The following is a 56272-nucleotide window of genomic DNA, read 5'->3' on the forward strand; positions in this document are numbered from 1 at the left end:
CTCAGCCTGGGCATCAAGTCGGCTGTGGACGTCGATGGCCGTACCTTCGAGAACCTGCAACTGGGCGATGCGGCCAAGGTTCAGGTCACTGACACCACTGATGAAGTGGTGGCCAAGCTGACTGCGACCCCTTCGGTGACTGAAGGCGGCGTAATCACCTACACCGTGACCCTGACCAACAAAGATGGCCTGCCGATCGACAAGCACGGTGCACTGACCTTCACCCTGAACGATGGCACCACCATCACCGTGCCGGCCAATGGCACGACCGGTTCGGTCACCGTCACCGCGCCGGACAACGTGTACACCGGTGCGAATGACCCTGTGATCAAGTCGATCGCTTCGGTCAGCGGCACCGACGTCGGCAAGTTCGAACAGCTAACCTTGGACAAGACCCCTGTAAGCACCACCGTGACCGATGAACCAGGCAGCGGCCAGGGCGATGTCACCACGGTCGGCATCAGCGGTAGCACGTCGGTGACCGAAGGCGAAACCGGCCACTACACGCTGGCCCTGAGCAACCCGTCGAAGTCTGAGGTCACCATTACCCTCAGCTACAGCGGTACTGCCAATAATGGCGAGGACTTCACCGGTGTCGCCATCGTGAAGATCCCGGCCAACAGCACCGGCATCACGTTCGACATCGCGACCATCGACGACAAGCTTGTCGAGGGTACCGAGAACTTCACCGTGAAGATCGAAAGCGCCACCGGTGGCGGCTTCGAAAACCTGAAGGTCGACAGCAGCAATGCCAGCGTGACCACGTCCATCCTCGACAATGACCACCTGCCGGTTTCGCCTGGCGGTGCAGTGTTTGGCGTGGAAGACACCGCCTACGTGTTTGCCTGGGGTGATTTCAAAGTCACCGATGCCGATGCCAACACCGGCTTGTCCGTGACCATTACCTCGCTCCCGGCCGCTGGTAGTCTGCAGTTCTTCAACGGTACCACCTGGGTGAACGTGACCGTCGGCCAGGTGGTCAGCCAGGCTGACATTACTGCCAACAACCTCAAGTTCGTTCCGGCTCCCAACCAGTCGGGCGCGGACAACTACGGTGGGAATGGCGTAGGTAACCAGCAGGCCGACTACGCGCAGTTCAAGTTCAAGCCGAACGATGGCAGCAACCTGGGCAGTGAAGTGACCATGAAGGTCGACATCAGCCCGGTTGCCGACAAGCCGACCCTGAGCTTCGGCAGCGCCGAGGTCGAGTCCAAAGGCCTGACCAAGGAAGTGTGGACCAGCCTCAAAGGCCTGGGTACCGACGGTAGTGGCATTACCGGCGACGCCCTGAAGACGGTCTTTGCCAACTCCGGCAATGCCAACGGCAGCAGCACCACCACCAATGTGCAGTCCGACGGCAGCGTCAGTGCCGGTACCGGCTCGAAAACCTCCGGCCTGATCTATCTGGAAGCCGGCAAGACCTACAACTTCAGCGGCACTGCCGACGACAGCTTCGTGGTCACCATCGGTGGCAAGACGGTGGTCACGGCCACCTGGGGCGCGGGTGGACAGGTTTCGGGCAGCTTCACCCCGAACACCAGTGGCTACTACCCGATCGAGGTCTATCATGCCAACCAGAGCGGGCCAGGCAGCTATGACCTGAACATCCAGGTCGGCTCGGGTGCTGTCACCGACCTGAGCAGCTCGAACATCAAGATGTACCAGAACGTGACCGAGATGGCCAACGCCGGCCTGGGCGTGTCCGACCTGCACACCGTCAATGGCCAGAGCTACTACGACGGCTACAAGCTCAATGAAGGGCCGGAAGGTGGTTCGGTGAAACTGGTCGGGATCTCGACTGCGTTGACCGATACCGACGGTTCCGAGAGCCTGAATGTGTCCCTTAGCGGTATTCCGAAAGGCACCGTGCTGAGCGATGGCGCAGGGCACACTGTCACGGTCGGCACCGGCCCTGTAGATGTGACCGGCTGGAAACTCAGCAGTCTGACGCTGACTCCGCCAGCTTACTTCAAAGGTTCGTTCGACATCACGGTCACTTCGGTCGCAACCGAAAGCCTCGGCGGTTCGGCGGTCACCACCGGCAATATTCCGGTGACCGTGTACGCTGCAACTTACAAAGCCAACGTTGGTACTTCGGGCAACGATGCGATGACCGGCGGCGAAGGCAACGACATCATGGTTGCTGACGTATCCGGCCTGAACGTGGTTCAAGGCAAGAACTACAACATTGCCTTTATCGTCGACAGCTCGGGCAGCATGAGCGACAAGTCGATTTCGGACGCGAAGACCCAGCTCGCCTCGGTGTTCAATACGCTCAAGGCCAGCCTGGGTTCGGACACATCGGGCACGGTCAACATCTTCCTGGTCGACTTCGATACCCAGGTCAAGCAGAACGTGGCGGTGAACCTTGCCGACCCGAATGCCTTGAGCAAGCTGCAATCCGTATTGAACTCCATGGCGAGCGGTGGCGGTACCAACTACGAAGACGTGTTCAAGGCCACGGCCAACTTCTTCAAGAGCACCATGGCCAGCAGTAACACCAATGCCGAGAACCTGACCTACTTCATCACCGACGGCAAGCCGACTTACTACCAGAGTGGGGAGAGTACCAACCCGCGGCTGTGGACCAACGGCAAGTCCCTGGATGACGTGGTCAATGTCAACAACTACAAACTTGGCGACACCTTCAGCGTGTGGGCTGACGCCACTCACAAAGTCGAGATCAGCAGTAGTGGCTCGGTCAAGGTTCTGACCTACGGCGAGAACAAGAAGGGTGAGTTGGTGCTGCAGTCCACCAACACCGTCGGAACCCTGCATGCCCAGGGCGACGGCACCTACGAGTTCTCCAGCCTGGACGGTTCGGGCTACGGTGAGTACTGGAACTACCAGGAGTCGGCAGCGGGCACTACCGCGAGCTTCAACCTGCTCGGTGGCACCAATGGCGTGAGTAAAGTGCAGGCCATCGGCTTGAACAGCGATGTCACGCTGAACGACCTGAAACCGTACGATTCTGCTGGCAAACCGCAGGCAGGCATTGACCCGTCCGATCTGGCCAAGGCGATTCTCGGCCATTCCGAGGCGACCTTGCCGGGCGCTGACAGCATTGATGGCGGCAACGGCAACGACATCATCTTCGGCGACCTGATCACTCTCGACGGTGTCGTCAGCGAAGGCTACCAAGCGCTGCAGACGTATGTGGCACAGAAGAGTGGAGTCGAAGCCAGTGCCATTACCACCAGCAATGTCCACCAGTACATTACCGAGCACTACAACGAGTTCGATATTTCCGGTCCCAACGACGGTCACGACCTCCTGTCGGGCGGCAATGGCAACGACATCCTCTTCGGCCAGGGGGGGAACGACACGCTGGATGGTGGCAAAGGCAACGACATCCTGCTGGGCGGTACAGGCAATGACACCCTCATCGGTGGCCAGGGCAACGATATCCTGATCGGCGGAAGCGGTGCCGACACCTTCGTGTGGAAGGCTGGTGACCTCGGCAACGATGTGATCAAGGACTTCAAGGTGGCCGAGGGCGACCGGATCGACCTGAAGGACCTGCTGCAGGGCGAGAAGGGCAGCACCATCGACAACTACCTGAAACTCACCACGGTGGAAGGCACGACGACGTTGCAGGTCAGCAGCGAAGGCAAGCTGAACACTGAAGGTGGTATCGCCAATGCCGACGTGACCATCAAGCTGGAAGGGGTGAACTGGTCCAACACCACGATCAATTCGTTGATCAGCGGTGCTGACCCGACCATCATCATCCACAACAAGGACAGCTGATTGCTGGTGCGCTATTGGGCTGCCCTGCAGCCCAATAGCCAGCGAGCCGGCTGGCGCGCTCCCTCGGATCTTTCCCGCAGCCCTGCGACAGCGCATACTCTGGCGCCGTGCCTGCGTGCCCGGCAATCTTTGCCTATGCTGCTGTCTACCAACAAGGAACCAATGTGACGAGGGACGCCATGTTCTATGTGCAACGCGATGCTGCCGGCCAGTTGCGGCGGGTAGAGGCAGCCGCTTTCGACGAGTTCACAGAAATGCTCCCTGCCGACCATGCCGATATCCAGGCCTGGTTCGCCGACGACATTGTGGAAAACAGCCTCAACCAGCTCAAGCAAAGCGACCTCGACATGATCCGTGTGCTCGAGGACCTGATCGACGTGCTGACCGCCAAGGGTGTCTTCAAGATCACCGACCTGCCCCCCGGGGCGCAGGCCAAGCTGTTGAACCGCTCTACGGCGCGCAAGGCGCTCAGCAGCCTGAACAACCTTATCGAAGAAGAAGAGCAGGGCGGCCTGATCTGATCAGGGAATAGGCAAACGCCAGTGCTATATTTATTCGTTAAAGATGTTTGAATAATAGGTCTTATGCCTCTATAGGCACTTCCACTGCGTACCCGTCGATCACCGAACACCAGCTCGGCAGCGACCAGGGCGCCAGGCAAACGCCCAGCCGATCTTCAACCCCGACAGGATCGACGGCAGCGCCGCGGGCACCAAAATGTGCAGCACCAGCCGCAGCCCTTTCAGCAGCGGCAAAGGCGGGTTGGGCTGGTACATCTTCCAGAACCGTAACGAGCTCTACACCGGTATTCGCCGGGTTGGCGGTGGTGATCCTGATTGGCCTGTTGGTGGAGGGGCTGGTGTTCAATACCCTGGAGCGGCTGACCGTGCGACGGTGGGGGATGCAGCGCTAGGGGGTAACCCTGTGCCGGCCTCTTCGCGGGTACAGGTCAGGAATTCTGGTACTGCGCAGCCGCATTGCTGAGAATCCTGCCAATCTCCTCCCGCAAGCCGGTAGGCTGCTCGACCACCACCCCATCGCCATGGCTCAACAGCCACCAGCGCAGCGGCCAGCCATCGCTCACCGTGGCCCGCATCCGATGCCCGTGTTCCAGCGCCGTCAGTTGCATGTCGCTACTCAGCGGCGCATCCCGCAACTGCCGCGCCAGTGCATCGCTGATCCGTGCCACCAACTCGACCCCCTCCCCCCGTGCTGGCTGCAACGCGTCGCCGCGCAAATGCGTCAGCAGATCGAAATTGCCGCGCAATTCGCCCACGGCGCTCGCCGACCAATGCCAGCCAAACGGGATGCTCTTGTCATTGCGCTCCAGCGGGAATATCAGCGACAGCTCATTGAGGTCGCGTTCGACGGTACGTTTGCTGACAGTGAAGCCCACGTCACGCAGGCGCCAGACCAGCTCGGCGCTGGTAATGCCTGGAGAGCGGCTGGGCAGCTGGCGCAGCAGCGCCCACTGACGGCTAAGGGTGGCGCGGGTAGTGGCGAACGGCAAAAGGTAACGTCCTTGTCTAGGCTTGCCGCAATAGGATGGCGGCAGGCGTGGGGCATGGCAATTGGCCACAGCCTGCTCAGATCAAGGAAGTCGCATTTGGTTGCCAGGTGCCGATTCGTTCGCGACAGGTTTTGACGTGTCGTCACGCAGAATCACGCCTCATCACAGCCGAAGGTTGGGGTTGTGCGTCGTTCAATGAGGATGAACATGTCTGCTGCCAGCAATATCCATTCGCTGCTTGCCCGTCTCCTGCCCGAGCGGGTCATCGCCCCACCGATTGCTGTCGGGAGGCGACAGCGGTTGTTTGCCGGGGTAGGGCTGCCCAGCCAGCGCTCGCTATTGATCAGCCGCCTGGACGAAGCCAGCGACTTGCAGGCGGTATATGCCGACCTGCGCCGCCAGGCGTTGCAAGGCAGCGTGGCCGCGCTCAATGACCTCGGCTGGATCTGGCTCAACGGCAAGTACTGGCGTGCCGATACCGTGCTGGCCGGTCACCTGTTGCGCATGGCTGCCCTGCAGGGCAGTGCTGCTGCCTGGTTCAACCTCGGGCAGCAGCATTATTTCGGCAAAGGCATCGAACCCTCCTATGTGCAGGCGGCGGAGTGCTACCGGCAGGCCTTCGAGCGCGGCCTGCTACACGCCGCTGCCGCGTTGGGCGACCTGTACGAGGAAGAGGTATGCGATGGCGACCTGCAGTGGCAGGTCGACCTGGTGCAGGCCTACCAGTGGTTCCTGCGTGGTGCCGAGCGGGGCGAGGCACGTTGTCGTTTCGAGGTGGGATACCGGTTGATGCACGGGCTGTACGTGGAAGCCGATATCAAGGCTGCACTGTACTGGCTGGAGCTGGCGGCAGCGGCGGGCGTGGTGCAGGCTGCCGAGGAGCTGGCAGTGCACTTCAGTAGCCGTGACGAGCTGCGGTACCAGGAGTGGCGCGACCGGGCGGTGCAGATGGGGAGTACTTTGGCCTTGACCATGAAGCTGGAAGACCAGATTCAACCCTGAGTTGTTTGCTGGCCAGACCGGCGCCAGGGCCTGGCAGGCAGGTAAAAAACAGCATGAACAACAAATTCATCAACGCCCTCCGTCATCCCATGTTGACGACAGGGGGAGGGCCAAGCGTATATTGATAGTTAGCAAACTATGAATATCCTTGGTTTCTTCAATGTCCCTTGATCTCCTGCGCCTGCAAGTCAGCAGCGGCATGGTGGTTGCCGCCCGGCATTGGCGGCGCATCTGCCACACCGCCCTGACCGGTTATGGCATCTCCGAGGCCTGCGCCACGCCCCTGTTGATGATCGTGCGCCTGGGCGACGGCGTGCACCAGGTCGCCGTGGCCCAGGCGGCGGGCCTGGAAAGCCCGTCGTTGGTGCGCCTGCTCGACCAGCTGTGCAAGGCTGGCCTGGTATGCCGTAGCGAAGACCCGCTGGACCGTCGCGCAAAGGGCCTGAGCCTGACCGCTGAAGGCCGCGCACTGGCCGAGGCCATCGAAGCCGAACTGGTGCGCCTGCGCCGTGAGGTGCTGCAGCATATCGACCAGGCCGACCTGGCAGCCGCCTTGCGCGTGTTGCGCGCCTTCGAAGCTGCCGGCCTGGGCAGCACAGGCGAGGCCGCATGAACGGTTTCTTCAGCTCGGTGCCACCGGCCCGCGACTGGTTCTATGGCGTGCGTACTTTCGCCGCCTCCATGATTGCCTTGTATATCGCCTTGCTCATGCAACTGCCACGCCCCTATTGGGCCATGGCCACGGTGTACATCGTCTCCAGCCCCTTCCTTGGCCCGACCAGCTCCAAGGCCCTGTACCGTGCCCTCGGCACGCTGCTGGGTGCCGGTGGCGCGATCTTCCTGGTGCCGCCTTTGGTACAGTCGCCGTTGCTGCTGAGTATCGCGATCGCCCTGTGGACCGGCACCTTGTTGTTCCTTTCACTGAATCTGCGCACCGCCAACAACTACGTGCTGATGCTGGCGGGCTACACCTTGCCGATGATCGCCCTGGCGGTGGTGGACAATCCGTTGGCCGTGTTCGACGTGGCGTCTTCCCGTGCTCAGGAAATCTGCCTGGGTATCGTTTGCGCGGCAGTGGTCGGGGCCATCTTCTGGCCGCGTCGGCTGGCGCCGGTGGTGGTCGGTGCCACCAATACCTGGTTCAGCGAGGCGATCCGTTACAGCGATACCTACCTCGCCCGCCAGGCCAGCGCCGACCAGGTGGGTGGCCTGCGTGGCACAATGGTCATCACCTTCAACTCGCTGGAACTGATGATCGGCCAGCTCGGCCATGAAGGTGCCGGCCCGCACACCCTGAAGAATGCCCGCGAATTGCGCGGGCGCATGATCCACCTGCTACCGGTGATCGACGCGCTCGACGACGCCCTGGTCGCCCTCGAAGGGCGTGCCCCGGAGAAATTTGCCCAGATGCGCCCGCTGCTGGATGCTGCTCGCGAATGGCTCAAGGGCACTGCCGACAGCGCTTCACCCGCCCGCTGGGCCGCCTTGCACGAGCAGATCGAGCGCCTGCAGCCCGGCGCCGCAGCCCTCGACCAACGCGCTGAACTGCTGCTGTCCAATGCCCTGTATCGCCTGACTGAATGGGCCGACCTGTGGCAGGACTGCTGCAGCCTGCAACACGCCTTGCGCAGCGACGATGCCAAACCCTGGCGCGCGGTGTACCGCCACTGGCGGCTGGGCCGCCTGACAGCGTTCTTCGATCGCGGGTTGATGCTGTATTCGGTGGCCTCCACCGTGCTGGCCATCGTTGTCGCCTGCGGCCTGTGGATCGGCCTGGGCTGGAACGACGGGGCCAGCGCGGTGATCCTCGCTGCCGTATCGTGCAGCTTCTTCGCTGCCATGGACGACCCGGCGCCGCAGATCTACAGGTTCTTCTTCTGGACGCTGATGTCGGTGATCTTCTCCAGCCTGTACCTGTTCCTGGTGCTGCCCAACCTGCACGACTTCCCGATGCTGGTGCTGGCCTTTGCCGTGCCGTTCATCTGCGTCGGCACTCTGACCGTGCAACCACGCTTCTACCTCGGCACCTTGCTGACCATCGTCAACACCTCGACCTTCATCAGCATCCAGGGTGCCTACGACGCGGATTTCTTCACCTTCCTCAACTCCAACCTGGCCGGCCCCGTCGGCTTGCTGTTCGCCTTCATCTGGACCTTGGTGATGCGCCCGTTCGGCGTGGAGCTGGCGGCCAAGCGCATGACCCGCTTCGCCTGGCGCGATATCGTCGAAATGACCGAGCCGGCCACCCTTGCCGAACACCGCCACGTGGGTGTGCAGATGCTCGACCGCCTGATGCAGCACCTGCCGCGCCTGTCGCAGACCGGGCAGGACAGCGGCGTGGCGCTGCGTGACCTGCGCGTAGGGCTTAACCTGCTGGACCTACTGGCCTATATGCCGCGTGCCGGCCAGCTGGCCCGTGAGCGACTGGCCACCGTGATCGAGGAAGTCGGCGCGCATTACGCTGCCTGCCTGCGCACCGGCGAACGCCTGCATGCGCCCGCTGCGCTGCTGCGCAACATGGAGCGCGCGCGCCTGGCGCTGAACCTCGATGAGCTGTACGAGCGCGGCGATGCCCGCACCCACCTGCTGCATGCCCTGAGCGGCTTGCGCCTGGCGCTGTTGCCGGGTGTGGAGGTGATGCTCGAACCCGCCGAACAGCCGCAATTGCCCCCCGGACTCGACGGAGCGCCCCTGTGATTGGTGAACTGGATATCAGCGGGGTATTCCTGCCCACGCTGCTGGTGATGATGTTTGGCACCTACCTGCTGTTCCTCGGGGTGCACGCGGTGCTGGTGCGCGTGCATTTCTACCGCCTGGTCTGGCACCGGGCGTTGTTCAACGTTGCCTTGTATGCCGTGCTGCTTGGTGCGGTGGACCACTTTTGCCGAAACCTGATGCTGCCATGAAAAAACCTTTGCTGACCTTGGGCCGTGTGGTCCTGACCTTGCTGGTAGTGACCTTCGCCGCCGTGCTCGTGTGGCAGATGGTGGTCTACTACATGTTCGCCCCCTGGACCCGCGACGGCCATATCCGTGCCGACGTGATCCAGATCGCTCCAGATGTTTCCGGGCTGATCCAGAAGGTCGAGGTGCGCGACAACCAGACCGTCAAGCGCGGCGATGTGCTGTTCACCATCGATCAGGACCGCTTCACCCTGGCCCTGCGCCAGGCCAGGGCGACCCTGGGCGAGCGCCAGGAAACCCTGGCCCAGGCTACTCGCGAAGCGCAGCGCAACCGCAAGCTGGGTAACCTGGTGGCCGCCGAGCAACTGGAAGAAAGCCAGTCCCGCGAGGCTCGTGCCCGCTCGGCGGTCAGCGAGGCGCAAGTGGCGGTCGATACCGCCCAGCTCAACCTCGATCGTTCGGTGGTGCGCAGCCCGGTGGACGGCTACCTCAACGACCGTGCGCCGCGTAATCATGAATTTGTCACCGCAGGCCGGCCGGTGCTGTCGGTGGTCGACAGCGCCTCGTACCACGTCGATGGTTACTTCGAAGAAACCAAGCTGGGCGGCATCCACATTGGCGATGCCGTGGATATTCGGGTCATGGGCGACAACACCCGCCTGAGCGGTCATGTGCAGAGCTTCGCTGCCGGTATCGAAGACCGCGACCGCAGCAGCGGGGCCAACCTGCTGCCCAACGTCAACCCAGCGTTCAGCTGGGTGCGTCTGGCCCAGCGTATTCCGGTACGCATCGCCTTCGACGAAGTGCCGCAGGACTTCCGCATGATCGCCGGGCGAACCGCCACGGTGTCGATCATCGAGGGCCAGCACCCATGAAACAGCTGATGCTGGCCGGCCTGTGCCTGTCGCTGGGGGCATGCATGATGGTTGGCCCCGACTATGAAGTGCCGAAGGATGCCGCAGTGCAGCGCAGTGACCTCAATGGCCCGTTGCGCCGGGATGCTGACAGTGTGGTGTCGGCGCCGGTGCCTGAGGACTGGTGGCAGTTGTATCAGGACCCGCGCCTGAACGAGCTGGTGCGTCAGGCCCTGAGTGCCAACACCGAACTGCGTGTGGCCGCTGCCAACATCGCCAAGGCCCGCGCTCAGGTCGAAGTGGCCGAGTCGGAAGGTGGCTTCAACGGTGGCGTCAAACTGGGTGCCCAGCGCCTGCAGGAGTCTGGCGAAGCCTTCCTGCTGCCCGAGAAAGTGCCGGTGGCCAATATCGGTGAGGCGATTGTCAGCGCCTCGTATCAGTTCGACCTGTGGGGCACCTTCAAGCGCGGTACCGAGGCCGCCAAGGCCAATGCCGATGCTGTGCAGGCCGCTGCCGACACTGCCCGCATCACCTTGGTGGCAGATGTGGTCAAGGCCTACACCCAGGTATGCTCGGCCAACGAGGAGTACCATATCGCCCGCGAGTCGCTCGACCTGCAGGAACAAAGCGTAAAGCTCACCCAGCGCCTGCGTGATGCCGGCCGTGGTGACGAAACCCAGGTCACCCGCTCGCAGACCCAGTTCAAGTCCTTGCGCGCGGAGCTGCCACGCTTCAAGGCCGAGCGCGAGGCTGGCATGTACACCCTGGCGGCCTTGCTGGCCAAGCCGGTGGAGCAACTGCCCGCCGGCACTGCCGAGTGTGCCGAACTGCCGCACCTGAGCCAGCTGGTGCCCGTCGGCGATGGCGCTGCCCTGCTCAAGCGCCGCCCCGACGTGCGCCAGGCCGAACGCCAGCTGGCCGCTGCCACTGCCAACATTGGTGTCGCCACCGGTGCGCTGTACCCGGATATCAGTATCGGCGCCCAGGTCGGCACCATCGGTATCCTCGAGAATCTCGGCGAGCCGGCGACCAATCGTTGGGGTTTTGGCCCGCAGGTCAGCTGGACCATCCCCACCAATGGCACCCGCGCCCGCATTCGCATGGCCGAAGCCTCGACCCAGGCGGCCTTGGCGAATTTCGATGGGGTGGTGCTGAACGCCATCCGCGAAACCCAGACCCGCCTGGCGCAGTACAGTGCCTTGCTGGACCGGCGCGATGCACTGGCCGAGGCGGAGAAGTCGGCCAAGGAAGCGGCCGACCAGACCCACCGCTATTACCAGGCGGGGCGTGAATCGTTCCTGGCGGATTTGCAGGCAACGCGCACCTATACCGACATGCGCGCGCAGTTGGCGGCGGCCAATAGCCAGGTGGCGTTGGGGCAGATTGGTGTGTTCCTGGCGTTGGGTGGGGGGTGGAATGAGGCTGGGAAGCAGTGAAGTTGCGGGGTGTTTGACGGGAGATCGGGGAGGGCTGACAGGTGCCTGCCTTGGCATATTCAGCGCCTGTGAAATCGAGCGCCGCCCGCGCGGCGCATCGCGGATAAATCCGCTCCTACGTTTGTTTCGGGCCAGTGCCTCCTGTGAGGTCGCCGCTGTCCGCCTTGTTTGTTCCATTCGTAATCGAAGGCATCGCCACTGTCGCTCCACCTATCTCCTGCCATGCATCAAGGGTGCGCGCGTCAATGGTGCAGGAATAACTGGCCCGAAACAGATGTAGGAGCGGATTTATCCGCGATGCGCCGCGCGGGCGGCGCTCGGTTTCACAGGCGCTGAATATGCCAAGGCAGGCACCTGTCAGCCCCCACCCAATCTCCCGCCAGGCACCGGCATTGCCCAGCCCTCATACCTTTCCCTCACTTCGTCTGATTTGTAGCAAGATTTTTCATGAAATCTGCCCACCGCCCTTGAGAGAAGCAAAGTGGAAGTGAACAATGTTCTCTTTCGCATTCTCCTCGAGACTGGCCATGAATACCCGTTCCCGTCTGCTTGCCTGGCTGCCTGCTTTGCTGCTCGGCCCGGTGCTGGCGCTGTGCAGTACCCTGGCGCTGGCCGAAGCCCCCGCCGAGGCCACCAAGGCGCTGCACTTGCTCGACTACATTGGCGCCGACTACCCACCGACCGTGCAGGACGGCAAGGTGATCGACAATGGCGAATACCGCGAGCAGCAGGAGTTCAGCGCGGTGTTGGCCGACCTGGTCAAAGGCCTGCCTGCGCATGCTGAGCAAGCGGCTCTGGAACAGGGTGTCCAGGCGTTGCGCGAGGCCATCGACCAGCGCCAGGAAGGCGCTGTCGTTGCCCGCCAGGCCCGCCAGCTGGGCGCGCGCCTGGCAGTGGCCTACGAGGTCAGCCAGGCCCCGGTGATTACCCCGGACCCGGCCCGTGGCGCGGCGCTGTATGCGCAAAACTGCTCGATCTGCCATGGCGACACCGGCGCCGGCGACGGCCCGGCAGGCGTGGGCCTGGAGCCGGCACCCGCCAACCTGCGCAATGTCGCGCGCCTCGACCAGTTGAGCTTGTTCGACCTCTATAACACCCTGGCCCTGGGTATCGACGGCACCGAGATGCCGTCCTTCGCCGACCAGCTGGATGATCGCCAGCGCTGGGACGTGGCCGCCTATATCGCCAGCTTCACCGCCAAGGCGGAAGCCGGCAAAGGCGACAAGACCTGGAACATTGCCGACCTGGCCCGCCAGACCCCGGCCGAAGTCGCCACCAAAGAAGGCAATGCCGTCGTCGAGGCGTTCCGCGCCCAGCGCGCGCAGCCACCCCAGGTCAAGCGCGGCCCCGCGCAATTGCTCGAGTACACCGCCAGTACCCTGGACAAGAGCCTGGTTGCCTACCGCGCAGGCGACCATGACCAGGCCTATGACCTGTCGGTGGCAGCTTACCTGGAAGGCTTCGAGCTAGTGGAAAGTTCACTGGACAACATCGATACCCTGGCGCGCAAGGACACCGAAAAATCCCTGATGGCCTACCGCCAGGCGCTGCAGGATGGCTTGCCCGTCGCCCAGGCCGAGCAACGCCTGGGCGAAGCCAAGGCCAAGCTCGAGCAGGCGGCCAAGCTGCTGGGCAGCGATGGCTTGAGCTGGTCGTTGAGCTTCGTTTCCGGTTTGCTGATCCTGCTGCGCGAAGGCCTCGAGGCGATCCTGGTACTGGCGGCGATCCTGGCCTTCCTGCGCAACACCGGCCAGCAGTCGGCGGTGCGCAGTGTCAACATGGGCTGGGGCCTGGCGTTGGTGGCCGGCTTCGCCACCTGGGCCTTGGCGGCCTATGTGATCGACGTGGGTGGTGCCCAGCGTGAGCTGCTGGAAGGCTGTACGGCGCTGTTCGCCGCAGTGATGGTGCTGTGGCTTGGTGTGTGGATGCACGATCGCCGCCACGCGGCCGCCTGGCAGGATTACATCAAGAGCAGCCTGGTCAGTGGCGGTGGGCGCTTCGGTTTTGCCGTGCTGGCGTTCTTCTCGGTGTACCGCGAACTGTTCGAAGTGATCCTGTTCTACGAGACCCTGTGGCTGCAGGCTGGCCCAGGCGGGCACCAGGCGGTGCTGGCGGGTGGTGCCACGGCGCTGGTGCTGCTGGTGGGGTTGGCCTGGGTGATCCTGCGGGGTTCGGCCAAGCTGCCGTTGTCGCTGTTCTTCAGTATCAACGCCGGGCTGCTGTGCGCCTTGTCGGTGGTATTCGCCGGGCATGGCGTGAAGGCGCTGCAAGAGGCTGGGGTGCTGGGTACCCGGCCAGTGGCGTTCTTCGAGTTCGATTGGCTGGGCATTCACGCCGACGCTTACTCGCTGTCGGCGCAAGCTGTGGCCTTGCTGGCCATCGTGGTCCTGTACGGGCGCTCGCGCCTGGCGGAAAGGCGCAGGGCTGCAGTTAACTGATTGGAGCCGCGCCGCAGCCCATCGCCGGCACGCCAGCTCCCACCCGAGCGCATTGGCTTCAAGCCGTGTGCAGTCCCTGTGGGAGATGGTTTGTCGGCAGCTGGGCTGCATGGCAGCCCCTTGCAATCCTGGTTCAGGCCGGCTGTGGCGCCTTGAGGATGTTCAGCAGCAGTTGCACACTTTCAACGGCGTCATGACCCAGGCTGGTCAGGTAGCCGCCATCAGGTTGATCGGTCAGCCCCTTTTCATGCAGGCGTTGCGCAGCGGCAACCAGGGCAGGCGAGGCGTTATTGTGAATCTTGATGCCTTCCTGGCTGCTGTCGTGTTTGAACAGCGCGAGTACTTCCAGTTCGGCGATCAGATCGGGGGTGAAGGACATGGCGACTCCTGACTTCCAGACAAGGATGGCGGCACCATTGGCGGTGCCTGATCGTGGAGTGTAGACGGGTTATTCGTCGTCGCCTTGATCCATCTCAGGCGGCAACTCCGGCAGCGCCCGCAGCGCGCTTTCATACCACTCGCTGTCGAACGCGCGGTCTTCCACCAGCATGTTGTCGATCTCGAAGGCCAGCACATGGGCCATCAGGTTGAGAATGTCTTCGCGTGCATAACCAACCAGGGTCAGCTTGTTGAAGGTAGCCTTGGCCGCAGGCGGCTCGCCGCTTTCAATCTGGTTTTCGATGGCCTGGGTCAGCGTCGCCTCGGCGAAGGTTTCGTCGTCGTCATTGTCGATTTCGGTGGGCTCGCTCATGGCGGTACTCCTGTGATGGGATGCACAGTGTGCCATGCCTGCGACGGCAATGCCCGGGCATTGACGGGGCGCATGACACTGGTCAAGAGGCTGGCGATCAGTCTATAAAAGCCGGGCCAACCCCTTACGGCCTGGAGGCTGTTACCTCATGCTCAAGCTTCATGGATTCGCGGTCAGCAACTACTACAACATGGTCAAGCTGGCCCTGCTGGAAAAAGGCCTGCCCTTCGAGGAGGTCACCTTCTATGGCGGCCAGGCGCCGCAGGCGCTGGAAGTGAGCCCACGAGGCAAGGTGCCGGTGTTGCAGACCGAACATGGCTTCCTCAGCGAAACCAGCGTTATCCTCGACTACATCGAGCAAACCCAGGGCGGCAAGGCGCTGCTGCCGGCCGACCCGTTCGGGCAGGCCAAGGTGCGTGAGCTGCTCAAGGAAATCGAGCTGTACATCGAGCTGCCGGCGCGTACCTGCTACGCCGAATCGTTCTTTGGCATGTCGGTGGAGCCGCTGATCAAGGAAAAAGCCCGTGCCGACCTGCTGGCCGGGTTTGCCACGCTCAAGCGCAACGGCCGCTTCGCACCCTATGTGGCGGGTGAGCAACTGACGCTGGCAGACCTGATGTTCTGCTTCTCGGTCGACCTGGCCTGTGCTGTGGGCAAGAAGGTGCTGAACATCGACTTCCTGGAAGATTTCCCCCAGGCCAAGACGTTGCTCGAGCTGATGGGCGACAACCCGCACATGGCGCGGATCTTGGCGGACAAGACGGCGGCGATGCCGGCCTTCATGGAGATGATTCGTAGCGGCAAGCGCTAAAATCCGGGCCTGCTTCGCAGCCCATCGCCGGCAAGCCAGCTCTCACACACCTGGGGGAGCTGGCTTGCCGGCGAACGAGGGCGAAGCCCTCGCCTTTGGGGTTAACGCGAAGCCAGCAGCGCCTTGCCGCGAGCCACTGCCGCACGCACCTGCGCCGGTGCGGTGCCACCAATGTGGTTGCGGGCATTCACCGAGCCTTCCAGGGTCAGCACGGCAAACACGTCCTGCTCGATCTGGTCGCTGAACTGGCGCAGTTCATCCAGGCTCATTTCGGCCAGGTCCTTGCCGGTGTCTACGCCATATTTCACTGCATGGCCAACGATCTCGTGGCAGTCACGGAACGGCAGGCCACGGCGTACCAGGTAGTCGGCCAGGTCGGTGGCGGTGGAGAAGCCGCGCAGGGCCGCCTCACGCATGATGGCGTGCTTGGGCTTGATTGCCGGAATCATGTCGGCAAAAGCACGCAGCGAGTCGCGCAGGGTATCGGCGGCGTCGAACAGCGGCTCCTTGTCTTCCTGGTTGTCCTTGTTGTAGGCCAGCGGCTGGCCTTTCATCAGGGTCAGCAGGCCGGTCAGGGCGCCGAATACACGGCCGCTCTTGCCACGTACCAGTTCCGGCACGTCGGGGTTCTTTTTCTGCGGCATGATCGAGCTGCCAGTGCAGAAGCGGTCTGGCAGGTCGATGAACTGGAACTGCGCACTGGTCCACAGCACCAGCTCTTCGGAGAAGCGCGACAGGTGCATCATCGCCACGCTGGCAGCTGCACAGAATTCGATGGCGAAGTCACGGTCCGACACGCCGTCCAGCGAGTTGCCGGCCACGGCGTCGAAGCCCAGCAGCTTGCAGGTCAGTTCACGGTCGATCGGGTAGGTGGTACCGGCCAGGGCGGCGCTGCCCAAAGGCATGCGGTTGGCACGCTTGCGGCAGTCGACCAGGCGCTCGTAGTCGCGGCTGAGCATTTCGAACCAGGCCAGCAGGTGGTGACCGAAAGTGACCGGTTGCGCCGTCTGCAGGTGAGTGAACCCGGGCATGACGGTTTCGGCTTCACGCTCGGCCTGCTCCAGCAGGCCCTGCTGCAGGCGGGTGATTTCGGCCAGGATCAGGTCGATCTCGTCACGTAGCCACAGGCGGATGTCGGTGGCCACCTGGTCGTTGCGGCTCCGACCAGTGTGCAGCTTCTTGCCGGTAATGCCGATGCGGTCGGTCAGGCGTGCCTCGATGTTCATGTGCACGTCTTCGAGGTCGACGCGCCAGTCGAAGGTGCCGGCCTCGATCTCACCCTGGATGGTCTTCAGGCCATCGATGATGGTGTCGCGCTCGGCATCGCTGAGCACGCCGACCTGCGCCAGCATGGTGGCGTGGGCGATCGAACCCATGATGTCGTGGCGGTACAGGCGCTTGTCGAAATCGACCGAGGCGGTGAAACGGGCGACGAAGGCGTCGACGGGCTCACTGAAGCGGCCGCCCCAGGACTGATTGGTCTTGTCGGTGCTCATGGATTCACTCATTGCAGGCGTGAACGAAAGAAGTGGCGCGGATGATAGCAGGGTTGTGCCGGGCGCCGCAGGGCGCTGGTCGAGAGAAATGCCGGGAAAACGGCGAACAACGATTTCATGGAATGAACGGCAGTGTTCCACGGACCGTCTACAGTTGGACAGAGGACTGGCAGTGAATCTGCCTGCCGAGTGAATCTTTGGCCATCGCACCGGTCTAGAGCCTGACCGCAGTGTCGCTCGAACCACACCTGTCTACGCTATACCTGTGCGAGACTCATTCAGGAATCCAGCGCAATTATGAATGTCCTGATCGTTGATGACGAACCCCAAGGCCGTGAACGCCTCAGCCGGCTGCTCGGCGAGCTGGAGGGATACACCGTGCTGGAGCCTAGCGCCACCAACGGCGAGGAGGCCCTGGCGCTGATCGAGAGCCTCAAGCCCGATGTGGTCCTGCTGGACATCGGCATGCCAGGCCTGGACGGCTTGCAGGTCGCTGCTCGCCTGTGCGAGCGCGAGGCGCCGCCGGCAGTGGTGTTCTGCACCGGGGACGACGAATATGGTGCCGAGGCTTTCAAGGACAGCGCCCTCAGCCATGTGACCAAGCCTTTCCAGGCCCAGGCCTTGCGCGATGCCTTGCGCAAGGCCGAAAGACCCAATCGCGCGCAACTGGCCGCGCTCACCCGGCCGGGTAGTGAAGGTGGCGGCCCGCGCAGTCACATCAGTGCTCGCACCCGCAAAGGCATCGAGCTGATCCCTTTACCTCAGGTGATCTATTTCATTGCCGACCACAAATACGTGACCTTGCGCCACGAGACCGGCGAAGTGCTGCTCGACGAGCCGCTAAAGGCCCTGGAAGACGAGTTCGGTGAACGCTTCGTGCGTATCCACCGCAACGCACTGGTCGCCCGTGAACGTATCGAACGCCTGCAGCGCACTCCGCTGGGGCATTTCCAGCTGTACCTGAAGGGCCTGGACGGCGATGCCCTTACCGTCAGCCGACGTCATGTGGCCGGCGTGCGCAAGATGATGCAAACCCTCTGATACGGCACCCGCATGGCAAGGGCTGCGCCCTTGTTCGCGGCTGAAGCTGCTCCCACAGGTCCGGCATTGCCCCGTCGAGCGGCACTGTAGCTTGTGAGAGCGGCTTCAGCCGCGAAGAGGCCCTCAACTGATCCACATCTGCTAGCGATAGCGGCGATGCTGTTATCATCCGCAGCATTTCTCTGGATTGGGGCGTTCCATGTCCACTCGCGAAATCCGCATCGCCACCCGTAAAAGTGCCTTGGCCCTGTGGCAGGCCGAATACGTCAAAGCCCGCATCGAGCAGGCTCATCCTGGTCTGCTAGTGACCCTGGTGCCCATGGTCAGCCGCGGTGACAAGCTGCTCGACGCACCCCTGGCGAAGATCGGCGGCAAGGGCCTGTTCGTCAAGGAACTGGAAACCGCCCTGCTGGACAATGAAGCCGACATCGCCGTGCATTCGATGAAGGACGTGCCCATGGACTTCCCCGAAGGCCTGGGCCTGTACTGCATCTGCGAGCGCGAAGACCCGCGTGACGCCTTTGTCTCCAACCGCTTTGCCAGCCTCGAAGCACTGCCGGCCGGCAGCATCGTCGGCACCTCCAGCCTGCGCCGTCAGGCCCAGTTGCTGGCGCGCCGCCCCGACTTGCAGATCCGCTTCCTGCGCGGCAACGTCAACACCCGCCTGGCCAAGCTGGATGCCGGTGAGTACGACGCCATCATCCTCGCCGCCGCCGGCCTGATCCGCCTGGGCTTCGAAGACCGCATCACCTCCACCATCAGCGTCGATGACAGCCTGCCAGCGGGTGGCCAGGGTGCGGTGGGCATCGAATGCCGCAGCGCCGATCGCGAGATCCATGCGCTGCTGGCACCGCTGCACCATGTCGACACCGCCGACCGGGTAGTGGCCGAGCGCGCCCTGAACAAACGCCTGAATGGCGGCTGCCAGGTACCAATCGCCTGCTACGCGGTGCTGGAAGGTGACCAGTTGTGGCTGCGTGGCCTGGTCGGCCAGCCCAGCGGCGGCACCCTGCTGGTGGCGGAAGCCCGGGCGCCTCGTGGCAACGCCGAGGTGCTCGGCGTGCAGGTCGCCGAAGATCTGCTGGGGCAGGGCGCCGAGGCCATCCTCAAGGAAGTCTACGGCGAGGCCGGCCACCCGTGAGCCCATGGCGCCTGTTGCTGACCCGGCCTGCCGAAGACTGCGCAGCTTTGGCGCAAAGCCTGGCGGTGGCGGGGGTGGGCAGTAGCTGCCTGCCGCTGCTGGCGATCGAGCCCGTGGTTGTGGATAACCGCCAGCGCCGATTTCTGGAGGGTCTGTCGGGTTTCCAGGCAATCATCGTGGTCAGCAAACCGGCCGCCAGGTTATTGCTCGAACAACTGGCCCAGGCCGGCCTGCAGCCGCCACGACAAGGCTGGTTCACTGTGGGCGAAGCGACCGCGGCGGTGCTGCAGGCGGCGGGCCTGGCAGTTAACGTCCCATCGGCTGGCGATGACAGCGAAGCCTTGCTGGCGCTGCCAGCCCTGCGCCAGGCTGTAGCCGTACCGACGCCGCGCATCTTGATCGTGCGCGGGGTCGGAGGTCGCGAACTGCTGGCAGAGCGTCTTGCAGAGCAAGGTGCTAGTGTCGATTATCTGGAACTGTATCGTCGTTGCCTGCCGGATTACCCGCCGGGCACCTTGATGCGCCGCATCGAAGCGGAACGCCTCAATGGCCTGGTGGTCAGCAGTGGGCAGGGTTTTGAGCACTTGCAGCAAATGGCCGGCGCCGATTGGCCGCAGCTGGCACGCCTGCCGCTGTTCGTGCCCAGCCCGCGGGTCGCCGAACAGGCCAGGGCCGCCGGGGCCCAACAGGTTGTGGATTGCCGTGGCGCCAGTGCCACGGCCTTGCTGGCAGCCGTGCAGCGCAGCGCTGCACCTGCCTCCTAAGGCGCTAAGCTGAACGCGGTGCGCCCCCATGCAAAGGATGGATACGTGAGCGAGACTGTCTTGTCCAAAAACGATCAGCCGTCGGCACAGGCGCCGGCGGAACCCGTCACCGTCCCGCCTGCCAAGCGCTCCGGCAGTGGTCTGGCAACGCTGGCCCTGCTGCTGGGTGCGGCCGGGGTCGCGGTAGGTGGCTGGGGTGTCTGGCAGGTGCGTCAACTGCAAGGCAGCGAATTCAACCAGGGCCAGCACATCGAGGCGCTGAACCGACGCGCCGAAGCCCTGCAGCAGCGTGAACAGCAGATCAGCGCGCAACTGGCCAGCCTGCCGGCTGCCAGCGAGCTGGAAGACCGCCGCCGCCTGGTGGCGCAGCTGCAAGGCGACCAGCAACGCCTTAGCCAGCGCCTGGAAACCGTGCTGGGTGAAAGCCGCAAGGAATGGCGCCTGGCCGAGGCCGAGCACTTGCTGCGCCTGGCCACCCTGCGCCTGTCGGCGCTGCAGGACATCACCAGTGCCAAAGCGCTGGTCGAGGGTGCTGACGAGATCCTGCGTGAACAGAGCGACCCCGGCGCCTTCGCCGCCCGCGAGCAGCTGGCGCGTAGTCTGGCCACGCTCAACAGCACGCAGCAACCGGACCGTACTGGCCTGTTTCTGAAACTGGCCGCGCAGCGCGAGCTGGTGCAGCAGCTCAGCGCCCAGTCGCCAGAGTTCGCCAGCAATGCCGATGCGCTCGGTGCCCTGACCTCCGACGGCGATGGCGCCAGCCGCCTGTCGCAGTGGTGGGCCGAGATCTCCAAATACTTCCAGATCGACTTCAACGCCGATGACAACGTGCGCCCATTGCTGGCCGGGCAGCAGTTGAACCAGCTGCGCCTGGCCCTGAGCCTGACAATAGAGCAGGCCCAGTGGGCGGCGCTCAACGGCGACGCCAAGGTCTACACCCAAGCCCTGGACGATGCCCGTAGCGTGCTGCTGGCTAACTTCAACGCCGATAACCCGCAAAGCAAGGCCATGCTCGACAGCCTCAACGCCCTGGCGGAGCAGCCGGTCTCGGTGGTCACCCCCGACCTGAGCGAAAGCCTGGCTGCAGTGCAGGCGTACATCCAGCGCCGTCACCTGCCGGCCGAGGCTGAAGGGGGCAAGCCATGAAGCGCGTCTACCTGCTGGCCGTACTGGCGATCGTGATTGCCGCCGCGCTGGGTATCGCAGTCGCCAAGCACAGCGGTTATGTGCTGATTTCCTACGGCAGTTTCCGCTATCAGTCGGGGCTGTGGGCAGCCCTGGCCGGCTTGCTGGCGGTGATCGTGTTGTTGTGGCTGCTGCGCTACCTGGTCGGCCTGGTGCTGACCTCCAGCGGCGTGGTCAACCCGTGGTCGCGGCGCAACCGCAGCCGACGCATTCGCTTGTCCATCGAACAGGGCCAGCTGGACCTTGCCGAAGGCCGCTGGGCCAGCGCCCAACGCCATCTGCACCGGGCCGCCGAGGCCGAACGCCAGCCGCTGTTGCTCTACCTCGGTGCGGCGCGCGCCGCCAACGAGCAAGGCCGTACTGAAGACAGCGACAACTTGCTGGAGCGTGCCCTGGAGCGCCAGCCGCAAGCGGAGCTGGCCATTGCCTTGACCCATGCGCAGTTGCAAATGGACCGTGGTGAAAGCGATGGCGCCCTGGAAACCCTGCTGGCCATGCAGGAACGCCACCCGCACAACAGCCAGGTGCTGCGCCTGCTGCAGCGCCTGTACCAGGAGCGCGGCGACTGGTCGGCCTTGATCCGCCTGCTGCCCGACCTGCGCAAAGGCAAGGTGCTGCCGGCCGCCGAGCTGTCCGCCCTGGAGCAGCGTGCCTGGGGGCAGAACCTGAGCCTGGCCTCGACCCGGGGCGAGGATGCGCAAAGTGCGCGTCAGGCCTTGGAGCGTGCCTGGCAGCAACTGACCGCGGCCCAGCGCCAGGAACCACAACTGGTGCTGGCCTATGCCGAGCAGTTGCGCCAGGTCGGCGCCCAGAGTGAAGCCGAGCAAGTGCTGCGCGCCGCCCTCAAGCGTGAGTACGAAAGCCACCTGGCTCGCCTGTACGGCCTGGTGCGTGGCGAGGACCCGGCGCGCCAGCTGCAAACCGCCGAAGGCTGGCTCAAGGCTCACCCGGAAGACGCCAGCCTGCTGCTGACCCTGGGCCGCCTGAGCTTGCAGAACCGCCTGTGGGGCAAGGCGCGCGACTACCTGGAAAGCAGCCTGCGCATGGAACGCAACCCCGAGGCCTGCGCCGAGCTGGCCCGGCTGCTCGCCGGCCTTGGCGAGACCGAGCGTAGCAACCAGTTGTTCCAGGAGGGCCTCAGCTTGCTGGATGAGCGCCTGCTGGCCCTGCCATTGCCAGAGGGCGTGCGCGCCTGACCCTACCCATGGCCCGCGCCAAGGTGCGGGCCATGGGGGCGGGTAACTTATCCATTGATGCAGGCTGGATCTGCAGTCTCTTTCTTCAGACGTTTCCTACCTATTTGCTGGAAATTTCCTTCGCGATTCAGCGACTTGTCGCTGCTGTCGTGCCTTGAAACAAAGCGTGCCTTTCCTCTACCGTTTCAAGCCACTTCATCATTCCGGGACCTTGACCGCCCATGCTGCCGGCCCGTTTGCGTACCTTTTTCCTACCTGCCTGCCTGGTCGCACTGGCGGTGCTTGTCGCGTCCTTTCAGCTGGAAAATGCCCTGGGGTTGGTGCCGTGTCCATTGTGTTTCAGCCAGCGGCTGTTGCTTGGCCTATACGCGCTACTGTGCCTCGGGGCGGTGCTGCAGGCACCGGGCTCCCAGGGTGTCCGCTGTTATGCGCGGGCGACGCTAGGCTGTTCGCTGGCGGGAGCATTGCTGGCGGCACGGCACGTATGGTTGCAGGGAGCGGACGATGCCCTGCCGCTCTGCCCGCTGCCGATCGCATGGGTATTGCAACAATCCTGGAGCGAAGCGGCGCGGCAACTGTTGCTCGGCGGCCCTGACTGCAACTCGCTGACCTGGAGTTTTCTCGACCTGACGCTACCCGAGTGGAGCTTGCTGGCCTTCCTGCTGCTGGCGGTGCCGCCCGCGAGCTGCCTGCTGGCGTATCGTTTCCGCACCCTGACCAGAACTTGACCTGGCGCAAGGCTTGACCAGTAGCGCGACCAATGGCGGTGTAACAAGGTATTAAACGCTTGTATGAACTTTGTCCACTGCGTACCTTGATGGGCAGCACGCGCGGGAATAATCTCGCAACACGCATACCGAAAACACAACTGCTCGATGCCGTCCTGCTGATGTCACCTTTGTGCTGCACGGTCGTAGTGCGAGGTGCAGCGGCATCTACCCAGAAGGGAAGAGATCGCCATGCTCGATAGTTGTCAGAACGCTCAGGAACGCTGGGGTGGGGTTCACAAGCTGATCGATCGCTGGCTGGAGGAGCGCCAGGAACTGGTGCAGGCTTTCCGCGCATTGCGCGACGCCAAGCCGGCCTTTGCCGACAAGGATACGAACGGGGACTTTTGCACACTCCTTGTCGACTACGTTTCGGCGTGGCATTTCGAAGTCAGCGAACAATTGGTCAGTGAGGCTAAGGCGTTTGGTGATACGCGAGGCCTGGAACTGGTCACGCAGATCAATCCGCGCATTGATGAAAGCACCCAGTTTGCACTGGCCTTCAATGACCATTGCGATAAAGGCGAATGCAAGGACACCGAACGCTTCGCCGAGAAGCTGTCCAAGCTGGGAGCCCTGCTGCATGAGCGCTTCGAACTTGAAGACTGCCTGATCGAGGTGCTGCACAACGCGCACAAGGAAGAGGGCGCGGTCGAGGCCTGACGGCGCAGGTCAATCAGCAACTGCCAGCAGTTCGATCTCGAACACCAGAGGGGTGTAGGGTGCGATCAGATCACCCGCACCCTCGGCACCATAAGCTTGCGCCGACGGAATCACCAGGCGCCATTTGGCGCCGGTGCGCATCTGCGGCAACGCCACCTGCCACCCTTCGATTACCGAATCCAGGTTGAACCATTGGGGTGTCTGGTTCTGGTCGAATACCGAACCATCGGGCAGCCTGCCCACATAACGCACCTGCACCTTGCCGCCAGCTTTGGGCTGCGCGCCCGTACCTGCCTGCAGCTCGCTGTAGAGCATGCCCCCCGGTAGTTCGTGTACACCGTAACGACCGCGCTCGTTGGCCATGAAGCGTGTCTCGGCAGCTTGCTGTTTCTGCGCGGCGGCATCGCCTTCCTGCGCTTCATGTTGCTGCAGCACAGCCTGCATGCGTGCCTTGTCGAGCTTCAGCGGTTGCCCTTGGTAAGACGCACGCAGGGCTTCGACCAATGTATCCAGTTCCAGGTCCGGCATCTCCTGGCGCAGCCGCTCGCCCAGGCTGGCGCCAAGGCTGTAGGCCAGGTCGTGTTCATCATTGTTGGCCAGGGCGAGAGGGGCCAGCAGGCATAAACCTAAAACTAGATAGCGAGGCATGATCAGTTCCTGCGTCAATGAGCAGGGAATTATGCCAGTGTTCAGTTTTGTATTGTGCGTACTTGCAGGCCCTGCAGGAGCGGCCTCGTGTCTCGATGGGGGGCGAAGCGCCCCAGGATTTGTGCATCGCATTTGATAATGCCGGGGCTGCTTCGCTCCATCGCGACAAGGCCGCCCCTACAGGGCACGGCGCAGTTCAGATAGTTGCCGAATATCTGCAATCATTTATTCAGCAACTACACTTGCTCGGAGCTGCAAGATAACAACTTTGCCCAGGCATGCAACGCGGCGTAAACAATACTGTCAACATGCCCTAGCGGCGGTAGCAGCAGAAGCATAGTATGAGCCGCAATCTCATCAGCCAGGAGGTAAACCATGTCGGCCAAGAAGAAGCCAGTAAGTACGCCGTTACACCTGCTCCAGCAACTTTCGGGCAGCCTGCTCGAACACTTGGAGGATGCCTGCTCGCAAGCGCTGGCTGATGCGGAAAAACTGCTGGCCAAGTTGGAAAAGCAGCGTGGCAAGGCCCAGGAAAAACTGCACAGCGGTCGTCAGAAACTGCAAGACGCGGCCAAGGCAGGTAAAGCCAAGGCACAGGCCAAGGCACATAAAGCCATTGGTGAACTGGAAGAATTGCTCGATTCTCTCAAGGAACGTCAAACCCAGACCCGTTCCTATATTCAACAACTCAAGCGCGATGCCCAGGCCAGCCTCAAGCTGGCTCAAGGTGTAGGCAAGGTTCGCGAAGCCGCAGCCAAGGCCCTTGACCAGCGCGCTGCAGCCAAGCCAGCGGCCAAGGCCACCGCAACTGCCAAACCGGCGGCGAAAACCGCTGCTGCCAAAACTGCAGCCAAGCCAGCAGCCAGAACCACTGCAACTGCCAAACCAGCGGCCAAAACTGCTGCTGCCAAACCGGCGGCCAAGCCAGCAGCCAAAACCGCTGCTGCAGCCAAGCCGGCAGCCAAGCCAGCGGGCAAAACTGCTGCAGCCAAGCCGGCAGCCAAGCCAGCGGCCAAAACTGCTGCAGCCAAGCCGGCAGCCAAACCAGCGGCCAAAACTGCTGCAGCCAAGCCGGCAGCCAAACCAGCGGGCAAAACTGCGGCTGCCAAACCGGCGGCCAAGCCAGCAGCCAAAACCGCTGCTGCAGCCAAGCCGGCAGCCAAGCCAGTGGCCAAAACTACTGCAGCTGCCAAGCCAGCGGCGAAGACCACCGCAGCTGCCAAGCCAGCACCAGCCAAAGCCACCGCTAGCAAGCCAGCCGCGAAACCCGTCGCTGCGAAAGCGCCAGCCCGTACGGCGGCCAAGCCAGCCGCGGCCAAACCTGCCGCCAGCAAGCCAGCCGAAGCCAAACCGGCTACGCCTGCCGCCAGCAGTCCGGCCGTCGCAACCAACTCGGCCACCCCTGCCGCTTCGGTAGCACCTTCGGCACCCGCCAGTACCCCGGTTCAGGCGCCTTCTTCGGCGTCCTGAAGCGCGGTCGCCGCGACGCGCAACTGGTCCAGCGCGTCGTGGTGGCGGACCAGGTCCGGCGCCAGCCGGGCCAGCCAGTCGCCCGCGGGCACGTCAGCGTCCGTGGGCCACTGTTGTGCACACGCTTGCAAGCGTTCCAGCAAGGCCTTCTCCGCCTGCAGTTCCAGCTGCTTGACCTGGTCACGCAACGCCACCAGCTGCGCATCACCCTGCGCTGTCGCGCGCCACTGTTGGCGCAGGCTGCGTAACGGCGCGACCACGTCACGTTGCCAGGGCTCGGCAACCGCGCGCAACATCTGCGCGCGCTCGTCCAGCACGGCCACGCCAAGTGCTTGCAGCCAGGTTGCGCACAGCAACAGGCAGACATCGCCACCCTGGGCCTGCAAGGCGAGGCAGGCCGCTTCCACGCCGGGCCTGGCATACAGGGCCAGGGCGTGATTCCACAGGTCGGTGTGCATGGTTCCACTCGCGCTATGGGCCGAGGAAGCTGGTAGACTCCGCGACCATCATGATCAGACTATCCAACCTCACTTTACAGCGTGGTCCGCAGCGCTTGCTAGAAGGCGCCGAGATGACCCTGCACGCCGGTCACAAGGCCGGCCTGATCGGCGCCAACGGTGCCGGAAAATCCAGCCTGTTCGCCTTGCTGCGCGGTGAGCTGTCGCCCGATGCCGGCGATTGCCAACTGCCCGGAGACTGGCGCATCGCCCACATGCGCCAGGAGGTAGACACGCTCGACCGCCTGGCTGTGGATTATGTGCTCGACGGCGACGCGCGCCTGCGCAAGGTCCAGGCCGAGCTGGCTGCAGCCGAGCAGGCGCATGACGGCACGGCCCTGGCGCGCCTGCACAGTGAGCTGGAAAGTGCTGACGGTTATACCGCTGATGCCCGTGCCCGCAAGCTGTTGGCCGGCCTGGGCTTCACCAACGAGCAGATGGACCGCCGCGTCGGCGACTTCTCCGGTGGCTGGCGGATGCGCCTGAACCTGGCCCAGGCGCTGATGTGCCCGTCCGACCTGTTGCTGCTCGACGAGCCCACCAACCACCTGGACCTGGACGCGATCCTGTGGCTGGAGGACTGGCTCAAGGGTTACCCCGGCACCCTGTTGTTGATCTCTCACGACCGCGACTTCCTTGATGCCGTGGTCGACCATGTGCTGCACGTCGAGCAACGCAAGCTGAACCTGTACAAGGGCGGCTACACCGCCTTCGAGCGCACCCGTGCCGAGCGCCTGGCGCAGCAGCAGCAGGCTTACGAGAAGCAGCAGGCGCAGCGCGCGCACATGGAAAAGTACATTGCCCGCTTCAAGGCCCAGGCCACCAAGGCCCGCCAGGCCCAGAGCCGAATCAAGGCCCTGGAGCGCATGGAGGAGCTGTCGGCGGCGCACGTTGATTCGCCGTTCGACTTTGTCTTCCGCGAGTCGCAGAAGATTTCCAGCCCGTTGCTGAGCCTGTCCGAAGGCCGCCTGGGCTACGGTGACAAGGCCATTCTCGACAAGGTCAAGCTGCAGCTCACTCCAGGGGCACGCATCGGTCTGCTCGGCCCCAACGGTGCCGGCAAATCGACCTTGATCAAGAACCTGGCAGGCGAGCTTGAGCCGCTGTCGGGCCGCCTGGTACGTGGCGAGAACCTGGCAGTGGGTTACTTCGCCCAGCATCAGCTGGACTCGCTGGACGACAAGGCCAGCCCGCTGCTGCACCTGCAGCGCATCGCCCCTGCCGAACGTGAGCAGACCCTGCGCGATTTCCTTGGTGGTTTCGACTTCCATGGCGACCGTGTCGACGAGCCGGTAGTGAACTTCTCCGGTGGCGAAAAGGCCCGTCTGGCGCTGGCGCTGATTGCCTGGGAGCGGCCGAACCTGCTGCTGCTTGACGAACCGACCAACCACCTCGACCTGGAAATGCGCCTGGCACTGACCATGGCCCTGCAAGAGTTCGCCGGTGCTGTAGTGGTGGTGTCCCACGACCGTCACCTGCTCAAGAGCACCACCGACGACTTCCTGTTGGTGGCCGACGGCAAGGTCGATACCTTCGACGGTGACCTGGACGACTACAGCCGCTGGCTGGTCGAGTACCGCCAGCGCAGTGCGCCGGCCAGTAGCGCCCCGGTCAACCCGGACAAGACCGACAAGAAAGCCCAGCGCCAGGCTGCCGCAGCCTTGCGCCAGCAACTGGCTCCGCACAAGAAGGCCGCCGACAAGCTCGAGACCGAGCTCAACCAGGTGCACGCGCAGCTGGCTGAGATCGAAACCGCGCTGGGTGATGGCGGCCTCTACGATGCGGCGCGCAAGGATGAACTGCGTGAGCTGCTGGCGCGCCAGACCAGGCTCAAGCAGCGCGAGGGCGAACTGGAGGAGGCCTGGATGGAAGCGCTGGAAACCCTCGAAAGCATGCAGGCAGAGCTCGAGGCACTGTCCTGATGGAGGAACTGCGTTCGCTGCTGCCAGGGCAATGGATGGACACCTTCTGGCTAGGCCTGCAGATTCTGCTGATCCTGATCGCGGCGTTCGTCCTGCAACGCATTATTGCCCGTGGGCTGAGCCGCCTGGGCCAGCGTTATCCGCTGCCGCCGGAGTTGCTGGTACCGGTGCGTGGTGGCCTGCGCTGGCTGATCATGGGCAGCGCGCTGCTGTTCGTGCTGGAGCGCCTGGGTGTATCGGCGACCGTACTGTGGACAGCATTGTCCGGTTTCGTCGCGGTAGCGGCGGTGGCCTTCTTCGCCATCTGGAGCGTGCTGTCCAACCTGCTTTGCGCGGTGCTGATCTTCACGGTCGGGCCGTTTCGCATCGGTGATGTGGTCGAACTGGTCGACACCCTCGACAAGCCGGGCGTAAAGGGCCGGGTCATCGCCATCAACCTGCTGTTCACCACCCTGCTGGAAATGCCCGAGGCGGGTGGGGCGCTGGTACAGGTGCCGAACAGCCAGTTTTTCCAGAAGTCAGTGCGGCGCTGGCGCGGGACAGAGGTGCAGGCGATGCATCAAGATGCGTCGGTCGAGGCTGACTGAACCTGTACCGGCCTCTTTGCGGGTACAGGCAATCCAAATCCTGCAAAATCTGCTGGTTATTTTTTCATCAACGCCTTAGCTTAACGTTTTGCAGCATATGTGCGAGCGAGGTGTGCGATGTCGATGGAAGTATGGTTGGGCTTCTTTGCCGCCTGTTGGGTGATCAGCCTTTCACCCGGCGCCGGGGCAATTGCCTCGATGTCCAGCGGCCTGCAATACGGTTTCTGGCGTGGTTACTGGAACGCCCTGGGCTTGCAGCTGGGCCTGATTGTGCAAATCGCCATCATCGCCGCCGGCGTCGGTGCCGTCCTGGCCGCTTCGGCCACGGCTTTCCATATCATCAAATGGTTCGGTGTCGCTTATCTCGTGTACCTGGCCTACAAGCAGTGGCGTGCCCTGCCGATGGACATGAGCGATGAGTCCGGCGTGCGACCGATCGGCAAGCCACTGAGCCTGGTATTCCGTGGCTTCCTGGTCAACGTCAGCAACCCCAAAGCACTGGTGTTCATGCTGGCAGTGCTGCCGCAGTTCATCAACCCGCATGCCCCGCTGCTGCCGCAGTATGTGGCTATCACCGTGACCATGGTCGCCGTCGACATGCTGGTAATGGCAGGCTACACCGGCTTGGCTGCGCGGGTACTTCGCCTGCTGCGTACGCCCAGGCAGCAGAAGCGCCTGAACCGGACCTTTGCCGGGTTGTTCATTGGTGCGGCTACCTTCCTGGCCACCCTGCGCCGCGCGCCAATCTGACAGACCCAGGGGTTGCTTTGCAGCCCTGTCGCGACACAAGGCCGCTCGCCCAGGGATCGCGTAGCGGCCTTCGCTATTTCGGCTTGTCCACCAACCCCTTGAGCAACTCCACCGGCAGCGGAAAGACGATGGTAGAGCTCTTGTCCCCGGCAATCGCCCCCAGTGTCTGCATATAGCGCAGCTGCATCGCTCCCGGCTCCTTGCTCAGCATCTGTGCCGCCTGCATCAGCTTCTCCGAAGCCTGCAATTCACCTTCTGCATGGATTACCTTGGCGCGCCGTTCGCGCTCGGCCTCGGCCTGGCGGGCAATGGCGCGCACCATCGACTCATTGAGGTCGACGTGCTTGATCTCGACGTTGGCCACCTTGATGCCCCAGGCATCGGTTTGTGCGTCCAGCACCTGGCGGATGTCCACGTTCAGCTGTTCGCGTTCGGCCAGCAACTCATCCAGTTCGTGCTTGCCCAGCACCGCACGCAACGTGGTCTGGGCCAGCTGGCTGGTCGCCACCAGGAAATCCTCGACCTGGATGATCGCCTTCTGTGGGTCCAGCACGCGAAAATAGACCACGGCATTGACCTTGACCGAGACGTTGTCGCGGGTGATCACGTCCTGCGGTGGCACATCCAGCACCACCGTGCGCAGGTCGACCCGCACCATTTGCTGTACCACCGGAATCAACAGGATCAGCCCCGGCCCCTTCACCTGCCAGAAACGCCCCAGCTGGAACACCACTGCGCGCTCGTACTCGCGCAGGATGCGGAATGCCGATAGCAACAGCATCAGCAGCACGACCAGCACCGCGCCGAAACCCAGTTGCATGAACATGGTCACTCTCCTTGCGCCGCGGGGGCGGCGGCGCTCACTTGCAGCATGACGCCATGGCGTGCCGTTACCCGCACGCTCTGGCCTGGTTGCAGCGGCGTTGCACACTGCACCTGCCATTGTTCGCCCTGGGCCAGGACCACGCCGCAGAACGGGTTGCCGGCCAGTACCCCGGTGACCGTGACCAGGCTGCCGACCAGGCCGGCGTCGCCGCTGACCAACGCCCGTCGTCGGGCCTTGAGGGCCATGCCCATCACCCCGCCAATCAGCAATGCCGAGAGCAACGCCAGGGTGCCGATCAAGGCCAGTGGAATGCCGAAGCCAGGGGCGTCGGTGTCGATCAGGATCAGCGCGCCCACCACGAAAGCGACGATGCCGCCAAAGCCGACCACGCCGAAACTGGGCAAGAAGGCCTCGCCGATCATGAAGGCGATGCCGAGCAATATCAGCGCCACCCCGGCAAAACTCACCGGCAACAGCTGCAGCGCATACAGGGCCAGCAACAAACAGATGCCGCCAACCACGCCACCGACCGTCGAGCCAGGGTTCATGAACTCGAACAGCAGGCCGTAAACGCCGACCATGATCAGGATCAGCGCCACGCTGGGGTTGGTGATTACCGCCAGTACCCGTGTACGCCAGTCCGGCAGGTGCTCGACCAGGCTGGCGCCGGCAGTCTGCAGCTGGCGGGCCTGGCCCGCGACGGTTAGGGTTTGGCCATCGAGCTTGCGCAGCAGCCCGGGCAGGTCATCGGCTACCTGATTGATCACGTTCAGTCGCAAGGCCTCGCTGGCGGACAGGCTCACTGCCTCGCGCACGGCCTTCTCCGCCCAATCGGCGTTGCGCCCGCGCAGCTGCGCCAGGCCACGCATGTAGGCCGCCGCATCATTGACCTGCTTGCGCGCGAGGGTTTCGTCATCGCTGCCTTTGGCCTTGTCCTCCCTGGCAGGGCCGGGTGGGCCGCCGATCTGTACTGGCGTGGCGGCCCCCAGGTTGGTCCCTGGTGCCATGGCAGCGATGTGGCTGGCGTAGAGAATGTAGGTGCCGGCGCTGGCGGCGCGGGCCCCGCTTGGGGCAACGAAGGTGGCGACCGGCACCGGGCTGGCGAGAATCGCCTTGATCATCTGGCGCATGGCGCTGTCCAGCCCGCCCGGGGTATCCATGCGGATAACCACCAATTGCGCACCTTGTTCCTGGGCTTGGCCAAGGCTACGCACCAGATAGTCGGCGCTGGCCGGGCCGATGGCATCATCGATGCCCAGCACCCACACTGCACCGGGCGCGGCCTGGCCGCCAGGCGTGATGCCAAGCAGCAACAGCAGCAACAGCCAGCGCCAGCAGCGGGCGATCACCTGTCGTCACCTCGTGTGTTGTATTGCACAAGTTTAGCCCTGCCAGTCGGTTCCCGGCCTAAAATTGGACATTGGGGGGCGAAACCGGAGGTGCATCATGCGTATGGCAAAGACCCTGCAGGATCGCCTGAACAAGGCCAACTGCGACTACGACATCATTCCCCATCCTCATTCGGCCACCAGCCTGGAATCGGCCCGCACCGCCGGCGTACCCGCCGAGCGGGTTGCCAAGTCGGTGGTGCTGGATGACCGTCATGGCAACTACATCATGGCCGTGTTGCCGGCCAACCGGCATCTGGACATGAGCAAGGTGCGCATGTCCGGGGCCTGGCAACTGACCCGCGAGAGCGGCCTGCCGAGCCTGTTCGGCGACTGCGAACGCGGTGCCGTGCCGGCGCTTGGCGATGCCTACCAGATAAAGATGTTGCTTGATTCGAGTCTTACCCGCCAAGGCGATGTCTACCTGGAGGCGGGTGATCACGATCATCTGATTCACATGAGCATGGAGCAATACCTGAAGCTGGTGCCGCGCGCCGAAGTGTGCGAGCTCAGTTGATGCTCTCAACCCATGCCGGGCCGGCATCGTCGACGACCGGCCCGGCGCCGAGGAGGAACCATGGACAAGCCGATTCATCCTTTGTCGGAGATTTTCAAGCAGTTGGGGTTGTCTGACGATCCGGTCGAGATCGACCGTTTCATCAGCACCCATTCGCCGCTCGATGACGATGTCAAACTGGTTGATGCGCCTTTCTGGAATGATGCACAGCGCGATTTCCTGGTCGAGAAATACATTGCGGATGACGACTGGATTCCGATGATCGACCAACTCAACGAGGCGCTGCACCCAAGCAAGAAATAAAGCGCCGAGTGGTGCCTGACGAGTGATTGGCCGTTGCTATGCTCAGGAAAACAACAAGGGGATAGCGCGATGAAAGATCCCTACGCACCGGGCTTCTGGTGCTCCGTGACGATCCTGGGCACCCTGACGGCCAGTTACTTCTATGGCATCAGGCAGACGCAACAGATGAACCAGGCCGTGCATTTTCTGTATGCCGCTGCCGCAGTCACCGTGGCGGTGGCCCTGGTGGCCCTGGCCTGGATCGCCTGGCAGCAATTGCACCTGAACAAACGCGAAGTGGTGCAGGGGCGAACGTTGCTGACCATCTGGAACACCAAGGTCGCGCTGCGCCGCGTCGAAACGGTGTTCGATCGCTATTTCTGGGGCAGCTACTGGCATTCCGGGCGCACTTTCGAAGAAGTCATGGGCGAGCTGAAGGGCACCCCGCTGGAGCAGAGCCTGGATGCCCTGAAACGCCAGTGCAGGGCGCTCGACCGCGAGATTCATGACCATCATCACCACTGGCTGGCCAATGCCCGCGACCTGTCCAGCGTTGCCCAGGCAATGGCCCGTGAGCGCTACCAGCTGGACCTGGGCGAGCCCACCCGCAGCGGCCACGGCAACACCGCCGTGCTCAATCGTGACCTGGAAGTACTGGTGTACACCTGGTCGGCACGCCTGCGCAGCTTCGATCATCAGCTGGACGAGCTGGAGCGCGCTTACCATTGAGTTCGTTCATTCGCCGCGGATGTACTGCTCCAGTTGCAGGATCAGGCGGGCCTGTTCGGCAATGGTTTCCTTGACCAGGTCACCGATCGACAGCAGGCCGAGCAACTCGCCATTGCTGACCACCGGCAGGTGGCGCAGGTGGCGGTTGGTCATCAGGTTCATGCAGTACTCGAGGTTCTGCTTCGGCTCCACCGTCACTACCGGCGCGCTCATGATCTCGCGCACCGGCGTGGCGGCGGAGGAGCGGCCCTTGAGCACCAGTTTGCGTGCATAGTCCCGTTCACTGACGATACCCACCACCTGGTTGCCCTCGACCACGGGCAGCGCACCGACGTTTTTCTCCGCCAGCAGTTTCAGGGCGTCGAGTACCGAGTCATCCGGGCCGATGGTGTAAACGGTCTGGTGCTGGGACTTGGTCTTGAGGATTTGTTCGACGGTCTTCATACGAGCCTCTGCGGGTGGAAAAGCCATGTCTCGGAGTAAATAAAGCATCCGGCACGGCGCTCTGCACGGCAATGCAGGAAACGGCATGGAGGCGATTGAAAAACGTCATGAGGGTAGGTTGCCTGTACCAGCCTCTTCGTGGCTTCAGCCGCGAAGAGGCTGGTACAGCTGGCTCAGAGCTTCGGCATCTGTCCGATCCGCGCCACCATCTCGCTTACTACCTGCAGGTCCAGCATGAACTGTTCCACGGTCTTGAACTCGTTGTCGTTGTGCCCGGTGTATTTCACGTCCGGCATGGCCAGGCCGAATTGCACGCCGTTGGGCAGGTCGTGCACCGAGGTTGCCCCTGCCGAGGTACCGAACTCGTGCTTCATGCCCAGGTTCTCGGTGGCGACGTCAAGCAGAGCCTTGACCCATTCGCCTTCGGGGTTGCGGTACATCGGCTCGTCCAGGCTGTAGTCGAAGGCCACCGAGGTGTGGCTTTGGCGCGTCCAGTTGCCCAGTTTGTCGGCCAGTTCGTCCTTGATCGTGGCGATTGGCTTGCCTTTGGGAATGCGCAGGTTCACGGCCAGTTTCAGGCCCTTGTCATCAACCCCGACAAAGGTCAGCGAGGCCGTCAGCGGGCCCATGAACGGGTCCTTGAAGGCCACGCCGAGCTTGTTGCCCAGGTAGTCCAGGCCCCAGTTGTCGGCGGCGTAGCGGGCGGCATCGGTAAAGTGGTTGTGCTTGATAGGCACCTGCTGGCCGAGACCGTTGATGAAATCGAGCATGCGCGCCACCGGGTTGACCCCGGATTCCGGTTCCGAAGAGTGGGCGGAAACGCCAGTTACCGTCAGCAACACATTGTTGCCCTCGGGTTTGGCGTCAATCCTGAAATCGCCGCCATGCTGCTTCACGTACTTGGCGCCGGCTTGCTGCAGGCGCTTGGCAAGCGCTGCCGGGTTATCGGAGACCAGTGTCGCCACGGAAGTGGTCGGGATCTGGTTGGTAGCCAGGCCGCCGGTCAGGTTGACGATTTCTGCGCCTTTGCCAGTGGCCGGGCGCTTGCTGAAGCTGGCCATGATCGTGCCATAGCCTTTTTCGGCGATGACCACCGGGTAGCCGCCATCGAGCGCCAGGTTGTAGTCGGGCGTGGGGTTGCGTTCGAAGTAGTACGGGATGGCATCGCCGCTGGTTTCTTCGGTGGTATCGATCAGCAGCTTGAACTGCCGGGCCAGGGGCAGGTTCTCGTCCTTGGCCACCTTCAGTGCGTACATCGCCACGACAATGCCGTTCTTGTCGTCTTCGGTGCCGCGCCCATACATGCGGTCGCCGACCAGGGTTACCTTGAACGGATCCAGGCGCGTGCCATCGGCCAGCTTCCAGTTGTCCGGGTTGACCGGCACCACGTCGGCATGGGCGTGGATACCTACCACTTCCTTGCCGCTGCCCAGCGAAATCTCGTAAACCCGGTTGTCGATGTTGCGGAATGCCAGGCCGAAGCTCTCGGCAAGGGCCTTGATCTTGTCTGCCATCTTGAGGAATTCGGGGTTTTCGTGCTGCGGCGTGCCTTCGACGTTGAAGGTCGGGATGGCCACCAGTTCACGCAGGGTTTCGCTGGCAGCCTTGCCGTACTTGATGCGGGTGTACAGGCCGAGCAGGCGGTTGATCTCGTTCTGCTGCTCGGCTGCCAGGGGCTTGCCGGCCAGGTAGGCGTCGAGCGTTGCCTCGAGGTTGTCGGCCTTGGCCAGGTCGCTGCCTTTGAGCTTGCCGATGAACTGCTTGAAGTCACTTGGCTGGCTGCCGTCGAAGGCTTTGACGATGGCCGCCGACTGTTGCTGGGTGAGGTTGGCCTGGGCCGGTTGGGTGAAAAGACCGATGCTGGCCAGCAGCAAGGTGGTGGCGGTAAGTTTTTTCAGGTGCATGGTTGTGCGCATTCCTTCGCCAATCATTGTGTGGGTTACCCGTCCGGAAACGGGAAGACACCCACGCTAACACCAATGACCCTTGGCACGGGAGTGCCAGAAACGCGACATGTCGCACAAACGAAAAAGCCCCGGGCACGTTGCCGGGTCTCATTCGGTGCTTCTGTTCCGCTCCGAACAGGGTTTACACCACGCAGCCTGGGGCGTAGGGCAGCGCGGGATTCGCGTGTACCCTGTGCCTGCGCTTTTTCAGAAGTGACCCCGTGAGAATGGAAGCAGACAACAACACCAAGTCCCACTACACCTACCAGGCCGTATACCGGTACCTGCTCGACTGGATCGAGGCCTCACCGTCGGATGTTGAACAGCGCCTGCCGTCGTTGCGCCAGCTGGCCCAGCGCCTGAACGTGTCGGTGTCCTCTACCAAGTACGCCTATTCGCTGCTGGAAGACGAGGGCCGGGTGTACGCGAGGCCCAGGCACGGCTACTTCACCCGGGCCAGCAAGGCACCGCTGCACGGCGAATGTTCACCCAGCCTGCTCGACACGGTGTTCTCCAGCGCCCGCCAGCCAGGCATGCTGGCCCTGAGCAGCGATGCGCCGGCCATGCTGCGTTCGCTGGAAAAACCGCTGCTGATGATCGAACGTGAACTGGCGCGCCAGTACCCACGTTCCCATGCGCCGTTGTACCAGCCGTTCGGCGAGCCGGAGCTGCGCGGAGTGCTGGCCGACCGCTACACTCGCTCGCCACAGCGCTACTGGCATGCCGAGCATGTGTTCATCGGCTCGGACCTGCGCAGCATCCTCGAGCTGTCGCTGCGTGCCCTGAGCCTGGAAGGCCAGGTAGCGCTGGTCGAGTCGCCTTGTTCCTGGGCGGTGCTGCGCCAGTTGCTGGCGGCGCGCATGACCATCGTCGAGGTACCGTTGCGCGCCGACGGCCGTTTCGACCTGGAGCAATTCCGCCAGTTGCTGCATGCCCAGCCCGTGCGCCTGGCGGTGCTGTCGTCGGCCACCAACGTACCCCAGGGCGGGCTGATGCCGGCTGAGGACAAGCAGCAGATCTGCCGCTGGCTGGCCGAGCAGGATGTGTGGCTGTTCGAGAACGATGGCTATGGTGAGTTCTGCTTCGAGGCCTCGCCGGCCCGCTATCGCGACTTCGCCGACCCCGATCGTTTGCTGGTGTTTTCCACCCTCGACAAGGTCATTGGCTCCGAGGCGCCCTATGGCTACCTGCTGTGCCGGCGCCATATCGCGCAATTGCAGCAACTGTTTCTGGAGCGCGCCTTCCGCCTCTCGCCGATACGCCAGAAGGCCATCGCCAGGTTGTACGCCTCACGCCGGGTCGACCAGCACGTGCAGTTGCTACGTGCCATGCTGCACGAGCGCATGCAGCACATGCACGGCCTGCTGCAGCTCCACGGCCAGGGCTACCTGCGCTGGGGCGCGCCTCAGGGTGGGGCGAGCCTGTGGCTGGAAGCGACCCGGCCGGTAGAAATGCGCCGGGTCTTCCAGCGCCTGTTGAGCCAGCGCATCGTCATAGCACCCGGGGAAATCTTCAGCCAGCAGGGCCTGTGGCGCAGCCATCTGCGGCTGTGCTACACGCTGGACTGGAGCAAGGATATTCCCCAGGCGCTGCAGCGCCTGGTCAAGGCGATCCAGGACGAGGCTCAGACCCCATAGCAATGGTCGAGCGTCGGGAAGGTGCCGTCACGCACCTCGTCGCCGAAGCGTGCGCAGGCCTCGCGAATCACCCCGGCGACATCGGCGTACTGCTTGACGAACCGTGGCACGTGCTCGCCCCCCAGGCCCAGCAGGTCCTCGGTGACCAGCACCTGGCCATCACAGGCCGGGGAGGCACCGATACCGATGGTCGGCTTGTCGCTGGCCTCGGTAATGGCCCTGGCCACTGGCTCGGCGACGCCTTCGAGCAGCAGGGCGAAGGCGCCGGCGCGCAGGTTGGCGCGGGCGTCGGCCAACAGTGTCGCGCCGCCTTCCGAACTCAGGCCTTGGGCCTTGTATCCGCCCATGACGTTGACGAACTGCGGCATCAGGCCGATGTGCGCCATCACTGGCACACCGCGCTCGACCAGAAATGCCACGGTGCTGGCCAGCACCTGGTTGACTTCCAGTTTCACTGCGGCGCAGCCGGTGCGGGCCAGCACCTCGGCACAGTTGCGAAACGCCTGCTCAGGGCTTTCCTGGTAGCTGCCGAACGGCATGTCGGCGATCACGCAGGCCAGGCGCGTGCTGTCGACTACCGCGCGGGTATGGGCGATGGTCTCGTCCAGGCGCATGCCCAGGGTGGAACTGCGGCCGTAGCCGACCATCGCGGTGGAGTCACCGACCAGGATGAAGTCGACCAGAGGGTCAATTACCTGGGCAATCGCGCTGGAGTATGCCGTGAGTGAGACGATCTTCCGGCGGCCCTTCATGGCCACCAGTTGCGGGACAGTCATGCGTCCGTTACGGACTTGCGTGCTCATCAGTTTGTCTCCGGTTTTTCCAGGCCGGTAATGGCTTCAGGAGTGGCCCGATTATTGGCTTTATCGGGCAAAACTCAATGTACAGATTCGGGCGAAAAAGCGACTCAGACGCGCTTGCTGATTGTTTTGGCCGCCTGCGACGGTGACCATTCGTCCCGACCGATGCTGCGCCATCGTTGCCCTATGGCTGGTTAGATTGCATCTGGCCCGGAACAAGAGGAATCGTGGCTGACTCGATGCTGTTGACCTCAGAGGAGGTCGCCGAGCTGACCGGCCCAAGGTGCTGCGATCGCTGGTTGTGGGGCGGCTGGGTGGAGGCGGGCGGAAGGGGCCGTTGGTGCGAGAGCCGCAATTGCGCTTATCTAAGCGCCAAACAAAAAGCCCCGGCAGGAATGCGCGGGGCTTTTGCTGTCACGCTGCTGTTATGGCCGTGGCCTGCTGTCAGCGTGAAACCACGGAAGTGGCGAAATTCATGGCGCACTCGGCGGGATTCGAACCCACGACCCCTGCCTTCGGAGGGCAGTACTCTATCCAGCTGAGCTACGAGTGCAACGCGCACGCATGATACCCATCTGTGCCGATGGCGTCCATCGCCTTGATCTGTAGGTTTTTTCTCTCTGTCGTCGAGGAGGTACTGGTCGGGCTGAAGTTGCACTGCCGCCAGTCGGGCTCGGTCGGTTACCGGGTGCTGGTGATCGATCTGGCCAGGCATTCTGATTCATCCCTTCCGGGAGGGCCGTCGGTCCTCCCATCACATTTCCTTCGGCCCGTTCGTCTAACCTGTACTGGCCTCGTCGCGGGTTAGCCCGCGCAAAGGCCGGGTGCCATTGTGCGAAATCATGAATTTTGCCCCGGGTGTTCAACCATTCGTTCTTTTTTTCGAACAGCCTATTGTCCAACACCCCAGCAGCCGCTTAGCATTCGTTTGAGATTTCAAACGCTCGATGCCCTGCCTTGGGCGCTTTTCAACAATCAACAATTCGGGAAGCCGACATGCAGCTCAAAGACGCTCAGTTGTTCCGCCAGCAAGCCTACATCAACGGTGAGTGGCTGGATGCGGACAACGGCCAGACCATCAAGGTGACCAACCCGGCCACCGGTGAAGTCATCGGTACCGTGCCGAAGATGGGCACTGCGGAAACCCGCCGCGCCATCGAAGCTGCCGACAAGGCCCTGCCGGCCTGGCGCGCCCTGACCGCCAAAGAGCGCTCGGCCAAGCTGCGTCGCTGGTTCGAACTGATGATCGAGAACCAGGACGACCTGGCGCGCCTGATGACCACCGAACAAGGCAAGCCGCTGGCCGAAGCCAAGGGCGAAATCGCCTACGCTGCCTCGTTCATCGAGTGGTTCGCCGAAGAGGCCAAGCGTGTCTACGGCGACACCATCCCTGGCCACCAGCCAGACAAGCGCCTGATCGTCATCAAGCAGCCAATCGGTGTTACCGCGGCCATCACCCCGTGGAACTTCCCGGCTGCCATGATCACCCGTAAAGCCGGCCCGGCCCTGGCCGCTGGCTGCACCATGGTGCTCAAGCCTGCCTCGCAGACCCCATACTCCGCCCTGGCCCTGGTCGAACTGGCCCACCGTGCCGGCATCCCGGCTGGCGTGCTGAGCGTGGTTACCGGCAGTGCCGGCGAAGTTGGCGGCGAGCTGACCGGCAACTCCCTGGTACGCAAGCTGTCCTTCACCGGCTCGACCGAAATCGGCCGCCAGCTGATGGAAGAATGCGCCAAGGACATCAAGAAGGTTTCCCTGGAGCTGGGTGGCAACGCCCCGTTCATCGTGTTCGACGACGCCGACCTGGACAAGGCGGTCGAGGGCGCGATCATCTCCAAGTACCGCAACAACGGCCAGACCTGCGTCTGCGCCAACCGTATCTACGTTCAGGACGGTGTTTACGACGCGTTCGCCCAGAAGCTGGCTGCCGCTGTCGCCAAGCTGAAGATCGGTAACGGTCTGGAAGAAGGCACTACCACTGGCCCACTGATCGATGGCAAGGCTGTGGCCAAGGTTCAGGAACACATCGAAGACGCCGTTGGCAAAGGCGCCAAGGTGCTGGCCGGTGGCAAGATCATCGAAGGCAACTTCTTCGAGCCGACCATTCTGGTCGACGTACCGAAAACCGCTGCCGTCGCCAAGGAAGAAACCTTCGGCCCGCTGGCACCGCTGTTCCGTTTCAAGGACGAGGCCGAAGTCATCGCCATGTCCAACGACACCGAGTTCGGCCTGGCCTCGTACTTCTATGCGCGCGACATGAGCCGTGTGTTCCGTGTCGCCGAGGCGCTGGAATACGGCATGGTGGGTATCAACACCGGCCTGATCTCCAACGAAGTGGCACCGTTCGGTGGCATCAAGGCCTCGGGCCTTGGCCGCGAAGGTTCCAAGTACGGTATCGAGGATTACCTCGAAATCAAATACCTGTGCATCAGCATCTGATCGCAAGGTAACGGTTTTACCTCTGCCAGCGGGGCGCGAGAGCGACGTCTCGCTGGCCTTTTTGACATCGCAGTACCTGGTGGCCCGGGTGTTCACGGCAGTCGATCAACGAATACTGTTCGCGAGCACATCCAGCCACCCCCGAATAAAAGCGCCATTCAGAACGGCGCAATGAGGGCATTATGAGCAAGACCAACGAATCCTTGATGCAACGTCGTGTCGCCGCCGTCCCACGTGGTGTTGGCCAGATCCACCCGATCTTCGTCGATACCGCGAAGAATGCTACCGTGATCGACGTTGAAGGCCGCGAACTGATCGACTTCGCCGGCGGCATCGCAGTACTGAACACCGGCCACCTGCACCCGAAAGTGGTTGCGGCCGTGCAAGAGCAGCTGACCAAGGTCAGCCACACCTGCTTCCAGGTCCTGGCCTACGAACCCTATGTAGAGCTGTGCGAGAAGATCAACAAGCTGGTCCCGGGCGATTTCGCCAAGAAGACCCTGCTGGTCACCACTGGCTCCGAGGCAGTTGAAAACGCCGTCAAGATCGCCCGTGCCGCTACCGGCCGTGCTGGCGTCATCGCCTTCACCGGCGGCTACCACGGCCGTACCATGATGACCCTGGGCCTGACCGGCAAGGTCGTGCCGTACTCCGCTGGCATGGGCCTGATGCCAGGCGGCATCTTCCGCGCCCTGTTCCCGAGCGAACTGCACGGTATCAGCGTTGACGACGCCATCGCCTCGGTCGAGCGCATCTTCAAGAACGACGCCGAGCCGCGCGACATCGCCGCGATCATCCTCGAGCCGGTACAAGGCGAAGGCGGCTTCCTGCCAGCGCCGAAAGAGCTGATGCAGCGCCTGCGCGCCCTGTGCGACCAGCACGGCATCCTGCTGATCGCCGACGAAGTACAGACCGGTGCTGGCCGCACTGGCACCTTCTTCGCCATGGAGCAGATGGGCGTTGCGCCTGACCTGACCACCTTCGCCAAATCCATCGCTGGCGGCTTCCCGCTGGCCGGTGTGTGCGGCAAGGCCGAGTACATGGACGCCATCGCCCCGGGCGGCCTGGGCGGTACCTATGCCGGTTCGCCGATCGCTTGCGCTGCGGCCCTGGCCGTCATCGAAGTGTTCGAGGAAGAAAAACTGCTGGACCGTAGCAAGGCTGTGGGTGAGCGCCTGATCACTGGCCTGCGCGAAATCCAGAAGAAGTACCCGATCATCGGCGACGTTCGTGGCCTGGGCTCGATGGTTGCTGTCGAAGTCTTCGAGAAAGGCACTCACACCCCGAACGCTGCTGCTGTTGGCCAGGTTGTGGCCAAGGCCCGCGAGAAGGGCCTGATCCTGCTGTCCTGCGGCACCTACGGCAACGTCCTGCGGATTCTGGTTCCGCTGACCGCCGAAGACGCGCTGCTGGACAAGGGCCTGGCCATCATCGAAGAGTGCTTCGCTGAAATCGCCTGATGTGACCTGCTGCATAAAAAAACCCGCTTCGGCGGGTTTTTTTATGCCCACAGGCCCCCGCTGGCGCTATCGTTGTGGCAGGACTCGCTTGGCAAGCTGCAACGGACTGTATGTCAGGGATTTTCAGGAGTTTTGGCGATGAGCGCTGCGCCCCCCTCCCCACCAAGTGTACTGATCGTCGAAGGCGACCCTTGGGTACGTGACATGCTCAGCGAAATGTTGCTCAGCGTGCGCTGTGATGCCCGCCTGCAGGTCTGCGCCGATGGCGAGCAGGCACTGAGTGCGCTGGCCAGTCAGCCCGACCTAATCATCGCCGCGCGCGAACTGGCCGGTGTCGATGGCCTCGACCTGCTGCGCAGGGTTCGCGCCAAAGGGCCGGAGTTACCATTCATCCTGATGAGCAACCGCAGTGACAGCGCCAGTGTGCACGAGGCGCTGCCCCTGCACCCCACGGCCTACCTGAGCAAGCCGTTGAACCTGGACAACTTGCGCAAGCGCCTGGAAGAGTTGTTGCTGGCCGTTGGCGAAGCGATCGCTTGCCCGGCGCCCGTGTTGCAGGCGGGTGCCAGCCTGCCGGGTTATCTTGAACAGCGCCGTGCGAGCGCCGATGGCGGGCCGCTGATGGCTGATGTGCAGGCGGCGCTCAAGCGCGCACTCAACCCCCAGGGCCTGAACCTGAAGGTGCTCGAAGAGGAAGTGCGTAACGACCCGCAGATCACCGCAGTCCTGATTGCTGCGGCCAACAGCGCTGCGCTGCACCGCGAAGCACCGGTGCAGACCTTGTTGCAGGCCTTGAACAAGCTTGGCAGCACCCAGAGCATGAACCTGATCCTGGGCATGACCCTGAAACGCAGTGCACGCCTCAGCGACCCGTTGCTGACGAAGCATGCTGCCCGGTATTGGGGTCTTTCGCTGCATGCTGCCGAATATTGCCGTACCTTGGCACGCATGCTCGAACTGGACGAAGGGCGTTGCTACTGCGCAGGGTTGCTGCATTGCCTGGGTGACCTGGCAGTGCTGCGCTGCCTGCAGGAGTGGCGGCTGGCCGGGGGCGAGCTGGATGAGGGCCAGGTGCAGCGCTCGCTGGACGAGTTCGGTGCCGCGTTCGGTTCGGCGCTACGCACCCGCTGGCGGTTACCGTTGGCATTGCGCGAGTTGATTGCAGCGATCTACCAGCTGGGTGGTGGGGTATATTCGCGGGAGATACTGGCCATGAACCTGGCTGGACAGTTGTCGCGGTTGCCGGCTGGGCTGGAGCTGGGGCTGGAGAGGGTGGCCAACAGCAAGACGGCGCGCTTGCTGAAGATTGGCCTGCCGGAGCTGAGCCGGCTGCGCAAGGTACAGAGCCAGGAGGTTAAGCCGGAGGAAGAACCGCCAGTGACTGAGAAGGAGGTTTCCGGCTGAGATTTCGGGGCCGCTTTGCGGCCCCGGAATCTCAGCCGCGGACGATCTGGTTCTTGCCTTGGCGTTTGGCGCGGTACATGGCCGCATCGGCCCGGGCATACAGGCTGTCCAGAGTCGTATCTTCATCGCTTAGCGCGGTCACCCCCTGGCTTACCGTCACCCCATAGCTGTGCTCACCATGGCTGAAGCTCAGACGCTGGATGTGCCGCTGCAAGCGTTCGGCAATCTGCTCGGCCACCTGGGCGTTGCAGCCTGGGAATACCGCGGCGAATTCCTCACCACCAATGCGCCCGAACAGGTCTCCGCGGCGAAGCACGGCCTTGCCGCTGTCGGCGATACGCTGCAGTACCTGGTCGCCTTCCTGGTGGCCATAGCTGTCGTTGATGCGCTTGAAGTCGTCGATGTCCAGCAGCAGAAAGGCCAGTGGCGTGCCGTCTTCACGGGCACTGTCGAAGGCCTGCTGGGCGCATTCGAAGAAATGCCGGCGGTTGCTGCTCTGGGTCAGCACGTCGGTGGTGGCCAACCGCTGCAGCTCGCCTTCGAGCTGCTTCTTTTCGGTAATGTCCTCGGCGATGCCGACGATGATCACCCGGTCGCCATCGCGTTGCTGGTTGATGTAGCACTTGTCGCTGAGCCAGCGGACCTGGCCGTCGGCATTGAGGATGCGGTACTCGCGGTCTTCCACCGAGCCCTTGAGCAACACCTGGGCCAGGCTGCGCTCGGCGAACTCCAGGTCGTCGGGATAGATGCTGTCGCGCCACTCGTTATAGTCGGCCAGCACCAGGCTGGCGGGGCGGCCGAAGATGCGCTCGTAGGCGGGGCTGACATACAGCACTTGACGGGTTTCCCAATCGAAGGCCCAGAGCACGGCGTTGACGCTGCCGAGCAGCGAGCTGAACAGCTGCTCGCGTTCGCTCAGGCGGGCAACTTCGCCTTGCGCGTGAAGCAGCGCAAGCAAGGTTTGGGCGGCCTCGGGAGGCGGTGTGCCGGGCAATGTCGTTGGAATGTTCTTGGCCATGTGCACGAAGCAGGTCTCGACGTGAAAGCGTGCGGCCAGCATCCGGCCCGCCACGCGGGGCGATGTGCCAGATTCGAGTGGGAGCGATGGGGCGAAGTTCCGGGCGGCACGCCCTGCCAGCAGGGCGTGCCGATCAACGGTGGTCAGGCGCCGGTCGGGCGCAAGGAGTAGGTCTTGAGTTGCGCCGCGAAGTCGCGCAGGGCGTGGATACCGCTGGTTTCGGCCTCGTGTACCCAGTCCTTCATGGCGGCCAGCATGTCGTGGCCATTGGCGCTGGTGCGTGCCCAGATCTGTTGCAGGGCCAGGCGTTTTTCGTAGATGGTCTTCAGCGCCTGGCTGTGCGCGAGCATCGATTCGATGCGCACATGGTGGCGGTCCTGCAGCAGGCTGGTTTCGCGCGACAGCAGGCGCTTGGCCCGGCGGAAGTGGTGGCGGACAGAAGCATCGACGCGGGCCAGTTCCTGCTTGACCAGCGGGCCGATCACCAGCTTGCGATACTGGGCCATGATCTGGAAGCGGTTGTTGAGGATTGCCATGGCGGTGTCCATGTCCAGGCTGGCCTTGCCCGCCACACGGTGGGCGATGGGCGCCACGCGTTGGACCTTGGCCAGGCGCAGCAGGCAGAACAGGCGGATCCAGGCCCAGCCCATGTCGAACTCCCAGCGCCTGACCGACAGCTTGGCCGAGTTGGGGTAGGTGTGGTGGTTGTTGTGCAGCTCCTCGCCACCGATGACGATGCCCCACGGCACCAGGTTGGTTGCGGCGTCGCGGCATTCGAAATTGCGGTAGCCAAGCGCATGGCCCAGGCCGTTGACCACGCCGGCGGCCCAGAACGGGATCCACATCATCTGCACGGCCCAGATGGTGATGCCGATGGTGCCGAACAGCAGCAGGTCGATCACCGCCATCAGCGCGATGCCGCCCAGCTTGTAGCGCGAGTAGAGGTTGCGCTCGATCCAGTCGTCCGGGCAGTTCTTGCCATAGATACGCAGGGTGTCGGGATTGCGCGCCTCTTCCCGGTACAGCTCGGCGCCTTTGCGCAGCACCGTGCCCAGGCCCTTGTACACCGGGCTGTGCGGGTCTTCGGGGGTTTCACACTTGGCGTGGTGCTTGCGGTGCACGGCAGTCCACTCGCGGGTGTTCTGGGCGGTGGTCAGCCACAGCCAGAAACGGAAGAAGTGCTTGAGCACGCCATTGAGCTCCAACGCCCGGTGCGCGGAGTAGCGGTGCAGGTAAACCGTGACGCTGACGATGGTCACATGGGTCATCAACAGGGTGATGCCGACCAGTTGCCAGGCCGACAAGTCGAGCAGGCCGTTGTACCACATAGGTGCAGATACCCTCGAAATGCAGGGGGAAGGGGTGATTATCCCTTGGTAGGGAAATAAAACCAGTCAACCGTTCAGATAGGAGGTCACGACATGTTTCAGCCTTTATAATGCCCCTTCCTTTCTGATGGGCTATCGCACCCGACATGTCTGTTTCCGTTCGCGACGCCTTGCGCATGGCTGCGCTGTATGTGGTGCTATCTGTCCTGTGGCTGATACTGGCCGAGGTGGTGCTGCAGAGCATGACCGATGATCCCCTGGCACAGACCGTGGGGCGGCAGATCAATGTGGTGGTCTGGGTACTGTTCAGTGCCTTGCTGATTTATGTGTCGCGGGTGCGCCTGCTCAATTTCATCGGCCGTGGCGCGCGCTTGCGTTGCGAAGACCGCGAGCGGCTGCGTATGGCCGCCGCCGTGTTCGACAGCACGCTCGAAGGCGTGCTGGTGACCGACCGCCAGGGCCTGATCGTGCACGTCAACCGTGCTTTCATGCGCATTACCGGCTACCAGCAGGACGAGGTCATTGGCCAGCGCCCGAACAAGTTCAAGTCGGGCCGCCATGGCGTGGCGTTCTACCAGCAGATTTTCGCCACCCTGGCGGAGAAGGGCGAGTGGAGCGGCGAAATCTGGAACCGGCGCAAAAGCGGCGAAATCTACCCGCAGTGGCAGACCATTTGCGCCATTCACGACGACGAAGGTGAACTCAGCCACTATGTGGCGGTGTTCAGCGACATAAGTGCGATCAAGCATTCGGAGCAGGAACTGGCCTACCTGGCTCACCATGACCCGCTGACTGGCTTGCCGAACCGCCTGCTGTTCACCGACCGGGTCGAGCAGGCACTCACCGCAGCCCAGGCCAACAAGCGCGGATGTGCCCTGCTGCTGCTGGACCTCGACCATTTCCAGAGCATCAACGACGGCCTTGGCCACACCATCGGCGACCAACTGCTCAAGCTGGTGGGCGAACGCCTTGGCGAGTTGGTGGGCAGCGGCGTGACCCTGGCACGCCTGGGTGGCGACGAGTTCGGGGTGCTGGCGGAGAACTGCCAACAAGTCGGCCAGGCGGGCAAGCTGGCACAGAGCATCATCGAGCGCATGCGCGAGCCGTTCCAGTTCGATGGGCATCGCCTGTTCATCAGTGTCAGCACGGGCATCAGCCTGTTCCCCAGCGATGCCCTGAGTGCCGAGCAGTTGCTGCGTAACGCCGACTCGGCCTTGTACAAGGCCAAGAACAACGGGCGGGCCTGCTATGCACTGTACACCGAAGAGCTGACCGCCCACGCCCAGCACCGGGTCGAAACCGCTGGCGAGCTGCGCCGGGCGCTGGAGCAGGATGAGTTGCGGGTGTTCTACCAGCCGGTGCATGACCTGGCGAGCGGTCGACGGGTCGGGGTCGAAGCGCTGGTGCGCTGGCAGCACCCGCAGCGCGGCCTGGTGCCGCCGAGCGAGTTCATTCCGGTTGCCGAGCGCACCGGGATGATCGCCGAGATCGACACCTGGGTGCTGCACCAGGCATGCCGGCAGATGGTGCAATGGCAAGGTCAAGGCCAACAACTGGCGTTCGTGGCGGTGAACATTTCCAGCCGCTTGTTTGGCCAGCATGAGTTGTACCAGCAGGTGGCCGAAGTGCTGCATGAGACAGGTCTGGCCCCGGCCCTGCTGGAACTGGAGGTGACCGAGAGCGCGGTGATGGAAGACCCGGAAGTGGCGCTGGAGCAACTGCATCGCCTGCGTGAGCTGGGCGTCACCTTGGCCATCGATGACTTTGGCACCGGGTACTCGTCGTTGCTGCGGCTGAAGCGCCTGCCGGTGCAGAAGCTGAAGATCGACCAGGGTTTTGTTGCCGGGTTGCCGCAGGACGAGGACGATATCGCGATCGTCCGGGTGATCATCGCCCTGGCCCGCAGCATGGGCATGCAGGTGCATGCCGAGGGTATCGAGCAGGCCGAGCAGGCCAGCTTCCTGTTGCAGGAGCTGTGTCAGTTGGGGCAGGGATACTGGTTCGGGCGGCCAATGCCGGCTGCGGATCTGCTCGGGGCCTGAGATTGCAGGGGGCACAGCGGCCCCCGATCTAACGTTTGTTCAAACCCTTCGCCAGGCGGTCCCCACCCAGCTGTATCAACCCCACCAGTGCCACCAGCATGGCGATCACGGTCAGCATGATCTGGCTGTCGAAGCGCTGGTAGCCATAACGGTAGGCAATATCCCCCAGGCCTCCGGCGCCAATCGCCCCGGCCATGGCCGAGGAGTTGATCAGCGTTACCAGGGTAATGGTGAATCCCCCCACGATCCCCGGCAGCGCCTCGGGCAGCAACACGTGCCAGACGATGTGCCAGCGCCGGCAACCCATGGCTTGCGCCGCCTCCACCAGGCCGTGGTCGACCTCGCGCAGGCTGACCTCGGCAATCCGCGCGAAGAACGGCGTAGCGGCAATGGTCAGCGGTACCACCGCCGCCCACACGCCGTAGGTGGTGCCTACCACCAGGCGGGTGAAGGGAATCAGCGCGACCATCAGAATGAGGAATGGGATCGAGCGGAACAGGTTGACGAAGGCGCCCAGCACCCGATTCAGCACGGGTGCCTGGAAGATCCCACCCTTGTCGCTGGTGACCAGCAGTACCGCCATCGGCACTCCTGCCAGCAAAGCAATCAGCGACGACACGCCGACCATCAACAGGGTATCGAGCAAGCCTTCGAGCAGGCGATCAAACCACATGGCCTAGTACCTCCACGTCCTCGGCCCAACGGCGGGCGCGTTCCAGCAATTGATGGGTGTCGTGCGGCGAATGCCGCACCGACAGGATCAACTGACCCAGAGCATGCTCGCCGATGGTTTCCACGCCCCCTTGTAGCAGGCGCACGCTGCCGCCCAGGTCGTTGAACAGGGCCGACAGCTCCGGTTCGCCGAGCAGTGTCAGCTTCAGTACCACGGCACTGTCATGGCTCGCCGGGGTCGCCTGCAGGCTGGCTTGCAACCCGGCAGGCAGCTTGGCCTGCAAGGGCGCGAGCAGGGTCCGGGTGACCGCGTGACGCGGTGCGCCGAATACCCGCCAGACCTCGCCCTGCTCGACCACTTCACCGCGCTCGAGTACTACCACCCGGTGGCAGATGTCGCGGATCACTGCCATCTCGTGGGTGATCAGCACGATGGTAAGGCCCAGGCGCTGGTTGATATCGCGCAGCAATTCAAGAATCGACGTGGTGGTTTCCGGGTCCAGCGCCGAGGTGGCCTCGTCGCACAGCAGGATCTCGGGGTCATGCACCAGCGCCCGGGCAATGCCGACCCGCTGCTTCTGCCCGCCGGATAGCTGCGCCGGGTACACATGGTGCTTTTCCTGCAGGCCGACCAGCTCCAACAGTTCGCGCACCTTGCGCTGACGCTCGGCCCTGGCCACGCCGGCGACCTTCAGCGGCAGCTCGACGTTCTGCCACACGGTCTTGGCTGACATCAGGTTGAAATGCTGGAAGATCATGCCGATGCGCCGACGCAGAGTTACCAGCTGGTCCTCGTGAAAGGCTGCGATGTCCACCTGGTCGATCAACACCCGGCCCTGGCTGGGCTGCTCCAGGCGGTTGATGGTACGCAGTAGCGATGACTTGCCGGCGCCACTGCGACCGATGATGCCGAATATCTCGCCATGGCGGATGTTCAGGTCGATCCCTTGCAAGGCCGGTTGCGCCTGGCCCGGGTAGGTCTTGCCCAGGCCGATGAAGCGCACATGAGCCTGATTGACCTCGGGGCGCAGGGCCTGCTCCCTGGCCGTCGGTGCCAGTGATTTTGCGGTGGGCGCCCGGAGCGCGCTGGCCTGGCTCATGTCAGCCCTCCCAACCGACCTGGTAAAGCTTGCCGTGGGCCTTGTCGAGCGCCGCGCGCACTGCTGGCGAATGCTGGTAGATATCGACGAACCTGGCCAGGCGCGGGTCGTCCTTGCTTTGTGGGCGAATGACGAACTGGATCACGTATTCCTTGTTCTCCAGGCCGTCGAACAGCAGTGCCGAACCAGCGTCGAAGCTGTTGGCCAGGCGGATGTACGCCGGGTAGCCCTGCACCAGGTCGGCGTCGTCATAGGCACGTACCAGTTGTACCGCCTCGACCTGGAGAATTTTCAGCTTTTTCGGGTTGGCGACGATGTCGGCCTCGGTGGCCTTGTAGCCGACCCCCGGCTTGAGGCTGATCAAGCCTGCCTTGGCCAGCAGCTGCAGGCCGCGGCCGCTGTTGATCGGGTCGTTGGCGATGGCCACGCTGGCGCCTTCGGGCAGGTCGGCGAAGCTTTGGTATTTTTTCGAGTACAGGCCGACGTTGTTGATGATGCCGGGGGCGTAGGGCACCAGGTTGAAACCTGCGGCAGCCTTGGCGTTTTCCAGGAACGGGATGTGCTGGAAGTAGTTCACGTCGATGTCGCCACTGTTGAGGCTGACATTCGGCGCGATCCAGTCGCTGAACTCGATCAGCTTCACTTCCAGGCCTTGTTTGTGCGCTTCTTCCACAGCCGCTTCCAGCGGGATGGCAAAGGCGGCAGTGGTACCGATCTTCAGCGGTTCGGCAGCCAGGGTGCTGGCGCTGAGGCCGAGGGTGAGGGCAATGGCCGCGACGGGCCGGAACAGTTTCTCAAGCATGGTGCAGGGCTCCAGTCGGGGTAGGGGCAAAGGCAAAGCGGTAAGCCGAGCCAGGGTGGTCGGCGGGCAGGTACGGGTGGTCGGCCTTGAACAGCTTTTCGCGCAATGTGCCTTCGGCGTAGGCGGTCTTGTAGCGGCCACGTTGCTGCAGCTGCGGGATGACCAGGTCGATGAAGGCCTCGAAGCTTTCCGGGGTGACGGTGCGGGTCAGGTTGAAGCCGTCCAGGCCGGTTTCATCGATCCAGGCGATCAGCTGCTCGGCCACTTGCTCCGGCGCGCCGACCAGGGTCACGTAGCGGCCACCCAGGGCGTGCTGTTGCAACAGGCGCCGCCGCGTCCAGGCGTTGTCCTGCAACTGGCGCGTGGCGGACTGGATGGCATTGCCCTGGCGGAAGGCGATCGGTTCGTCCAGCTCGAAGGCGGCAAAGTCGATACCGGTGGAGGCCGCGAAATGCGCCACCCCCGCCTCGGCACTGGCATGCTGGAGGTACTCGGCGTGCCTGGCCTGGGCCTGTTGCTCGGTGGCTGCGACGATCACCGTGATGCCCATGAACACCTTGACCGCCTGCGCGTCGCGCCCAGCGGCCTGGGCAGCGGCCCGCACCTTGTCTACCTGGGCGCGGGTGGCGGCCTTGTCCTGGCCACTGATGAACACGCATTCGGCATGGTTGCCGGCGAAGGCCAGGCCACGCGCGGAACTGCCGGCCTGGAACAGCACCGGCGTGCGCTGCGGCGACGGCTCGCTCAGGTGATAGCCCTCGACCTGGTAGAACTCACCTTGGTGGCGGACCTTGCATACCCTGTCGGGCCGCGCGTAGATGCGCTGCTGGCGGTCGGCGACCACCGCATCGTCGGCCCAGCTACCCTCCAGCAGTTTGTACAGCACCTGCAGGTATTCGTCGGCCTGGTCGTAGCGGCGGTCATGCTCAGGTTGCTGCGCCAGGCCCATGGCCCGGGCGGCACTGTCGAGGTAGCCGGTGACGATGTTCCAGCCCACCCGGCCATTGCTCAGGTGGTCCAGGGTGGAAAGACGCCGGGCGAACAGGTACGGCGCCTCGTAGGTGAGGTTGGCGGTAAGGCCGAAGCCCAGGTGGCGGGTGACGGCAGCCATGGCCGAGACCAGCAGCAGCGGGTCGTTGACCGGCAGCTGGATCGACTCCTTGAGGGTGACGTCAAGCGACTGGCCATAGATGTCGTAGGTACCGACGATATCGGCAAGGAACAGCCCGTCGAACAGGCCGCGTTCCAGCAGCCGCGCCAGGTTGGTCCAGTAGTCGAGAGTCTTGTACTGGGTCGAGGTATCCCGCGGGTGAGTCCACAGGCCGTGGTTGATGTGCCCGATGCAATTCATGTTGAAGGCATTGAGCAGGATCTGCTTGGCCATCAGATGGTCCCCCGGCGTGGCGGGTTGGCATCGTTGAGGTAGTAATTGCCGATGGCGTGGTACTTCCAGCGCACCGGGTCATGCAGGGTGTGCACGCGGGCGTTGCGCCAGTGGCGATCGAGGTTGTGTTCGGCGAGGGTGGCCTGGCTGCCGCTCAGTTCGAACAGCGTCGTGCCGGCTGCCAGGGATATCTCGGTGCTGATCGCGCGGGCTTCGGCCACGGCAATGGAGGCAGCTGCAACCTTGTCGGCGCTGCTGTCGTCGCGGGCGCGGTCCAGGTATTCGCCGGCACGCTCCAGCAGGGCTTCGGCGGCGTGCAGACGGATCGCCAGCTGGCCGAAGCTCTTCAGCGTCAACGGGTCGTCGGTGGCCTTGTCCAGGCCGGAGTCGACCCACGGGCGGCTACGGCTGCGCACGAAGTGCAAGGCGTCTTCATAGGCGGCGCGGGCGATGCCGGTGTCGATCGCGGCATGAAGAATCTGCGCCAGCGGGCCGACCGGGGTAGGGCGCTCGAAGGCGCTCTGGAACGGCACCACGTCGGCGGCGCTGACATAAACGTTGTCGAACACCACCGAGCCGCTGCCGGTGGTGCGCTGGCCGAAACCGCTCCAGTCGTCGATCACCTGCAGGCCCTGGCTGTCGGCCGGGACGAACGCCAGGTGTTGCACGCCGTGCTCGTCGACCACCGAAGTGGGAATGCGCTGGGCGTAGATGGCCCCGGTGGCGTAGAACTTGCGGCCATTGATGCGGAAACCGTCGCTGTCACGGCTCAGGCGGGTGGTGCGGTCGTTGGCAGTCCTGGTGCCCAGTTCGGCCAGGGCGTTGCCGAAGCGGCGACCAGCCAGTACTTCGCCATACAGGCGCTTTTGCTGTTCGGGCGAACCATTCACCCGCAGCACTTCCAGGGCGTAGAAGTGGTTCTGCGGGATCTGCCCGAGCGAGCCGTCGGCCTGGGCGATGCGGGCGATGACCTTGGCCAGGGTGACATTGGACACCCCGGCACCGCCGAAGGCCTTGGGCACGCTGATCGCCCACAGGCCGGAGCGGGTGAACAGCTCCAGTTCGGCGTGCGGCAGGCGGCGTTCGCGGTCGCGCTGGGCGCTGTCGCGGCGCAGTTGCTGGGCGATGTTTTCGGCGACGGCCAGTGCTTGGGTGTCGTTGGTAATGATGGTTGTAGTCATGGTGTTCTCCGGGGGCCGCTGTGCGGCCCTTCGCGGGCTCGCCCGCTCCCACGGGTAAAGTGATACCCGTTCAGGCGGTGGGAATCCTGTGGGAGCGGGCGAGCCCGCGAAGGGCTGCGCAGCAGCCCCAAAGGCAGCAAATCAGATCCAGGAATGCCGCGCAGGCAGCGTGCCGTTGAGGTGGTAAGCGCCCACCGCGTGGTACTTCCAGCGCACCGGGTCATGCAGGGTGTGCACGCGGGCGTTGCGCCAGTGGCGGTCGAGGTTGAATTCGGCAAGGGTGGCGCGGCTGCCGGCCAGCTCGAACAGCTTCTCGCTGGCCTGCAGGGCAATTTCGGTAGTCAGCACCTTGGCCTCGGCCACCGCGATCGAGGCGCGCGCCGCGCTTGCGGCGTCGATCGGCGCCGCATTGACTTCGTCGAGGACCCGCGCCGCCTTGCGCAGCAACGCTTCGGCGGCGTGCAGTTCGAGCTGCAGGCGGCCGACGTCGGCGATCACATACGGATCGTCACTGGCACGTTCGACATTTGCGTCGACCCATGGGCGCGACTTCTCGCGGACGAATGTGATCGCATCCTCGATCGCCGCTTCGGCAATACCGGCATCGATGGCCGCCTGGATCAGTTGCGAAGCTGCGCCCTGGGTATTGGCGATGTCGCGCTGGCGCCAGTTGTCGATCACCAGCTCGGCATCCACCGGTACCTGGTCGAGCAGCACGGTGCCGCTGGCGGTAGTGCGCTGGCCGAACCCGGACCAGTCATCGACGATGCGCAGCCCGGGGCTGCCACGGCGGACGAACGCCAGGCGCTGGCGGCCTTCGTCATCCAGCGCCTTGACCGCCACCCAGTGGGCGAACAGCGCACCGGTGGAATAGAACTTTTCGCCGCTGATGCGATAGCCGTCACCGGCCCGGGTGAGCCTGGCCTTGAGCGTGAGGGTGTCTTTGGTGCCGCGCTCGGGCCCGGCATTGCCGATGCGCCAGCCGTCGAGCACGCTGCGGTAGATCACCGCCTGTTGCGCTTGGGTACCGGTCAGGCGCAGCAGTTGCAGGATGCCGAAGTGGTTCTGCGGGATCTGCCCCAGGGCCGGGTCGGCGGCGCTGATCAGGCGGAACACTTCGGCCACGGTTTCGAATGACACCTCGGGGCCGCCAAAGGCTTTGGGAACACTGATGCTGCCCAGGCCGCTGCGGGTGAACTGTTCGATTTCAGTCCATGGCAATTTGCGTTGCTGGTCGCGGCGCGCGGCCTGCTCGCGGGCGACCTCGGCCAGTGCGCGGGCCGCTTGCAGGGCTTCGGCGTCGTTGCGCAGCACCTTGGCTGGCAGCAGCACCGGCGAGCTGTCGAGATCGCTGTGGAATCGGGTAGTGGCTTGGCTGGACATCAGTGCCGCTCCTTGGCTGCACTCAATGCCCTGGCGTTACGCACTGGGGTGATTGTGATCCTGACCATTCCTGACCTCACAAAGTAGTTATGTCGCGGTAGCGGGTTGCGACGGATGTGTGCTGGTCCGGTGGTCCGGTGGATATACCCTAATGCTTTATAAAAAGTTTATGAACTAACTCTTTGGAATATGTATAGAAGGAGGGATTTGTTCAGGATGTGCCGGCCTCTTCGCGGGCACACCCGCGAAGAGGGTCGGTACAGGTTTACTCGGAAGCCGCAGTCCCGAGGAACTTGCGCAGGAATTGCCGGGTACGTTCTTCCTTCGGCGCCGCGAACAGCGCCTTGGCCTCGCCCTGTTCCACGATCACCCCCTTGTCGAAGAAGATCACCCGGTTCGCCACGTCCCGGGCAAAGCTCATCTCGTGGGTCACGATGATCATGGTACGTCGCTCCTCGGCCAGGCCGCGAATGGTCGCCAGCACTTCACCCACCAGCTCCGGGTCCAGCGCCGAGGTCGGTTCGTCGAACAGGATCACCTCCGGCTCCATGGCCAGGGCGCGGGCGATCGCCACCCGTTGCTGCTGGCCACCGGACAGGCGCCGTGGGTAGGCATCTTCCTTGCCCGCCAGGCCGACCTTGGCCAACAGACGCCGGCCCAGTTCGATGGCCTGCTCGCGAGGCGTCTTCTTGACGATCACCGGGCCCTCGATGACGTTCTCCAGGGCCGTGCGGTGAGGGAACAGGTTGAAGTTCTGAAAGACGAACCCGGCCTGCTGGCGCAGGCGGCGGATCGCGCTTTGCTGGCCACCGAGCGGGCGGTTGGCGTCGATGCTGATGTCACCGATCTGGATCTGCCCGGCATCGGGGGTTTCCAGCAGGTTCAGGCAGCGCAGGAAGGTGGTCTTGCCGGAGCCGCTGGGGCCGATGATGGCCACCACTTCCCCCGGCTGCACGGTCAGGTCGATACCGTTGAGCACGGTCTGGCCCTTGAACCGCTTGGTCAGGCCTTTGACTTCAATCATGCTCAATGCTCCTGGTCATGCTGGTTGACGCGCGCTTCCATGCGGTTCTGGAAGTGCGCGAGGATGCTGCACAGCACCCAGTAGATGACCGCGACCGCCACGTACATGGTGAACACTTCGAAGGTGCGCGCGGTAATCAACTGGGCCTGGCGGAACAGCTCGGGCACCTGGATAGTCGCCGCCAGGGCGGTGTCCTTGACCAGCGAGATGAAGCTGTTGCCCAGCGGTGGCAGGGCGGTGCGCAAGGCTTGTGGCAGGATTGCCCGGCGCATGGCCTGGACGCGGGTCATGCCGATGCTGGCGGCGGCTTCCCACTGGCCGCGGTCGATCGAGGAGATCGCCGCGCGGAGGATTTCGCAGATGTAGGCGGCCATGTTCAGTGACAGGCCGATCAGCGAGGCCGGGATCGGGTCCAGCTCGATGCCGATCTGCGGCATGCCGAAATAGATCACGAACAGCTGCACCAGCAGCGGTGTGCCGCGGAAGAACGACACGTAGACTCGGGCCAGCCAGTTCAGCGGCAGGATCTTCGACAGCCGCATCAGCGCCAGGGCAAACCCCAGCAGCAGGCCGAAGAACATGCCGCCAACGCTGAGCAGCACGGTATAACCCGCGCCCTTCAGCAGGAAGGGCGCAGAATCGACAACGAGTTGCAGGCTTTCAGCGATCATTTGGTGACATCGGCACCGAAGTATTTCTCGGACAGCTTGGCCAGCGAGCCGTCAGCCTTGAGCTTGTCCAGTGCCTTGTTGATGGCGGCCAGCAGTTCCGGCTCACCTTTGCGCAGGGCCACGCCGCTTTCCAGGCGCGAGAAGGCATCGCCGGCCAGCTGGGTGTCCTTGGCTTTCTGCGCATATTCCAGTGCGGCCAGGCGATCGATCAGG

At 63.5% G+C, this 56272-nt stretch carries 51 protein-coding genes, 1 tRNA gene and 2 pseudogenes (1 of these 54 cut by a window edge); 30 read left to right on the forward strand and 24 right to left on the reverse strand.

The features are described 5' to 3' along the window. Together HU760_RS23575 and HU760_RS23580 are read left to right on the forward strand one after the other, a co-directional pair. On the forward strand, positions 1–3750 hold a 3750-nt coding region (locus tag HU760_RS23575), incomplete at its 5' end, for an immunoglobulin-like domain-containing protein (RefSeq protein WP_225932898.1). Positions 3751–3929: 179 nt separating this feature from the next. Further along, entirely contained in the window at positions 3930–4271 is a 342-nt protein-coding gene (locus tag HU760_RS23580) for a tryptophan synthase subunit beta (protein WP_170027728.1), read from the forward strand. A gap of 80 nt (positions 4272–4351) precedes the next feature. Here HU760_RS23580 and HU760_RS23585 read toward each other — a convergent pair. Then, positions 4352–4496: pseudogene (locus HU760_RS23585) on the reverse strand (ABC transporter permease subunit); the annotation flags it as partial. Between HU760_RS23585 and HU760_RS23590 the strand changes: the two are divergent. Next, positions 4495–4663: pseudogene (locus HU760_RS23590) on the forward strand (ABC transporter permease); the annotation flags it as partial. The pseudogenes HU760_RS23585 and HU760_RS23590 overlap by 2 nt on opposite strands. Positions 4664–4699: 36 nt before the next feature. Here the strand turns inward: HU760_RS23590 and HU760_RS23595 are convergent. Next, positions 4700–5260, reverse strand: coding sequence for a WCX domain-containing protein (locus tag HU760_RS23595; RefSeq protein WP_186674864.1), 561 nt, complete (start codon positions 5258–5260; stop codon positions 4700–4702). A 207-nt stretch (positions 5261–5467) separates the two neighbouring features. Here HU760_RS23595 and HU760_RS23600 point away from each other — a divergent pair, with 207 nt between their 5' ends. From HU760_RS23600 to HU760_RS23630, 7 genes are all read left to right on the forward strand, one after another. Then, positions 5468–6262, forward strand: a complete 795-nt coding sequence (locus HU760_RS23600; RefSeq protein WP_186674865.1) for a tetratricopeptide repeat protein — start codon at positions 5468–5470, stop codon at positions 6260–6262. A 160-nt stretch (positions 6263–6422) separates the two neighbouring features. After that, positions 6423–6875, forward strand: coding sequence for a MarR family winged helix-turn-helix transcriptional regulator (locus tag HU760_RS23605; protein ID WP_186674866.1), 453 nt, complete (start codon positions 6423–6425; stop codon positions 6873–6875). Further along, positions 6872–8959: an FUSC family protein gene (locus tag HU760_RS23610; protein WP_186674867.1), complete on the forward strand. Its 2088-nt coding sequence runs from the start codon at positions 6872–6874 to the stop codon at positions 8957–8959. The genes HU760_RS23605 and HU760_RS23610 overlap by 4 nt, the downstream gene beginning before the upstream one ends. Beyond that, positions 8956–9168 (forward strand): DUF1656 domain-containing protein, encoded by a 213-nt coding sequence (locus tag HU760_RS23615; protein WP_114169105.1) that lies wholly within the window; start codon positions 8956–8958, stop codon positions 9166–9168. Before HU760_RS23610 ends, HU760_RS23615 begins: the two co-directional genes overlap by 4 nt. Continuing rightward, on the forward strand, positions 9165–10040 hold the full coding sequence (locus HU760_RS23620; RefSeq protein WP_186674868.1) for an efflux RND transporter periplasmic adaptor subunit: 876 nt from the start codon (positions 9165–9167) through the stop codon (positions 10038–10040). The genes HU760_RS23615 and HU760_RS23620 overlap by 4 nt, the downstream gene beginning before the upstream one ends. Beyond that, a complete protein-coding gene (locus tag HU760_RS23625) occupies positions 10037–11455 on the forward strand; it encodes an efflux transporter outer membrane subunit (protein ID WP_186674869.1) in 1419 nt (472 codons plus the stop codon). The genes HU760_RS23620 and HU760_RS23625 overlap by 4 nt, the downstream gene beginning before the upstream one ends. A 494-nt stretch (positions 11456–11949) precedes the next feature. Further along, on the forward strand, positions 11950–13893 hold the full coding sequence (locus HU760_RS23630) for an FTR1 family protein (protein ID WP_186674870.1): 1944 nt from the start codon (positions 11950–11952) through the stop codon (positions 13891–13893). 133 nt (positions 13894–14026) lie between these two features. Here HU760_RS23630 and HU760_RS23635 read toward each other — a convergent pair whose 3' ends face one another. Both HU760_RS23635 and HU760_RS23640 read right to left on the reverse strand, forming a co-directional pair. After that, positions 14027–14272 carry a TIGR02647 family protein gene (locus tag HU760_RS23635; protein WP_186674871.1) on the reverse strand — a complete coding sequence of 82 codons (246 nt, stop codon included), beginning with the start codon at positions 14270–14272 and terminating at the stop codon, positions 14027–14029. Positions 14273–14341: 69 nt separating this feature from the next. Further along, the gene (locus tag HU760_RS23640) at positions 14342–14644 is read right to left on the reverse strand and encodes a hypothetical protein (protein WP_186674872.1); all 303 of its coding nucleotides are present in this window, start codon (positions 14642–14644) and stop codon (positions 14342–14344) included. Positions 14645–14792: 148 nt separating this feature from the next. Between HU760_RS23640 and HU760_RS23645 the strand changes: the two genes are divergently transcribed. Then, positions 14793–15455: a glutathione S-transferase gene (locus HU760_RS23645; protein ID WP_186674873.1), complete on the forward strand. Its 663-nt coding sequence runs from the start codon at positions 14793–14795 to the stop codon at positions 15453–15455. A 101-nt stretch (positions 15456–15556) separates the two neighbouring features. Here the strand turns inward: HU760_RS23645 and argH are convergent, their stop codons facing one another. Next, positions 15557–16951: an argininosuccinate lyase gene (gene argH, locus HU760_RS23650; protein WP_186674874.1), complete on the reverse strand. Its 1395-nt coding sequence runs from the start codon at positions 16949–16951 to the stop codon at positions 15557–15559. 297 nt (positions 16952–17248) lie between these two features. On the opposite strand from argH, the gene HU760_RS23655 reads away from it, so the two are divergent. The 7 genes from HU760_RS23655 to rsd all read left to right on the forward strand — a co-directional run bounded on the left by HU760_RS23655 (position 17249) and on the right by rsd (position 23708). Beyond that, positions 17249–17992 carry a LytR/AlgR family response regulator transcription factor gene (locus HU760_RS23655; protein ID WP_186674875.1) on the forward strand — a complete coding sequence of 248 codons (744 nt, stop codon included), beginning with the start codon at positions 17249–17251 and terminating at the stop codon, positions 17990–17992. 199 nt (positions 17993–18191) lie between these two features. Further along, positions 18192–19133 (forward strand): hydroxymethylbilane synthase, encoded by a 942-nt coding sequence (gene hemC / locus HU760_RS23660; RefSeq protein WP_186674876.1) that lies wholly within the window; start codon positions 18192–18194, stop codon positions 19131–19133. Further along, on the forward strand, positions 19130–19897 hold the full coding sequence (locus HU760_RS23665) for a uroporphyrinogen-III synthase (RefSeq protein WP_186674877.1): 768 nt from the start codon (positions 19130–19132) through the stop codon (positions 19895–19897). The genes hemC and HU760_RS23665 overlap by 4 nt, the downstream gene beginning before the upstream one ends. Positions 19898–19942: 45 nt before the next feature. After that, positions 19943–21043 (forward strand): uroporphyrinogen-III C-methyltransferase, encoded by a 1101-nt coding sequence (locus HU760_RS23670; RefSeq protein ID WP_186674878.1) that lies wholly within the window; start codon positions 19943–19945, stop codon positions 21041–21043. Then, the gene (locus HU760_RS23675; RefSeq protein ID WP_186674879.1) at positions 21040–22278 is read left to right on the forward strand and encodes a heme biosynthesis protein HemY; all 1239 of its coding nucleotides are present in this window, start codon (positions 21040–21042) and stop codon (positions 22276–22278) included. Before HU760_RS23670 ends, HU760_RS23675 begins: the two co-directional genes overlap by 4 nt. Positions 22279–22499: 221 nt before the next feature. Then, the gene (locus HU760_RS23680; RefSeq protein ID WP_186674880.1) at positions 22500–23006 is read left to right on the forward strand and encodes a disulfide bond formation protein B; all 507 of its coding nucleotides are present in this window, start codon (positions 22500–22502) and stop codon (positions 23004–23006) included. 231 nt (positions 23007–23237) lie between these two features. Continuing rightward, positions 23238–23708 (forward strand): sigma D regulator, encoded by a 471-nt coding sequence (gene rsd, locus HU760_RS23685; protein WP_186674881.1) that lies wholly within the window; start codon positions 23238–23240, stop codon positions 23706–23708. Between the two features lie 9 nt (positions 23709–23717). Here rsd and HU760_RS23690 read toward each other — a convergent pair whose 3' ends face one another. Continuing rightward, positions 23718–24356 carry an FKBP-type peptidyl-prolyl cis-trans isomerase gene (locus HU760_RS23690; protein ID WP_186674882.1) on the reverse strand — a complete coding sequence of 213 codons (639 nt, stop codon included), beginning with the start codon at positions 24354–24356 and terminating at the stop codon, positions 23718–23720. A 375-nt stretch (positions 24357–24731) separates the two neighbouring features. On the opposite strand from HU760_RS23690, the gene HU760_RS23695 reads away from it, so the two are divergent. Next, entirely contained in the window at positions 24732–25826 is a 1095-nt protein-coding gene (locus tag HU760_RS23695; RefSeq protein WP_186674883.1) for an AlgP family protein, read from the forward strand. Here HU760_RS23695 and HU760_RS23700 read toward each other — a convergent pair. Next, the gene (locus tag HU760_RS23700; protein ID WP_186674884.1) at positions 25802–26284 is read right to left on the reverse strand and encodes a TIGR02444 family protein; all 483 of its coding nucleotides are present in this window, start codon (positions 26282–26284) and stop codon (positions 25802–25804) included. The genes HU760_RS23695 and HU760_RS23700 overlap by 25 nt on opposite strands. Positions 26285–26334: 50 nt before the next feature. On the opposite strand from HU760_RS23700, the gene HU760_RS23705 reads away from it, so the two are divergent. The 3 genes from HU760_RS23705 (at position 26335) to HU760_RS23715 (ending at position 29582) form a co-directional block, all read left to right on the forward strand. After that, positions 26335–28245 carry an ATP-binding cassette domain-containing protein gene (locus HU760_RS23705; RefSeq protein WP_186674885.1) on the forward strand — a complete coding sequence of 637 codons (1911 nt, stop codon included), beginning with the start codon at positions 26335–26337 and terminating at the stop codon, positions 28243–28245. Then, the gene (locus HU760_RS23710; RefSeq protein ID WP_186674886.1) at positions 28245–28832 is read left to right on the forward strand and encodes a mechanosensitive ion channel family protein; all 588 of its coding nucleotides are present in this window, start codon (positions 28245–28247) and stop codon (positions 28830–28832) included. Before HU760_RS23705 ends, HU760_RS23710 begins: the two co-directional genes overlap by 1 nt. A 117-nt stretch (positions 28833–28949) precedes the next feature. Next, a complete protein-coding gene (locus HU760_RS23715) occupies positions 28950–29582 on the forward strand; it encodes a LysE family transporter (RefSeq protein WP_186674887.1) in 633 nt (210 codons plus the stop codon). Positions 29583–29655: 73 nt separating this feature from the next. Here the strand turns inward: HU760_RS23715 and HU760_RS23720 are convergent, their stop codons facing one another. Then, a complete protein-coding gene (locus HU760_RS23720) occupies positions 29656–30408 on the reverse strand; it encodes a slipin family protein (protein ID WP_186674888.1) in 753 nt (250 codons plus the stop codon). A 2-nt stretch (positions 30409–30410) separates the two neighbouring features. Continuing rightward, positions 30411–31757 (reverse strand): NfeD family protein, encoded by a 1347-nt coding sequence (locus tag HU760_RS23725; protein ID WP_186674889.1) that lies wholly within the window; start codon positions 31755–31757, stop codon positions 30411–30413. Between the two features lie 97 nt (positions 31758–31854). Between HU760_RS23725 and HU760_RS23730 the strand changes: the two genes are divergently transcribed. From HU760_RS23730 to HU760_RS23740, 3 genes are all read left to right on the forward strand, one after another. Further along, a complete protein-coding gene (locus HU760_RS23730; RefSeq protein ID WP_170027758.1) occupies positions 31855–32313 on the forward strand; it encodes an aminoacyl-tRNA deacylase in 459 nt (152 codons plus the stop codon). A gap of 60 nt (positions 32314–32373) precedes the next feature. After that, positions 32374–32616: a DUF2789 domain-containing protein gene (locus HU760_RS23735; protein WP_186674890.1), complete on the forward strand. Its 243-nt coding sequence runs from the start codon at positions 32374–32376 to the stop codon at positions 32614–32616. Positions 32617–32685: 69 nt separating this feature from the next. Continuing rightward, the gene (locus tag HU760_RS23740) at positions 32686–33324 is read left to right on the forward strand and encodes an NADH:ubiquinone oxidoreductase subunit N (RefSeq protein ID WP_170027760.1); all 639 of its coding nucleotides are present in this window, start codon (positions 32686–32688) and stop codon (positions 33322–33324) included. 6 nt (positions 33325–33330) lie between these two features. Here the strand turns inward: HU760_RS23740 and HU760_RS23745 are convergent, their stop codons facing one another. Both HU760_RS23745 and HU760_RS23750 read right to left on the reverse strand, forming a co-directional pair. Continuing rightward, positions 33331–33768: a CBS domain-containing protein gene (locus tag HU760_RS23745; protein WP_186674891.1), complete on the reverse strand. Its 438-nt coding sequence runs from the start codon at positions 33766–33768 to the stop codon at positions 33331–33333. Positions 33769–33941: 173 nt separating this feature from the next. Next, positions 33942–35672: a dipeptidase gene (locus tag HU760_RS23750; protein WP_186674892.1), complete on the reverse strand. Its 1731-nt coding sequence runs from the start codon at positions 35670–35672 to the stop codon at positions 33942–33944. A gap of 269 nt (positions 35673–35941) precedes the next feature. Here HU760_RS23750 and HU760_RS23755 point away from each other — a divergent pair, with 269 nt between their 5' ends. Further along, a complete protein-coding gene (locus HU760_RS23755) occupies positions 35942–37351 on the forward strand; it encodes an aminotransferase-like domain-containing protein (RefSeq protein ID WP_186675065.1) in 1410 nt (469 codons plus the stop codon). On the opposite strand, the gene panB is transcribed toward HU760_RS23755, so the two are convergent. Continuing rightward, on the reverse strand, positions 37339–38154 hold the full coding sequence (gene panB / locus HU760_RS23760) for a 3-methyl-2-oxobutanoate hydroxymethyltransferase (protein ID WP_186674893.1): 816 nt from the start codon (positions 38152–38154) through the stop codon (positions 37339–37341). The two genes, HU760_RS23755 and panB, sit on opposite strands and share 13 nt — an antisense overlap. A 473-nt stretch (positions 38155–38627) precedes the next feature. Continuing rightward, positions 38628–38704 (reverse strand) — tRNA-Arg (locus tag HU760_RS23765). A gap of 443 nt (positions 38705–39147) precedes the next feature. Here HU760_RS23765 and gabD point away from each other — a divergent pair. The 3 genes from gabD (at position 39148) to HU760_RS23780 (ending at position 43454) form a co-directional block, all read left to right on the forward strand. Further along, positions 39148–40590 carry an NADP-dependent succinate-semialdehyde dehydrogenase gene (gene gabD / locus HU760_RS23770; RefSeq protein WP_186674894.1) on the forward strand — a complete coding sequence of 481 codons (1443 nt, stop codon included), beginning with the start codon at positions 39148–39150 and terminating at the stop codon, positions 40588–40590. A 182-nt stretch (positions 40591–40772) separates the two neighbouring features. Continuing rightward, positions 40773–42050 (forward strand): 4-aminobutyrate--2-oxoglutarate transaminase, encoded by a 1278-nt coding sequence (gabT, locus tag HU760_RS23775; RefSeq protein WP_186674895.1) that lies wholly within the window; start codon positions 40773–40775, stop codon positions 42048–42050. Positions 42051–42188: 138 nt separating this feature from the next. Next, on the forward strand, positions 42189–43454 hold the full coding sequence (locus HU760_RS23780) for a response regulator (RefSeq protein WP_186674896.1): 1266 nt from the start codon (positions 42189–42191) through the stop codon (positions 43452–43454). A gap of 31 nt (positions 43455–43485) precedes the next feature. Here HU760_RS23780 and HU760_RS23785 read toward each other — a convergent pair whose 3' ends face one another. Both HU760_RS23785 and desA read right to left on the reverse strand, forming a co-directional pair. Beyond that, a complete protein-coding gene (locus HU760_RS23785) occupies positions 43486–44514 on the reverse strand; it encodes a GGDEF domain-containing protein (protein WP_186674897.1) in 1029 nt (342 codons plus the stop codon). 101 nt (positions 44515–44615) lie between these two features. After that, complete coding sequence (gene desA, locus HU760_RS23790) at positions 44616–45800, reverse strand: delta-9 fatty acid desaturase DesA (protein ID WP_186674898.1); 1185 nt, start codon at positions 45798–45800, stop codon at positions 44616–44618. 146 nt (positions 45801–45946) lie between these two features. On the opposite strand from desA, the gene dibA reads away from it, so the two are divergent. Then, entirely contained in the window at positions 45947–47842 is a 1896-nt protein-coding gene (dibA, locus tag HU760_RS23795) for a phosphodiesterase DibA (protein ID WP_186674899.1), read from the forward strand. 28 nt (positions 47843–47870) lie between these two features. On the opposite strand, the gene HU760_RS23800 is transcribed toward dibA, so the two are convergent. The 9 genes from HU760_RS23800 to tcyJ all read right to left on the reverse strand — a co-directional run. Next, the gene (locus tag HU760_RS23800; protein ID WP_186674900.1) at positions 47871–48515 is read right to left on the reverse strand and encodes a methionine ABC transporter permease; all 645 of its coding nucleotides are present in this window, start codon (positions 48513–48515) and stop codon (positions 47871–47873) included. Beyond that, on the reverse strand, positions 48505–49614 hold the full coding sequence (locus HU760_RS23805) for a methionine ABC transporter ATP-binding protein (RefSeq protein ID WP_186674901.1): 1110 nt from the start codon (positions 49612–49614) through the stop codon (positions 48505–48507). Before HU760_RS23805 ends, HU760_RS23800 begins: the two co-directional genes overlap by 11 nt. 1 nt (position 49615) lies before the next feature. Beyond that, positions 49616–50416: a MetQ/NlpA family ABC transporter substrate-binding protein gene (locus HU760_RS23810; protein WP_170027795.1), complete on the reverse strand. Its 801-nt coding sequence runs from the start codon at positions 50414–50416 to the stop codon at positions 49616–49618. Then, positions 50409–51800, reverse strand: a complete 1392-nt coding sequence (locus HU760_RS23815; protein WP_186674902.1) for an LLM class flavin-dependent oxidoreductase — start codon at positions 51798–51800, stop codon at positions 50409–50411. The genes HU760_RS23810 and HU760_RS23815 overlap by 8 nt, the downstream gene beginning before the upstream one ends. Beyond that, entirely contained in the window at positions 51800–52981 is a 1182-nt protein-coding gene (locus HU760_RS23820; RefSeq protein ID WP_186674903.1) for an SfnB family sulfur acquisition oxidoreductase, read from the reverse strand. The genes HU760_RS23815 and HU760_RS23820 overlap by 1 nt, the downstream gene beginning before the upstream one ends. 141 nt (positions 52982–53122) lie before the next feature. Further along, complete coding sequence (locus HU760_RS23825; protein WP_186674904.1) at positions 53123–54364, reverse strand: SfnB family sulfur acquisition oxidoreductase; 1242 nt, start codon at positions 54362–54364, stop codon at positions 53123–53125. Between the two features lie 265 nt (positions 54365–54629). Next, complete coding sequence (gene tcyN, locus HU760_RS23830) at positions 54630–55388, reverse strand: L-cystine ABC transporter ATP-binding protein TcyN (protein ID WP_186674905.1); 759 nt, start codon at positions 55386–55388, stop codon at positions 54630–54632. A gap of 2 nt (positions 55389–55390) precedes the next feature. Next, complete coding sequence (gene tcyL / locus HU760_RS23835; RefSeq protein ID WP_025337317.1) at positions 55391–56059, reverse strand: cystine ABC transporter permease; 669 nt, start codon at positions 56057–56059, stop codon at positions 55391–55393. Further along, positions 56056–56272, reverse strand: partial view of a cystine ABC transporter substrate-binding protein gene (tcyJ, locus tag HU760_RS23840; RefSeq protein WP_186674906.1) — the end only. The gene runs 578 nt beyond the window's last position; only the last 217 of its 795 coding nucleotides appear in the window; the start codon falls outside the window, past its right edge — the gene reads right to left on this strand; it ends in the stop codon at positions 56056–56058. Before tcyJ ends, tcyL begins: the two co-directional genes overlap by 4 nt.

This window comes from Pseudomonas oryzicola (assembly GCF_014269185.2).
Classification (GTDB): domain Bacteria; phylum Pseudomonadota; class Gammaproteobacteria; order Pseudomonadales; family Pseudomonadaceae; genus Aquipseudomonas; species Aquipseudomonas oryzicola.

Excerpts from the sequence above, each read along its gene's own strand:
- HU760_RS23675 (WP_186674879.1), top strand. The coding sequence starts at position 21,040 with ATGAAGCGCGTCTACCTGCTGGCCGTACTGGCGATCGTGATTGCCGCC.
- HU760_RS23810 (WP_170027795.1), bottom strand. The coding sequence starts at position 50,416 with ATGCTTGAGAAACTGTTCCGGCCCGTCGCGGCCATTGCCCTCACCCTC.
- HU760_RS23655 (WP_186674875.1), top strand. The coding sequence starts at position 17,249 with ATGAATGTCCTGATCGTTGATGACGAACCCCAAGGCCGTGAACGCCTC.
- HU760_RS23580 (WP_170027728.1), top strand. The coding sequence starts at position 3,930 with ATGTTCTATGTGCAACGCGATGCTGCCGGCCAGTTGCGGCGGGTAGAG.
- HU760_RS23825 (WP_186674904.1), bottom strand. The coding sequence starts at position 54,364 with ATGTCCAGCCAAGCCACTACCCGATTCCACAGCGATCTCGACAGCTCG.
- HU760_RS23635 (WP_186674871.1), bottom strand. The coding sequence starts at position 14,272 with ATGTCCTTCACCCCCGATCTGATCGCCGAACTGGAAGTACTCGCGCTG.
- panB (WP_186674893.1), bottom strand. The coding sequence starts at position 38,154 with ATGAGCACGCAAGTCCGTAACGGACGCATGACTGTCCCGCAACTGGTG.
- HU760_RS23735 (WP_186674890.1), top strand. The coding sequence starts at position 32,374 with ATGGACAAGCCGATTCATCCTTTGTCGGAGATTTTCAAGCAGTTGGGG.
- HU760_RS23805 (WP_186674901.1), bottom strand. The coding sequence starts at position 49,614 with ATGAGCCAGGCCAGCGCGCTCCGGGCGCCCACCGCAAAATCACTGGCA.
- desA (WP_186674898.1), bottom strand. The coding sequence starts at position 45,800 with ATGTGGTACAACGGCCTGCTCGACTTGTCGGCCTGGCAACTGGTCGGC.
- HU760_RS23710 (WP_186674886.1), top strand. The coding sequence starts at position 28,245 with ATGGAGGAACTGCGTTCGCTGCTGCCAGGGCAATGGATGGACACCTTC.
- HU760_RS23645 (WP_186674873.1), top strand. The coding sequence starts at position 14,793 with ATGCTCAAGCTTCATGGATTCGCGGTCAGCAACTACTACAACATGGTC.
- HU760_RS23755 (WP_186675065.1), top strand. The coding sequence starts at position 35,942 with ATGGAAGCAGACAACAACACCAAGTCCCACTACACCTACCAGGCCGTA.
- HU760_RS23700 (WP_186674884.1), bottom strand. The coding sequence starts at position 26,284 with ATGCACACCGACCTGTGGAATCACGCCCTGGCCCTGTATGCCAGGCCC.
- HU760_RS23705 (WP_186674885.1), top strand. The coding sequence starts at position 26,335 with ATGATCAGACTATCCAACCTCACTTTACAGCGTGGTCCGCAGCGCTTG.
- gabT (WP_186674895.1), top strand. The coding sequence starts at position 40,773 with ATGAGCAAGACCAACGAATCCTTGATGCAACGTCGTGTCGCCGCCGTC.
- HU760_RS23605 (WP_186674866.1), top strand. The coding sequence starts at position 6,423 with ATGTCCCTTGATCTCCTGCGCCTGCAAGTCAGCAGCGGCATGGTGGTT.
- HU760_RS23785 (WP_186674897.1), bottom strand. The coding sequence starts at position 44,514 with ATGCTGGCCGCACGCTTTCACGTCGAGACCTGCTTCGTGCACATGGCC.
- HU760_RS23600 (WP_186674865.1), top strand. The coding sequence starts at position 5,468 with ATGTCTGCTGCCAGCAATATCCATTCGCTGCTTGCCCGTCTCCTGCCC.
- argH (WP_186674874.1), bottom strand. The coding sequence starts at position 16,951 with ATGAGCACCGACAAGACCAATCAGTCCTGGGGCGGCCGCTTCAGTGAG.
- hemC (WP_186674876.1), top strand. The coding sequence starts at position 18,192 with ATGTCCACTCGCGAAATCCGCATCGCCACCCGTAAAAGTGCCTTGGCC.
- HU760_RS23715 (WP_186674887.1), top strand. The coding sequence starts at position 28,950 with ATGTCGATGGAAGTATGGTTGGGCTTCTTTGCCGCCTGTTGGGTGATC.
- HU760_RS23610 (WP_186674867.1), top strand. The coding sequence starts at position 6,872 with ATGAACGGTTTCTTCAGCTCGGTGCCACCGGCCCGCGACTGGTTCTAT.
- HU760_RS23640 (WP_186674872.1), bottom strand. The coding sequence starts at position 14,644 with ATGAGCGAGCCCACCGAAATCGACAATGACGACGACGAAACCTTCGCC.
- HU760_RS23745 (WP_186674891.1), bottom strand. The coding sequence starts at position 33,768 with ATGAAGACCGTCGAACAAATCCTCAAGACCAAGTCCCAGCACCAGACC.
- HU760_RS23800 (WP_186674900.1), bottom strand. The coding sequence starts at position 48,515 with ATGTGGTTTGATCGCCTGCTCGAAGGCTTGCTCGATACCCTGTTGATG.
- HU760_RS23695 (WP_186674883.1), top strand. The coding sequence starts at position 24,732 with ATGTCGGCCAAGAAGAAGCCAGTAAGTACGCCGTTACACCTGCTCCAG.
- HU760_RS23740 (WP_170027760.1), top strand. The coding sequence starts at position 32,686 with ATGAAAGATCCCTACGCACCGGGCTTCTGGTGCTCCGTGACGATCCTG.
- HU760_RS23730 (WP_170027758.1), top strand. The coding sequence starts at position 31,855 with ATGCGTATGGCAAAGACCCTGCAGGATCGCCTGAACAAGGCCAACTGC.
- rsd (WP_186674881.1), top strand. The coding sequence starts at position 23,238 with ATGCTCGATAGTTGTCAGAACGCTCAGGAACGCTGGGGTGGGGTTCAC.
- HU760_RS23680 (WP_186674880.1), top strand. The coding sequence starts at position 22,500 with ATGCTGCCGGCCCGTTTGCGTACCTTTTTCCTACCTGCCTGCCTGGTC.
- dibA (WP_186674899.1), top strand. The coding sequence starts at position 45,947 with ATGTCTGTTTCCGTTCGCGACGCCTTGCGCATGGCTGCGCTGTATGTG.
- tcyL (WP_025337317.1), bottom strand. The coding sequence starts at position 56,059 with ATGATCGCTGAAAGCCTGCAACTCGTTGTCGATTCTGCGCCCTTCCTG.
- gabD (WP_186674894.1), top strand. The coding sequence starts at position 39,148 with ATGCAGCTCAAAGACGCTCAGTTGTTCCGCCAGCAAGCCTACATCAAC.
- HU760_RS23780 (WP_186674896.1), top strand. The coding sequence starts at position 42,189 with ATGAGCGCTGCGCCCCCCTCCCCACCAAGTGTACTGATCGTCGAAGGC.
- HU760_RS23750 (WP_186674892.1), bottom strand. The coding sequence starts at position 35,672 with ATGCACCTGAAAAAACTTACCGCCACCACCTTGCTGCTGGCCAGCATC.
- HU760_RS23625 (WP_186674869.1), top strand. The coding sequence starts at position 10,037 with ATGAAACAGCTGATGCTGGCCGGCCTGTGCCTGTCGCTGGGGGCATGC.
- tcyN (WP_186674905.1), bottom strand. The coding sequence starts at position 55,388 with ATGATTGAAGTCAAAGGCCTGACCAAGCGGTTCAAGGGCCAGACCGTG.
- HU760_RS23820 (WP_186674903.1), bottom strand. The coding sequence starts at position 52,981 with ATGACTACAACCATCATTACCAACGACACCCAAGCACTGGCCGTCGCC.
- HU760_RS23815 (WP_186674902.1), bottom strand. The coding sequence starts at position 51,800 with ATGGCCAAGCAGATCCTGCTCAATGCCTTCAACATGAATTGCATCGGG.
- HU760_RS23690 (WP_186674882.1), bottom strand. The coding sequence starts at position 24,356 with ATGCCTCGCTATCTAGTTTTAGGTTTATGCCTGCTGGCCCCTCTCGCC.
- HU760_RS23620 (WP_186674868.1), top strand. The coding sequence starts at position 9,165 with ATGAAAAAACCTTTGCTGACCTTGGGCCGTGTGGTCCTGACCTTGCTG.
- HU760_RS23720 (WP_186674888.1), bottom strand. The coding sequence starts at position 30,408 with ATGTTCATGCAACTGGGTTTCGGCGCGGTGCTGGTCGTGCTGCTGATG.
- HU760_RS23630 (WP_186674870.1), top strand. The coding sequence starts at position 11,950 with ATGTTCTCTTTCGCATTCTCCTCGAGACTGGCCATGAATACCCGTTCC.